Raw genomic sequence first — 57,108 nt, 5'->3', positions numbered from 1 at the left:
GCGTTCACTCAACGACATTGCCAATATCCGCGCGAAATGCTCGATGGATGGGTTCAGTCCATCAAAGGCGGGACAATCATTCAACATCTGTTCCTTGTATTGACCAATGACTTCGTCAAGGTGTTTCTCAACATCCACAATGTCAACGAGATAGCCGTGCTGATCTAATTCCTTCCCTTCAAGTTGCAGTTCAAGAACGTAATGATGCGAGTTCGGGAAATTCTCGGGTCCCCAATCTCCACCGATGAGAAAATGCCTTGCGATGAAATTTCGTTTTACTCCCAGGGTGTACATTCTCCTCCGATCAAGACTTCACCGCACGCATGATGTGATGTCCGTTCTCTTTGATGACAGGCATGGCAAAATCGAACTTATCCAAACTGGTGCAATGGACAAGGTCGATCTCTGGGAATTCGGGTCGTAGAGGGTTATTAAATATTTTTGCATCGTTCGAGTTTCGCACGCGTTCCAGAAATGGAGTTGGGTCAGGCGTATGACCCCTCAACAACGCCTCCAGATATTCCGCGCACGCCAGGTCTTCTTCACCGCCATCGTATGTTTGACCTGTGACCACAAAGGTGACTGAATCAGGCGAAAGTTTTTGCAAATACATCGCGGTCTGGCGCGCGACAACGAAACTTGCGGCAACTATTTTGCTGGCTTTCACACTGCGAGCGATTCCCTGCGTCCCAGCGCCCGTGCGTTGGACAATAATTTTTCCGCTTAAATCAAGCGCGTTCGTTTGAGTGGGGGAGTTGCCGAAGTCGAACCCCTCAAGCGGGAGTCCGCCCACTTCGCCGCACGCGAGTGAATTGGGGATCTGCGCCTTGAGCTGTAACGCCTCCTCCACGCCGCTGACGGGATAGATCTCTTTTGCGCCGCGATGAAACACGAAGGCCGCATTTGTGAACGCGCGGATCACGTCAATGACCACAACGACTCCCGTCGCTTCGTGGCAGGTATCCAGGTTGGTGTAGTGAAATTTCATGGTGTTTGATTTTGTTAAAGGAAATTGTCTGGGTTGTCTTTCTTGCTCTTTGTGCTCTTCTCTAATTTTCTTCGCAATTCATGGCTGGTTAGGCTAAGAAATAGCCCGATTGTAGAAATTATGCCCCCTACTGGCACCATAACAAGAATCATCTCGATTTGATTTTCAATGATCGATTTAGATCGAGTAAGTAAATCATAGAAATAAAAACCACCATACATGAGGAGAGGGATAGCAAAACCAAGCTTAAGCGAACGTGCCCATCGTTCTCGAATGGTTGTGGGGAATCTATAGCCTTTGCTCCCAATGTAAAATAGAAATACCCCAACAACCATCATGAAGGTGAAAATTGCGCCGATAAGGATTTTCATTTAGTGTATTCAAGCAAAACTTGAATTGTCTTCTGCGGATGTTCATCCAGCAGACGATATGCTTCAGCGGCTTTGTCAATCGGAAAGCGATGCGTGATCCACTTCTGCGGTTGGATTCGCCTCAACGCTTCCCACGCGACGTTGAACCTGCGCGCCTTATCCCAGCGTCCGCTCAACTCTGGAGCGATGGTGCTGACTTGCGATGAAATAAGTTTGATGCGTGAACGATGGAACGCGCCGCCGAGGTCAACCTCCGCGCGTTTCTCTCCATACCATGAGCCGATGACGATTCGTCCGCTGAAGGCGGTCATTGCAATGGCATCATCCAGCGCGGATGGGGAACCTGTTAGTTCAAAAGTGAGATCGAAGGTCTGCGCGTAGGCAGATTGGGGTTTTCGGGGAGATTTATCTATTTTGTTTGAATTACCATCTTTCAATTTATCTGAATCAAACGAATCGTCCACGCCGATTTCGCGCGAGGCTTTTCTTCGCAAATCGTAACAATCAGAGGAGACTAATTGATCAAGTGGAAATTCTTTGAGCAAGGATGCAACGAGCAAGCCGACGACTCCTTGCCCTAAAACTAAAACGCGCTCACCGAGAATCGGAGCCGCGTCGTGGATCAGGTTCACGGCGGTTTCCATGTTGGGGAGGAAGGAACAGGCTTCGGCGTGGAGAGAAGCGGGGGCGAAGATCAAGGTTGACGGATGACAGATAAATGCCGAGGTGTGCGGAGCAAATCCAAAAACAAGTTTATCGCGTAACGATTTATCCGCTTGTTTGCCTATGTCTTTGATCGTGCCAACACACGCGTAACCGAACGCGAGGGGAAAGCATAAATCACTGCTTAAGGTATCGCGCGAATCGCTGAGGTGAGGGAATTGCCCGCGATAGACCAGCATCTCGGTGCCCGCGCTGATCGAGGAGCAAATGGTTTCGACCAAAACATCCTCCGCGCCGAGGGCAGGCAGAGGCTCCTCGCGGAGTTCCACCTGTCGCGGCGCGGTGAAGTAGACGGTCTTTCGTTTCATCCCCCAATTTTACATCAGGGCTTGTGTTTTTCCTTGCGAAGGTTCTCAACCCTCGCAAGGATGTTTTCATGATTTTGATTTATCAGCCCAGAGGAATGCCATCAAAAGAATTTCTGCGGCTTTGGCGTAATAGCCTGTTGCGCTGGATGTGCCAGCGACAAAATTTTTGTCGCCCATGATGACCCATAACACGATCGTGAGCGCGCAGTACCCGAACATAGCCCACCACATTGTTTTGTGATTCTTTTGGAACATCTCCATCGGGGCGAAATAGGCGGCAAGCAAACCGAGGTAACCCGCGCCGTTCATCACGATGGGGTCGGCTCCCATTTGCGGATACAACGATAAATGCAAAAAAGCGGTGGCAAGGTTCGTGAGAATGATGCCGATCTTTTTCCAATCAAGGTTCATGGTTAACTCCTTTTGGTTTGCTGAATAGATGCGTCTGCTGAACTTTATTTTACTTTTCTTGCGCAGAACGTCCCGCAGGATTGGTTTATCGAATTGGAGTTTTACATGAAAACCTGCGGGGCGGTTTTGGTACAAGCATTTTACTTTGCAATGCCGCGCCCTGCCAGAAGCAAACCAATGCCGCCGTTCAGAATGTCGCGCGCGCGCATGAGTAACGTGAGGCTGATCGCGGCAGAGGCGGGTTGTCCGAACGCGCCGAGCGCGAACACTTGACTCGCTTCCAACGCGCCCAAGCCCCCAGGCAACGGCATGAGGAACGCGATCTGCATGGCGGTCAGCGCGGCAAAAATTTGAACCGCGCTGATGTTCATTCCGAGAAACGCCACCATCAAATAATATTCGGTTGCTATGCCCGCGATCCCCGCCAATGATACGGTGATTGCGAGAGCCATTGCGCGCGCGTGTTTCCTGCTAAAGATCGAAGCCATTTGTTCAGCCACGACGATCAGCCGCGTCGCTTTACTTTTTTTCTGGATAAATGATTTGCTGTGAAGTATCTTTGCGATGGGGCGGATTTTGTTGAACAGCAGGATGGTGTACGCCAGCGGCAACGTCAGCAACACTCCCAGCCCGATCAGACTCAGGGCCAGCCTGATTCCGTTTCCTGAAATTAATCCCAGCCTGACGATCGCCCATGTACCAATGCCGATCAGCACAAAGTTGACAAGGAACTCGATCAGTTTGTCCATGATCACCGCGGACGTGGCGCGCGCAAGCGTGATTCCATGATTGCGTTGCAGGTAAATGACTTGCAGTGGTTCGCCTCCCACCTGCGGACCGAATGTGAAGTAACTCAACCCAAACACCGACAGGCGGTATCGAATCATCGGCAAAAACGGCATGGACGGATTCTCGGCGCGGACGATGATCCACCAGCGCGCGGTTATGCAGACGATGACGAACGCGTTGACGAACAGGATCGTTCCGATTTGCCAGAGTTGCAGATTTTTGAGCGCATTCCAAATTTCGGCGAAGGGTGCGTTGCGGAGGGCGAGGTAGAGGAGGATGAGTAGGATCGAGTAAATCGCGAAGACGCGAAGGAATTTCGCCCTCACCCTAGCCCTCTCCCGCTGGGAGAGGGGACTTACGGCATCAGAATCCCCATCTCCCGCTGGGAGAGGGGTTAGGGGTGAGGGAGGTGTCAAAGTACAGAAACTCCTTCACCTTCAGGCGGATTCTCAATTAATCGCTTCATCTCTGTCAATACGGCTTGATGAATCACATTGGTTTCTGTTGTCCCAAGTTGCTTTGCGTAAATGGGATTTCCAATTTGCACGCGAACGCGGACATCTGTGATCTTGCCGCGCATCATCATGAAGACTTGAAATGCGGCGGCGAGGGCTTCGCGCTCCATACGAGTTTTTCTGATCCTTGTAAGCGGATGGGTTATGGCTTTCTTCCACACCACGCCGCGGACGAGTATCGGCAAGATCGGAGTCTCGGGACTCATGCGCAAAAAGACGCCGACGCTGTCCGTCCATTGTTGAAGCGACTCTGCCGCGTCGGAATGGAAATCGGGATCAGGCTCGATGTGTCCTGCGGGATAAGTTAACACCGCGCCGCCATTCCGCAGAAAAGTGCTGACTTGTCGCACAAGCGTCATTCTTGACGACGGGTCATCGGTCACATAAAAGAGTTGTTTTGAAACGTTCGTCAACGCTTCGAGGAATGGACGTTGCAAGGCGATGATTTTTAAGTCGGGTCGGTTCAACGCGGCAAAGGTTGCAACTGAATCTGCCAAGCCTGGATGGTTGGACAATGCCAGAAAGCCCGAAGCAGGGATGAGGTCCGCGCCGTGGACGCGCACATCGTCGAAGTGACGTCGCAAGACAGCGCGCGCGCCTTCGGGTAATCCGCGTTTGCCTGTGACCGTGTCGAACTCCACCATTTGACGCGCGAAGGTTTGCGCATGGTTGAAAAAAACCTTTTGAACGAATCGCGCAGGCAACGTGCCGCTTCGCAAACCGAAAGAGGAGGCGATGTCATCGAGATTGATCTGTGTGACGGTGTCGAGTTGGGATGGCATGAGGGAGAGTTGCGGGATACGAGTGATCAGTTAGCAGTGATCAGTGAGCAGTGATCGGTAATTGGTAATTTGTAATTGGTTGTCGCCCGTTGTCTCATTCGCGCTCCATGGTGAAGTTCAGGGGATAGCCTGCATTGTTCGATTCGAAATGCGCTTTGTCGATCCGCTTCTCGGCTTCGGACTTTGCCAGCGTCTGCACATACGCGTTGCCGTTGATGTGCGCGGTCATCATAATTTCGGAGGCGCGGTCAACGCCGAGGTAGAAGACGGTCTTGAGGATATGCACGACAAAATCCATCGGTGTGACGTTGTCGTTATGGATGAGGACTTTATAGAGCGGCTCGAGGGCGGTTTCGGAGTCTTCGAGGATTTCGATTTCGGGGAGGGTTTGGAAATTCATTTTTTTACCACGAAGGACACGAAGGAGCACGAAGGAATTAATCTTTCAACTTTCCACTTTCTATTTTCCATTGTCATCTTTCATTTTTTCTTTAGCGCGTCAATTTCTTCTTTCGTCAACTCAATCTCCGCCGCGTCAAAGTTTTCTTGGATGTGTTGCGGGTTGAACGACATGGGGATGGCGATGACGCGCGGATGCGAGATGACCCACGCCAGCGCGATTTGAAAGATGCTTGCGTTGTGCGCCTTGGCGATCGCTTCCAGTGTTTTGTTCGAGCGTAGCTTGCCCTGGTCTACAGGCGAGTAGGCGGTGAGGATGATGTCATTTTGTTGGCAATAGTCCAACATGCCGTTCTTCACATACGAACGATCCGAAATACTGAATGGGACTTGGTTCGTAATGATCGGCGTTTCAGAAAGCGACTGCGCTTGTTTGAGCAGTTTCAGATCGAAGTTGCTCACGCCGAGATGTTTTACTTTTCCATCGCGCGCGAGTTTGTTCAAGGCGCGGAACGTCTCTTCGTATTGTGTGCCAGTCCCAGGCCAGTGGATGAGATACAGGTCAATGTAATCCATGTTGAGTCGGCGCAGGGAATTTTCACAGGCGGATAATACATCATCGTATTGAAGATGACTCTCCGTTACTTTAGATGTGATGAATATCTCTTCGCGTTTCTTCCCCGACCTGCGAACTGCTTCGCCGATCAATTCTTCGCTGTGCCCGCCCGCGTACATTTCGGCGGTGTCGAAGTGGGTGTAGCCAACCTCAAGGGCGGAGCGAAGCGCGGTCAACGATTTTGAGTCGAGCGAGCGATTCGGCGTTGAATCTCCGCCGATGCTCCATGCGCCGAATCCAATTTTGGGAATCGAGAGTCCGTGCAGAGATTCGTATTTCATGTTTCCCATTCTACCCCGTCATTCTCTGAATCGGATTTGGCGAGCAAGCGTTCGGTGGCTTCGATCTGTTCGCTGTCGCCGATGAAGCCGACGCGGTCATCTGCCTCGAAGGTGGTAAACGATTTGGGATTGGCGATCAGCTGTCCCTTGCGCATGATCGCAACGACCGACGCGCCAGTGAGCGCGCGCAGGTTTGCATCCTGCAGGGTTCTGCCCACGAGCGGATTTTCCACATTGAGACTGAACCACGTCACTTCGATATTGCCGCTGGCGTTGATGAGGTCATGCAAGAGGCGATGTTCGTCTTGCGTGTTGATTTGCGTATCATAATGATCGCGGCGGACGGCATCCATGTAGCGGATGATCTCTGTGACGGGAAAATCTAATTTGAGAAGGGTGTGCCGAACAATTTCCAATCCGCCTTCGAGTTCGGGGTGAATCACATCTTGCGCGCCGAGTTGCGCCAGTTGATTGATGCCCGCCTCCGTGGTGGCGCGCGCGATGATGGGCAGATTACTCGATAGATCGCGCGCCGCCGCAACGACCAATTCGTTCGCGGATTCATCGTGGCTGGCGACGACCAGCGCGCGCGCGTTTTCCAAATGCGCGTGGGTGAGGACTTCCGAATTGGAGGCGTCGCCGTACAGATTCAAAATCCTTTTTTGGTTGAGTTGCTCGATGTGGTCGGGGTCGGAGTCGATCACGAGATGCGGCACAGACATTTTCACGAGCAGGTGTACGATGTGACTCCCGACTCGTCCATATCCGACGATGACAACATGATCCTTGATCGTTTCGTCTGGCGCGGCGGGGATGGGCGCATGACGATCTAAGATGCGCCACAACATTGGAATCTTTTTGAACCACGTCTCTGCGGGTTGAATCAAACGATATATAAGCGGATTGATCGTGATGGAAACAAGCGAGCCTGCGAGGATCAACGAGTATTGGTCGCGGTCGATCAACCCAAGCGACATGCCTTCCTGCCCCAGAATGAACGAGAACTCGCCGATCTGGCTTAATGCGGCGGCTAACACCAACGTCGTGCGGCCAGGCCATGGAAGGACAAAGCCCATGATCAGCGTTACCAACGCCTTACCAAGGACGATCAATGCGCTGAATAACAGAATGATGCCAAGGTGATTGAAAATGTAATCGGGGTTTACCAGCATCCCGATGGAAACAAAAAATAGAACGGCAAAGGCTTCCTGAAATGGAAGAACGTCCGCGCCGACTTGATGGCTGAGAGGCGATTCGTTAACGACCACGCCTGCGACGAATGCGCCCAATGCCAGCGAGACCCCGAACAATTCCGCCGCTCCGAGCGCGATGCCGAGCGCGATCGCCAGAACAGCCAGAATGAATAATTCGCGCGAACGCGTATGCGCGACTCGCAGTAGTATCCAAGGGATGAGTCTCGTCCCTGCGAACATGACCAGAATCACAAACCCCGCCGCCTTTAGTAGGGTGAGACCCACTTGCATCCAATCAAACCTGCCTGACGTGTTGGCTAATGTTGGCATCAGCACGAGGATCAAAACGGTTGCCAAGTCTTCCACGATAACCCAGCCGATGGCGGCTTGACCATGAGGCGTGTTCAAGAGTCCGTTGTCCGTGAGACTTCGTAAGAGGATGACCGTGCTGGCGATTGAAATTGCCAAGCCGACTACGATCCCTGATGTGACAGTCCACCCGTTGAGTTGACTGAACCCGAATCCCAGCAAGGTGACGACGATCATTCTTCCTATTGCCCCCGGGACTGCAACCGAACGTACCTTCCACAGATCGCTGAAAGAAAAGTGCAATCCCACCCCGAACATCAGGAAGATGACGCCTAACTCTGCCAGTTGGCTGATGGTCGCTGTATCTCCCACAAATCCCGGTGTGAACGGACCGATGACAATGCCCGCGAGTAAATACCCCACAATGGTGGGCAGACCCACGCGCCGCGCGATGATCCCGCCGATGAATGCGACCACCAATGCAACGACGATGTTGATGAGCAAGGGTACTTCGTGCATCGTTCCTCCAAATTCTATTAAGTTAGCTCTCGTTTAGACATCTTTCCAATTGTACCTAATAAAAATCCCGCCTGACGAGGCGGGATGAAGTTACTTCAACAGCTCAATAAACTCTTCTGCAGTTAGTTGACTCTGTCTCATAATGGAGCGAAGTACTTGCGGGTTTATATCCCCGGGGTGATTTGGTACAGTTACGAGTAAATTTCCCCGCTTGAATTGAATGTGACTTCCTTTTTGTCGTACTTGACGAAAGCCCGCTTTTTCAAGCGCAGAAAGAACCTGGCGAGGCTTTAGAACAGGAAGTTTAGGCATACGCCTTAATGGCTACATCGACTTTGAATTTGAAAACCTCCAGATCGTCGGCAGGTAACGAGTTGCGCGGATCATCCGCCGCAGGCACGGGACGTAAATATGGAAGTCCGTCTTCAAATGAACCTTCAAGGTGAAGTGATGCGGCTTCGAGCAAGGTGTTTCGCGCTTCCTGTTGCGTTTTTCCTTGAGATGCGACGTCTAGTTCAGGGCAAAGCGCAGAGAAGGCATCGTCTTCTTTCCAAATTAAGCCAGTAAATACAAACATTTCCATAGGTCGCTCCTGTGAAAATTATACACCCTCACGCCCCCAGCCGATTGATCCCATCGAACGCGGCGGTCTTATAACATTCTGCCAGTGTGGGATAGTTGAACACGGTGTTGATGAAGTATTCCACTTTGCCTTTGAACGCCATGACAGCCTGACCGATGTGCACGAGTTCGCTTGCGCCTTCGCCGATGATGTGCACACCGAGCAGTTCGTGCGTTTCGAGGTGGAAGATCAACTTGAGCAAACCGGTCTGGTCGCCGATGATCTGTCCGCGGGCGATCTCGCGGTATTGCGCCTTGCCAACTTCGTAGGGGATGCCCGCTTCGGTCAGCTCTTCTTCGTTCTTGCCGACGGTTGAAATTTCAGGGATGGTGTAAATGCCATACGGGAAAAGATCGGGCGCGCTTTGGGTCGAGATGCCAAACGCATGACATGCGGCGAGTCGTCCCTGTTCCATCGAAGTGGACGCGAGCGAGGGGAACCCGATCACGTCGCCGACGGCGAAAATGTTCGGCGCTTTCGTCTGATACTTCTCGTTCACTTTGATCAAGCCGCGTTCGTCCATTTCGATTCCCAGCGTATCCGCGCCGAGCGACTTTGTCGCGCCTGTCCGCCCGATGCTGTAAAGAGCCATCTCGGTGACGATCTGTTTTCCGCTGGCGAGCGTGATCTTCACCCGTTCGCCTTGTTCGTCGTTGATGGGTTGAATATCATTGACCTCTTCGCCCAGTCTGAAGATCGCGCGCTGTTGGTTGAGGTGATACGTCAACGACTCCATGATCTCCGCATCCACAAAAGGGAGCAAGCGGCGGCGCTTGTCAATCACCGTGACGCGCACGCCGAGCGCGGCGAAGATGCACGCGTATTCGAGTCCGATCACGCCCGCGCCGACTACTGCCAGCGTGCGCGGCAGATGATCCAACTGGAGCAAGTCGTCGCTGATGAAGATGCGCTTCCCGTCGAAGGGGATGTGTTCGCTACGTGTGGCAGTCGTCCCCGTCGCGATGATCGTGTTGGCGGCGGTCACATCGCGCCAGCCGTGTTGGTCCACCGACTTGAGTCGAATCGTATGCTCGTCCAAAAATGAGGCTTCGGCGGCGATCAATTCGACGCGGTTGCGTTGCAGTTGATGCCGCACAATATCCAGTTCATGCTGGATCACGTGATCAGTGCGATACAACAGATCCGCCATCGTAATGTTTTGCTTCACCGCATACGACGCGCCGTACAAACTATGTTCGCGATACCCCGAAAGATGCAGGACTGCCTCGCGCAATGTTTTGCTGGGAATCGTCCCCGTGTTGATACAGACCCCGCCCAATATCGTTTTGCGTTCGACGACCACGACGCGCTTATTCAACTTCGCCGCCTGGATCGCCGCGCGTTGACCCGCAGGTCCCGAACCGATCACGAGCAAATCATAATCATAGTCTGCCATGCTGACCTCTGTGTAGAACTTGATTGCGTGAATTATAGTCGCGTTGAGCGCGAATTTAAAGACGAATGCCGCGTTATGATGTGCGTGTATAATTCATGTCGGAGACAGGCTAATGGACTTTTTACTTTCAATAGATACGATGTGGATCGTTGCGTTCATCCTTGGCGGGTTTATCGTCTACCAGTTGCGTTCAGGAGAAATCCCCTTGCGCTTTTTCGGCTCCATCACGCGCAAGCGAGCGCCGATCATCTACTGGCTGTTCATTCTTTTTTACGTCGCAGTTCTGGGCATCGTGATATACGCGTGGATGGATGGGCTGAGGATTCCGATTTCGGAACTATTTGATTAGACCGCTTGCATGAGTCGGTTGTAGGTCAGGCTTTTAGCCTGACGCTCGCTTGGATTTTATGCATGGCGGGTTACAAACCCGCCCTACAAGTTCTTTTGCAAGATAGAGTGACGAAAGATTTTGGAGAATTACATGACTTCTGCCGTCATCATAGACGCGATCCGCACGCCGATCGGAGCCTTGGGCGGGATTCTCTCCCCGCTTCGCCCCGACGATATGGCGGCTTCTGTTATCCGTGAAGTGATTCAACGCTCCAGCCTCGACCCCGCGCTGGTGGAAGAAGTGATCCTCGGGTGCGCGAATCAAGCGGGCGAAGATAACCGCAACATCGCGCGGATGTCCGCTTTGCTGGCGGGTCTTCCCGTGGACGTGGCAGGCGTGACGGTGAACCGCTTGTGCGCGTCGGGGTTGAACGCGGTGAACCAAGCGGCGCGGGCGATCAAGGCTGGGGAGGGTGAGGTCTTCATCGCGGGCGGAGTCGAATCGATGAGTCGCGCGCCGTATTCAGTTCCAAAAGCGGAAGCGGGATTCTCGTTCGGCAATCTCACCGCCTGGGACACCGCGCTTGGCTGGCGATATCCGAATCCAAAAATGAAAGAAGCGCACGGCACGCACTCGATGGGCGAGACCGCCGAGAACATCGCGCAGGAACGTCCGCACATCACGCGCGAAAAGCAGGATGCGTTTTCATTGTTGAGTCATCAACGCGCTGTCGCGGCGATTGATTCGGGAAGATTCGAAAAAGAAATTCTCCCAATTCTTGTCCCTCAAAAAAAAGGAGACGCCAAACTCATCTCGGTTGATGAACGCCCGCGCCGCGACACGACGATGGAATCATTGGCGAGACTCAAACCCGCGTTCGCCAAAGAGGGTGGAACTGTCACCGCGGGAAATTCGTCTGGACTCAATGACGGCGCGGCGGCAATCTTGATGATGAGTGAAGAAAAAGCCAACGCATTGAATCTCAAACCGCTTGCGCGAATCGTCGCTTCGGCTGTGGCTGGAGTCCCACCGCGTGTGATGGGATATGGACCGATCCCTGCGACAAGAAAAGTTTTGGGACGCGCAGGCTTGCAAATGAAAGACATCGGGCTTGTCGAACTCAACGAAGCCTTCGCCGTTCAATCGCTCGCCGTGATGGAAGACTTGGAACTCGACCCTGAGATCGTCAACGTCAACGGCGGCGCAATTGCAATTGGGCATCCGCTTGGGTGTTCCGGCGCGCGGCTCATCGCAACTCTCGCGCATGAAATGAAATTGCGCGGCAATGTCAAATACGGACTCGCTACGCTTTGCGTCGGTGTTGGTCAAGGCGAAGCGACGATCATCGAGGCTTTATAGATTATCGGAGCGCGGACTTCAGTCCGCTTTTGGCATAAGGCGGACTCAAGTCCGCGCTCCGCATTTATTCTGAAGTCCGCATTCCGTATAATTTGAGATCAGATAAATAACCATGAAACGAACAATTTCCCTAATCCCTCTCCTCTCTCTTCTTTTCCTCTTGGCGGCTTGCAACGCGCCTGTGTCCACTCCTGAAGCATTGGCAGAGCCTGCTACGTCACTGCCCGAAATTGCCACTGCAATTCCCGCCACTCCCGCGCCTGCGGAGATCAATGCTCCGCTCGTACAATCGCCGGAGTTGATCAAGATCGAATTTCTCAATCCGCGCGACGGTTGGGGCGTGACCAAGACTCAGATCGTCCGCACGAACGATGGCGGCATCACATGGTACGACGTCACGCCGCCCGAAATGAGCGAGGCTGGCTACAGTGTGGACTGGTTCATCATGGACAACGACCATGTGTGGCTGCAACTAGCCGATAATGCGAATTATCCATTCGCAGGGTTTCAATATCGCACGACCGATGGCGGAGTCACTTGGAGCGAAATCGATACGCCATATAGCGGCGCTCACATTTCATTCCTCGATCCCAATAACGGCTGGGCATTGGCAGACCTCGGCGTTGGCGCAGGCTCGAACGCGGTCGCCGTCTATCAAACCACCGACGGCGGCGCGACGTGGACGCAGAAATTCATCAACGACCCGAATCAAGCGGACGCAAGCGAATCCCTTCCGCTTGGCGGACTCAAAGGCGGACTCGTTCCGCTCGACATGCAAACCGCATGGATCTATGGCGTAATCTACGCGCCCGGCACGCCATATATTTTCCGCACCGACGATGGCGGCGCAACGTGGTCGAACGTCACCCTGCCGTTGCCAACAGGCGCGGAGAATGCCGAGGTGGGAATCGAGCAAATGTCGGTGGTCTCAGCGAATGTTGTGTTTCTAAAAATGCGAGCGTTATCCGATTCAAGCAACCTCGTTATCTACGTTTCAAATGATGGCGGCGACACGTGGTCGCTCACGCCAACGTTGATCCCTGGCGGCGGCGATGCGGATTTTTTGTCGGATGGAGAAATGATCGTGTATAACCGCGAACAGTTTTACGTCACGCATGACGCGGCAAGAACATGGAGCATCATCCCGCCCGACATCAAATTCGGCGATTCGTTTTCGGGCATGGATTTTGTCACAACGAACATCGGCTACGTCATTTCATCAAACTCAGATACCAATCATACTTCGCTATATCGCACCGACGATGGAGGCGCCACATGGTTTCCCGTCATTCCCTGATCGCATTCCTTCTCCTCTTTTTAATTGGATGTACTCCCGTCTCTCCCGCAGGGACGCCTGCCCCGACCGCGTCGGCGGTTCCTCCCACTTCGACGCCCACCTCCGCGCCCGATTACGCCGCGCAGATTCGCAACGCCAACTATCAACTCGGCTTGCCCGACTCGTTGCGAATTGTGCAATTCACCAATGGAAAATACGAGTCAAGCCCGCCCGGCGGTCCGGAGTATGCTTCCGCGACTTTGATGGATCATTCCGCGCGCGGCGACTTGACCGGTGATGGCGTGGATGAAATTGCGGTCACGGTGGTTGAAAATTACGGCGGCACAGGCAACTTCGTCTTCATCGCGGTCTATTCCATTGCGAACGGCGAACCTATGTTTCTAACCTCCACGCTTGTGGATGACAGACCCGCCATTAATGCGCTGTCCATTGAAAACGGGGAAATTTTTCTGCGCGCCGTCACGCACGCTTCAGAAGATCCGTTTTGTTGCCCCACGTTGCAAAACGAACGGCATTATCAACTGATCGACGATCAATTGCAAATCAGCGATTACGTCACTTTTACGCCCGATGGGAGACCGCGGACGATCACCATTGACTCGCCGTTGAATGGAGCGGATGCATTCAGCTCGGTTCAGGTGAAAGGTAGTTTTGCGATTGCTCCGTTTGAAAACACGTTTGCCTATCGAATCTACGATGTGGGCGGCGTGGAACTTTCCGCAGGCTCGTTCACCGTAACGCCGACAGACCTCGGCGCGCCCGGCACATTCGAAACCATGGTCAACATCGGCGGGTTGTTGTCGGGTTCGGTTGTCCGCATCGAGATTCAAGACATCAGCGCGAAAGACGGTTCATTGCTTGCGATGGATTCAGTTGAATTGGTTGTAAAATAGACGTAGCGCAAAATTTATTTTGTGCGCGAACCTACTGGAGGAACCCATGCCGCACCTTGTTCGAGATTGGATGAGCAGTCCCGTTGTTGTCGTTGACCCCGATACCACCGTTTCGTACGCCATGACGCTGATGCGGCGGCGGAACATCCACAGCGTGATCGTGGAACTGAATGAGAAGAACAAGGAATATGGCATTGTCACGACCACCGACATCCGCGATAAGATCGTCGCCGTGAATCGCAATGCCGCCGAGACGCATGTGCGCGACATTATGTCGGGTCCCGTTGTCACCGGCAAAGCCGAATGGACGCTGGCGGAATGTTCGCGCGTGATGCAGGAAAAGAAATTCCATCACCTACCCATCACCGACGAACATGGCACGTTGTCCGGCATGATTTCAGCGACGGATATTTTTATGGCGGTGGAGGAGGCGGGCTGGGAGGAACCATCGTAAGATGTTGTAGCGCGACTTTCAAGTCGCAGTTAAGGGCGACATAAATGTCGCGTTACGATATAAACCATGCCGAAGCAGAAATTCTACGTCGTTTGGAAGGGACGCAAGACCGGGGTCTTCACCTCATGGGCGGAATGTGAAAAACAGGTGAAGGGATTCGTCGGCGCGGAGTTCAAGGCGTTCGAGTCGCTCAAAGAGGCCGAGTCAGCCCTCCAGTCGAAGTATGAAGCGTTCAAAGGGAAGGCGTCCACCTCGGGGAAGTGGAGAGAATCCGAAGAGCCGCCCATCCTGCCGTCCATCTGCGTGGACGCGGCGTGTAAAGGCTCGCCGGGCAAAATGGAGTATCGCGGCGTGGAAACGGAATCGGGCAAGGAAATTTTTCGCGCGGGTCCGTATCCCGATGGGACGAATAACGTGGGAGAGTTTCTCGCCATTGTCCGCGCGCTCACATGGCTGGTTAAGCATAAAAAGAAAATTCCGATCTATTCGGATTCGGAAAATGCGATCGCGTGGGTCGAGATCGGCGTTTGCAAAACGAATCTCAAGCACACCGGCAAGAACGCGCTGGTCTTTGCGATGATCCGCAGCGCCGAGAATTGGCTCGCCGAAAATGAATTGGACGACGACGCGGTGTTGAAATGGGACACGCGCGAGTGGGGCGAGAACCCGGCGGATTATGGAAGAAAATAATTCTGAATGATGAAGGATGAAGGATGAAGGATGAAAACTGCATTGTTGGTGATTGATATTCAAAACGATTATTTTGAGGGCGGAAAATTCCCGTTGGTGAATCCGCTGGGCGCAGCGAAGAAGGCGTATGAATTGCTCCAATGTTTCCGCGAGCATGGCGGACGTCACGTGCATATTCAGCACATATCGCTCGAGCCCGATGCGGCGTTCTTCGTGAAAGGCGAGCGCGGATCGGATATCCACGATTCAGTGGCGCATTTTGAGGGCGAGCCAATCGTGTACAAACATGAAGTCAACGCGTTTCAAAACACGAACTTGCTCGACCTGCTGAAGAGTTGGGAGGTCGAGCGCGTGGTCGTCACGGGCATGATGACTCACATGTGCGTAGACGCCGCCTCGCGCGCGGCTGTGGATTTCGGTTTCGATGTGATCGTGGCAGAGGACGCCTGCGCCACACGCGATTTGCAACATGGCGGCACGACCGTTCCCGCCGACTTAGTTCACAAATCCTTTCTCGCCGCGCTCACATGGTATGGCAAGGTGATGAAGACGGATGAGGTGATCGCGTTGCTGGCGAGTGAGATGAGTCAGTGATCAGTGATCAGTGGAAAGTGGAAAGTGGAAAGTGAAAAGTAATCAGTGATAAGTGATCAGTCTCCAGTCTCTAATCTCCAATCTCTAATGCCCAATCGTAAATCGTAAATCGTAAATGACTCTCCTCGACCCTGAAAAACAAAAGCAAGCCAAACAATACGCTCGCATCCGCCGACGATTGTGGCTGGTGGATACGATTTTCAGCGCGCTATATTTCCTCGCGTGGATTTATTTCGGCTGGGCGATCTCACTGCGCGAGTGGCTCACTGCTCACTGGTCACTGTTCACCAATCCTTGGTTACTCGTCCCCGCGTTTGTCGCTATCTTCGGCGGAATCCTTTTCCTCTTGAATCTGCCGCTCGGCTACTACAGCGGATTTGTCCTGCCGCATCGCTTCGGTCAATCGAACCAGACGTTCAAAGGCTGGGTCACGGATCAACTCAAAGGGCTGGTGGTCGGGCTTCCCCTCGGCTTGATCCTGATCGAACTGCTGTATCTCGCCCTGCGAGTCACTGGCGATCTGTGGTGGTTGTGGACGGCGGGCGGATTGCTCGTCTTCAATGTTTTGCTCATCAACCTCGCGCCGATCCTCATCATGCCGTTGTTCAATAAATATGTTCCGCTCGGCGAGGAACACAAGGATTTGGCAGATCGCCTGTTGAAACTTGCCGAGCGCGCAAATACGAAAGTCCGCGGGGTGTTCAAGTTCGATATGTCGAAGCGGACCAAATCCGCCAACGCCGCACTGACGGGCATCGGCAACACGCGCCGAATCATCTTGGGCGATACGCTCATCAACGAATTTTCCGCCGACGAGGTGGAGACTGTCCTTGCCCACGAGTTGGGACATCACGTCAACCGCGATATTCCCGTGTTGGTCACGTTTGGAATTTTGAGCACAACGCTGAGTCTGTATCTTGCGTCGCTCGGTTTGAATTGGGCAATTGACACGTTCGGCTTCACATCACCCGCGGATGTTGCCGCGCTGCCCGCGCTCGCGCTCATCATCGGCGCGTATGATCTGCTGACCATGCCGCTCAACAACGCAGTCTCACGCTGGAGGGAGAACATGGCTGACGATTACGCGCTCAGTTCCACTGGGAAGAATGAAGCGTTCGCGTCTGGGTTCACGCGCTTGGCGAATCAAAATCTCGGCGAAGTGGATCCCGAACAATGGGTGGTGTTCATGTTCTACTCGCATCCGCCGTTGGGGGAGAGGATCGCGAAGGCGCGGAATTGGAAAGCTCGATAAAAGCAAGACATCGGAGATTTTTGAAATCTCCGATGTCTTTTTGTTTAATAAATCTATATCATCCCTTCGGGATTTGAAACCAAACTCGCAACTATCTATAACCCTGCCATCCCTTCGGGATTTGAAACCAAACTCGCCAACGTCTATAACCCTGCCATCCCTTCGGGATTGATGCGCACTTAAGTCGAGCTTCGAATCCTCCAATTCTCTAATCCTTTAATTCTCATCTCACGCAAAATTACCAATTACCATAAACCACTTACCATAAACCACTTACCCTCACTCCTGCCATTCCAATTCAAATTCACCCACCGCAACCGTATCGCCTTCTTGCACGCCTGCCTTGCGCAACTCTTCATCCACGCCGAGGGTTTCCATAATTTTTTGGAAACGCCGCACGGAGCCGTCGTGCTCCCATTGAGTCATCGCGGCGGCGCGTTCAATTGCTGTGCCTGAGACGCGCCATTCTTGCGCGCCCTCGCGCGTCACTTTGAAATCGCGCGGATCGTCTTTCGCTTTGTAGACGGGCAACGGCGCTTCGAACGATTCGAGTTCGGGAGTCTCTTGCAAAATTTGATACGCCTTCACCAGCAGTTCGCGCGTGTTCGTGCGGGCTAACGCCGAGATGGTCGTCAACTCCACGTTGAGTTTTTTGAATTGCTTTTGAAGCGCGGGAAGTTTTTCTTGCACCTCGGGCTGGTCAATTTTATTGAGCGCCACGATCTGCGGCTTCTTCGCAAGGTTCGGGTCGAACAAAGATAACTCCGAATTGATCTGGCTGTAATCGGCGAATGGGTCATCGGACAACCCGTCGAGCAGATGGATCAACACGCGCGTCCGTTGGATGTGGCGCAGGAAGTCGTGTCCCAATCCTGCTCCATGACTCGCGCCCTCGATCAGACCGGGGATGTCTGCCAGCACAACCGACGCGTTCACGTCAATTTCAGCGACGCCGAGATTCGGTTCAAGTGTGGTGAATGGATATGGCGCGATCTTCGGTCGGGCATTCGTCAACACCGAGAGCAACGTGGATTTGCCCGCGTTGGGGACGCCGATCAAGCCGAGGTCGGCGATCAACTTCAATTCGAGTCGGAGGCGTTTTTCTTCGTGGGGCGCGCCTTTCTCGGCGGTGCGAGGCGCTTGATTGCGCGACGTCGCAAAGTGTTGATTCCCGCGCCCGCCGCGCCCGCCTTTGCAGACGATGAGTCGCTGGTCGGGTTGAGTCAGGTCGCCGATGATCTCGTTCGTTTCAGCGTCGAAAAGGATCGTGCCGGGCGGGACGTGAATGACGAGGTCTTTGCCCATGCGCCCCGACATTTGCGAAGGTCCGCCTTTGATACCGTCTTCCGCTTTGAATTTTTGGTTCTGGCGGAACGCCGAAAGCGTGTTGAGCGTGGACTTGACTTCGAAGACCACGTCGCCGCCCCTGCCGCCGTCGCCGCCGTCGGGTCCGCCGCGCGGGATGAATTTTTCGCGATGGAAATGCACCATCCCGTCGCCGCCCTTGCCCGAGCGGATGTGGATTTCTACCTGGTCTGTGAACATGGGTTGATTATATCGTTAGTTTTTTCATGCGGAGTCGTAGAACCCTGCGGCGAAGAGAACTCTTACACACAGGTTTCACCGCTCCCTCAACCCGATTACCGCGATCGGAGCAATGCAAGCAATGGAGTCTTTTCGAGAAACGCTTTGAATCTCCAGAGCGCGAATGCGACCGCGCCGACGAACATCAACTCGGTCGCTTCTTCCCAAAACTCGAACCAGACGAGGCTGTCCACGAAGATGGCGTTGAGCGCGAGGCGGAAGTAGGCAAAGCCGAGCGCCCCCAGCCCCGCGCAGAGCATGGCTTTCGCGCGGAAGGGCATGAGCGGCGGCCCGTTCAGAAGATAAAAAAATGTGACGATGAAAATGATCATCGAAAGCGCTGGGAGGACGCGACGCTCGTAGATCTCGTACGCTTCAAAGCGCGTGTACGAATAGGCGACGTTGAAAATGGACGTTGTGTACGCGTCCGTTTGAAGCGGGGCGAGCAAAGGGATGAATGTGAGCATGGCGAAGATCGGCAGGGCGAAAAGCGTGAACGCTCGGATCTCTTTCAGGAACAACGGTTTGCGCCGCGCGTTGGTCAGCAACTCGACCCATTCGATCAGGGCTAACAGCGTGAGCCCGAACGCCAGCGCCATGCCGAAACTGTGCAAATACTCCGAGATCAACGATTCGTGCCGGTACACGTAGAAATTGATCGCGCAAAAGGTTTCCCCGGCGAGGAAAGCGATCTGTCCCCACATGAGAGCGACAAGCGCCGGGCGCGTTTGACCGATGAGCGCGATAATCACAGCGAGACACAGCATCATATAGGTCGGTTTGACGACCAGCCCGGCGAGGGCTTGGGCGGCTTGTTCATGGCGGGGCGTTTCGCGTGTCGGGAGAGATGCGATGTCGCCTGTAAGCGAGTTACCTTCCATGAGATAAATCGTTATGGGGATCAGTCCCACAAGCAGGATTATTGTCAATAACAGAATTGTTTGTAAGCGCGTCATGCGCGGATTATAAGTGAAATTGCCGGTTGACTTTTGAGCAATTCCAACGTACCATGAGGTCAACGTTCGATCAGCCATAGGAGGCGAGCATGTCCCCGATGCCGGTGTTGTTCACAGTTGGCGGCGTTCCCATTTATTCACACGGATTTTTTCTGTTGTTTGCCTTGCTGGCTGGTCTCGGCTGGCTGTTGATCGAAGCGCGTCGCCGCAGGTGGTCGCGCGAGGAAGTGATTCCGATCACGCTGGCGGCGTTCGTTGGGGGGATGATCGGCGCGCGCGTCTCCATTTTATTTTTCAACGGATTTGAATATGCCCCGCTCGTGTTGAACATGTACGCGCTGTTCGACCCGCGCATCGGACCCGGTTCGATCCTCGGCGGGGTGGCTGGCGCGTACATCGGCGGCTACATCGCCAGTAAAGCGATCGGCAAAGAGTCGTGCTCCTGCGACGCGTTCGCGCCTGCCATGGCGTTGGCGACCGCCATTGGGCGCGTGGGATGTTTCCTTTCCTTTGAAGATGGGCTTGGCAAACCGACAAGTTTGCCGTGGGGCGTGCCGCTTCCCGGCGCGGATTATCTCGTGCATCCCGCGCCGTTGTACGACATGGCGTTCAATCTGGTCTGGTTTGGAATTTTGCTCGCCCTGCGCGATCACAAGTGGATGCAGAACGGCAACCTGTTGAAGTTCGGCATCGCGGGTTATGCCTTCTTCCGCTTCTTCGTGGAATTCGCGCGTAACAATCAAGTCATGGCGCTGGGACTCACCGGTCAGCAGTTCGTGAGCGCGTTGTTGTTCGCGGCGGTGGTTGTCTATTTTGCGAAGAATCGGGAGAAGTTATTCGCGTCACCGCAGACTACTTAACATCCCCTGAATGTGTAAATATTTCGAGTCACTACATACGCGTGGAATTATGAACTCAGAAAACAACCCTTCTTTAGACTCGGGCAATAGCAATGACAAACCGAAATGGTTGACTCGCAAGGTCTATGAAAATAACGCCGAAAGGAAAAAAGATTTCTGGCTCGGCGTCGGTATCTTCTTCGCGTTGAACCTCTTGCTCAGATTGTGTTTTTCGACGGTGCAGAATGGCGTGATTGTTAGTTCGGCAGATGACGCAATCGCCGACACCGCTTCCTCGCTGTATAGATTTGTTTCCTTGGTCCTGACGCTTTTGCCCGTGATAGTCAACATCGTTGTTGTGGTTTATTTTGCTTTCACACGCAGTCGGATTGCGTTGGTATGCTGACCGCCTTCGGTACCGTGTTCGTTCTTGTCCTATGTCTTGCATTTTTGCTCGCCTGGATGTTTAGCTCAGGGTAACTATACCGGTGAAGGATGAATCAATCTATCGTTTGTTGCTTCATCCCAATCGCGATTTGGATGATCTCAACAACGGAAAGTGTAGTGAGGCATGATGAACACAGAAAACAATACTCCCATCGGCTCGAACGATAACGAGGGCAAACCGAAATGGTTGACCCGCAAGGAATATACCGATCCTGCCGACAAGAAGCGCGATTTCTGGATCGGCGTTGCGATCTTTTTTGTGTTGAATATTGTATTGACGCTCTGCCAGTGGGGTTTGGGCTTTGGTGTGGGTTCCGTCTTTCCCGATTTTTCTAACTCAGATTCCGTTTCTTCTACATTGGCAACCATTCTCTATCTTGTATTCGCCTTGGCGCCATGGGTGATCAACATCGGCTTGATAATCTACTTCGCCCATACGCGCAGTCAGATCGCCCTCGGCATGGTGGCGGGATTTGGCATCGCGCTTGCGATCGTCATTTGTCTCGGGGTGCTTTTTACAATATGGTGCTTTGCCACGCTCAGTTTAGGTAGTTATTAATCGCGCGTTGGAGAATACATTGAACCCGTCTATCGTAAAGGAAGACCGCAAGGAAATCTTTTGGGAACTCACAAAATCCATCTGCCCCGAATGCCGCAAAGTGATAGACGCGCGGATTCTCCTGCGCGACGGCAAAGTGTACATTCGCAAATGGTGCCCGGATCACGGTCAGGCTGAAGCGTTGTTCTTCGGTGACGCCGATCTCTACGTGAAGATCGCTCCGTACAACAAGCCGGGCACGATTCCCCTGCAATTCGCAACTGAAGTCCACGAGGGATGTCCGCTCGATTGCGGATTATGTCCCGATCATCAGCAGCATGCGTGCTTGGGATTGATCGAGGTCAATCAAGCGTGCAACCTGGATTGTCCGCTGTGCTTCGCCAATTCAGGGACGCATCTCGCGCAGGGTGGGTTTGAGTTGACCTTCGAGCAAGTGGAGTTCATGATTGATAGTTTCATCGCGGCGGAGGGCAACCCCGAGGTGTTGCAGTTCTCAGGCGGCGAACCGAGTCTGCATCCGAGAATCATCGAGTTCATCGAGTTGGCGAACCGTAAGGGGATCAAATACGTGATGCTGAACACGAACGGCATCCGCATCGCGCGCGACGATAAATTTTTAGAAGCGCTGGCGAAGACGAAGGCGCATGTCTATTTGCAGTTTGACGGCTTCGACGCGCGCACGAACGAATTAATCCGCGGCAAAGCGGACTTGCTGGACATCAAATTGAAGGCGTTGGATCGGCTGGCGAAACACGATATGCGCGTGGTGCTGGTCGCGGCAGTCGAGCGGGGGATCAACGAACATGAGATTGGGCGCATCGTCGAGTTCGGCTTGAGTCATCCCGCGGTGTTCGGCGTGAACTTTCAGCCAGCGTTCCGCGCGCAAAGACACATCCCTGCTGACCCGTTGACTCGCATGACCATCCCCGATGTGTTGAAAAATTTGGAAACGCAGACGAACGGCTTGATCAAACTGGATGACTTTGTCCCCGTCCCATGCTGTATGCCGACGTGCAACTTTGTCACATATGCGATGATCGAAGGCGACACGGTCACGCCGATCACGCGCATTCTCGATATTTCATATTATCTCAACTACATCAAGAATCGCACGCTCCCCGCTGTGAACGATGATCTGCTCAAAACGCTTGAACGGTTGTGGAGCAGTTCGGCGAAGGTCGGCTCGGATGAAGCCGCGCAAGACATCACGAACATGCTCAAAGGGAAGTCGAACGGCGGGAGCGAACATCACACCATCGAAGAGACTCGCGCGGGCCAGCGCTGTGAATCCTGTCACGCGCATTTGCCGCTGAGCGAACATGCGCCGCGCGACCTCGGTCGCCATGTGTTCATGATCAACACGCGCGATTTTATGGACCCGTACACCTTCAATGTGAAGAACGCGATGAAATGTTGTGTGGAGTTTCTGATCCCCGACGGGCGGATGATTCCGTTTTGCACGTATAACACGGCGGGCTACCGCGAACAGGTAGCGGCAAGTTTGAAACCAGCGGTTGCGACAGATTGATGCGTTGAATCAACCCGCTTGAACCACTGAGTCACGGAGACACGGAGATTTATATGATTTTCTCAGTGACTTCGTGTCTCAGTGTTTTTCTTTTGAGTTATTTCACAAACCTCCACGCCGCAGGCAGGGCAAGCGAGGCGAGGATCAATTTGATCACATCGCCAACCAAAAAGGGGAGCAGTCCAAACTCAATGGCTTGAGCAAAACTTTTCAAAAAGATTCCCAGCCACGCGACGCCGAAAAGATAAATGATGACTGTGCCAACAATGAACGGAATGATGGACGTGCGCACGCTTCTTTCCAAGCCTCGTTCTGCCAGCAGACCCACGATATACGCGGCAATAACGAAGCCAGCGAGGTAGCCCGCCGTCGCGCCGGTGAGGATGCCAAGACCGCGCGCACCGCCTGCGAAGAATGGCAGACCTATCCCGCCTTCGATGAAGTACAGGATCAACGCCGCCGCGCCGCGCTTCGATCCCAACGCCGCGCCGATGAGCAGAACGCCGAACGTCTGCCCGGTGATCGGGACGGGCGTGAATGGAAGCAGAATCTCAATTTGCGCCAGCGCGGCGATCAGCAGACTGCCTGCGACGATCAGAAACATATCGCGCAGGCGAGAAGAGATGTTTGGAAAGTAGCGAGTGGAAAGTGTGGGGGCGAGGGTGGTCATGGAGTATCTCCTGAATATTTAGCCACAGATTTCACGGATTTTCACGAATTCGTTTTTAAATCTGTGCGAATCGGTGAAATCCGTGGCAAAGGTTTTATTTTTACATCACATCGGGCGCTTGGATGTCGAGCAGTCTCAGCGCGTTCGCGATTGTTTGTTTCGCCGCGGCGACGAGCCCCAGCCGGGCATTCCTCATATTTTCATCTTCCGTTTGCAACACTGGCACCGCATGATAGAACGAATGGAACGCATTTGCCAGATCGTACGCGTACTGCGCCATCACCAGCGGACGATATTCATTTGCGGCTTGTTGCACCTTGGCGGGGAATTGCGAAATCTGCTCGATCAACTCGATCTCATGCTTTGTCAATTCATAGTCGAAGGTCAAAGGTCCAAGGTCGCCTGACTTTTGACCTTCGACTTGCGACTTCCTGAGAATGCTGTTCGCCCTCACATGCGCGTTCTGAATGTATGGACCCGTCCGCCCGTCGAACGAGAGCGCCTCGTTGATGTCGAACACGATGTCTTTGTTGTTGTCCACTGCCAGCATCGAATAGACCAACGCGCCGAGACCGATCTGTTCGGCAATCTTCACGCGTTCGCCCTCGGGGATATTTCCGCTTCGTTCCGATTCCACTGCCAGCACGCGCTTGATGGCTTCATCGTATACTTCTTTGAACAGCACCACCCGTCCGCGCCGCGAAGACATGGCGCCTTCGGGCAGACTCACAAACCCGTAGCCGAGGTGATAGCACTTGTCCGCTTGCGGGAAGCCCCACAACTTGAGAATCGCAAACGCTTGTTGTAAGTGAAGCGATTGTCTCACGTCCACCACATAGATCGAGCGGTCAACGTGATACGTCTCGAACTTGACCTTCGCCAGCGCGAGGTCTTTTGTCAAATACAACGTTGTGCCGTCGCGCCGAAGGATTACGTTCGTGCGATACTTTTCTTTCGTCAGCCCGAGTTTCTCGTCAATCTTCACGATCACCGCGCCGCCTTCCGGACGTTCATCATCCGCGATGCCTTTTTGGATCAACTCTTCGACGATTGCCTTCGACGGCTCATCCACTTCCGATTCATAGAACCAAACGTCCATCTTTACATCGAGGATTCGCAGAACGTCGCGCAATTCTTCCAGCGCCCATTCGCGCGTCACGCGCCACAGTTCGCGCACAGATGGATCGCCCGCATCGTATGCGCGATACATCTCGCGGCGTTCGGCTTCGTATGCCTCGCGTTGCGCGGTCTTTTCAGGCGTTTCATTTTCTTTCTTTTCCAACAGCGCATTCGCTTCCACGTACAGCTTCAACATCCATTGACCGCGTTCATGCACGCCCTGCGGTTCCTGTCCCTTGTAAAACTTTTCGTACATCCACATCACGGTGATCACGCCGAGTCCCAAGTCGCCGGGATATGAAGCGCGAATCGTTTCAAAGCCAGCGAACTCTGTCAGCCTTGCGAGCGTTTCACCTAAAACCGTATTGCGCGCATGACCGATATGAAAAGAATGGAGTGTGTTCGGCTGGGCATACTCCACCATGACTCGCTCGCCCTTTGGCGCGCCCCGCCCAAAGTCCGCGCGAGAAGCGAGAACTTCATCCACCACACGATGAGCGTATTCGGATGTTTTGTAATAGACGTTGAGATAGCCCTTCACCGCATCCACGCGACTGACTCCCTCCACGCTTCCGATCGACGTTTTGACCTGTTCCGCCATCTCCTGCGCTCTCGCCGGGACGGGTTTTCTTTGTTCGTCCCGCAGTTGAACTGCGGGACGAACGGAAGAACGCGCTTCATCTGCCGCCGTCTGAAAAAATGACGTGGCGATTCCCCATTCGCCCGCGAACGGAATCGCCGTCCACTTCAACGGCGCAAGCGCGATCCCATGCGCGTCGCAATACGCTTTGATTTTTTCTTCGATGAGTCCTTGTTCTTTTTCAAACATAGTGGAGAGATCCTGTAGATGGTTTGGGATTATATCAACTCCCTCCCCCAAATTCGACAGCAGTTCGTCGAGTTTATGAGAGGCAGGGAGGGGGTAACAAAAGCGGGAGCCTGACGACTCCCGCTGACGGTGTTTACTGGATAGACAAGACCTCGATTACTTCGAAGCCTTTTCCGTTGTTCCGCCCAATGCGTTGAGACGTTTCATCAAACGGCTCTTGAGACGCGCGGCTTTGTTCGCGTGGATAACGCCCTTGCCCGCGGATTTGTCCAACTCGCGGATGGCTTGCAGGACAGTTTCTTTGGTTTCGGGTGCGTTCTTTGCGAATGAGGCGCGAGCCTGATTCACGGCTGTGCGAGCCGAGCCGCGGACGTTACGGTTACGCAAACGGCGCTTCTCGTTCTGGCGATTCCGTTTGATCTGAGATTGAATGTTAGCCAAGGTCTTCCTCTTTCGTTTCTTGATTGATTAATTTGCGCCGTAAAATCTGGCACAGGAGCGGTATTTTACATGATGCTTGCAGAAATGTCCAGAAATTTTACAGTTTGAGATAGCAGAGATCGATTTGCGGAAACCTCTTAGCCACAGGGCGCGCAGAGTTCTCTGAGATATTTCTCAAAATCTCGGTGATCTCTGTGGCTTTGGGCGTCGGAAAGGATATATCCCTATGGCTTGGCGGTGACTAGCACGAAGTACCCGCCGAGCAGGCTATCTGGAGAAGACACGTATGCAACACCTAGTTCGGTGACATTTGTGCTTAGGAGTTGCGCGCGCTGTTCAGGATCGTTGATCCACCAATTGAACGCGGCAAGCGGGGTGCCTCCGTTGGCGGGGGCGAGGGCAAATAGATGTTCGAAAACGAACGTGGCGGTATATCCCTGCGCTTTGACGCGCATCTCCGGCGTGGAGCCGTTCAAACCGCTGTGGCTGAAATACTCATTGCAGATCATATCCACAGCGTGGGCTTTCGCGGCGGCAGCCAATTTCTGATTCACACTCAGGGCAGGTAGCCCGTTGGCGGTGCGTTCGGTGTTGACGAGGTTTCCCACTTCACTCACGAACGAAGCGCTTTCGGTAAACGAGCACTGTCCCTGCACGATTGGCGTGCCGGTGACCGAAACGCCAGCGGGTCGTGTTACGGTCGCTGTCGGCTGACCGGGAACAGTTGGGGTAATGGGGGTGCTTGTTGAAGGTAATGTCGGTGTGGCAGTGATCAGGTTGATCGGAACCACAAGCAACTGTCCCGCGAAAAGGGAGTTGGCGTTTTCGATCTTGTTTGTTTCGATGATCTCTTCTTCTGTGCTATTAAACTTTGCGGCAATGCCGGCAAGCGTATCTCCTAATTCGACCACGTAACTGATCTCGGTCCCGGGCTTGAGATCCGCTGGAATCGGAGTAGTGGTAGGCAGAGGCATACCGGGATAAGGCAATCGCAACACAAGTCCGGGATATACGATGTGAGTCGTGGGGTCTACGCCCAAGCCGGTTTCAGGGTTGAACGGGTTCAAATAGAGGATCAACTTGATGCCGGTTTCGCCCAGCCCAAATTTATCCACGATGACAGCCAGCGAGTCGCCTTCTACGACCGTGTACGGAAAAGGTTCAGAAGGCGTAGGCGTGAATGTGATTGTTGCAGTTTCGGTGACGGTGGCGGTGATCGTCGGGGTGGATGTATTGGTCGGGGTGAAGGTCAACGTAGGGGTTGGAGTATCCGTTGCGAACAACCCGCTGAGCGGGGCGTTCGATCCGCTTGTCAGCCAAATGATGAGCACGATCAATCCCAGCGCCACCAATCCGATGGATCCGTATCGTATCAATAGATCGCGTTGTTGGCGCTTCTTGCGAAAGGAGTTGAGCACGTCCGAAGTGTTGCCAGAGGAAGGTCGGTTGAGCATAGGGGTTCCTTTATAACGCCGCGCAAGTGAGAAGTCCCACCTGATGCGGTGCAATAATTCTACCTGAAAAAAGGAAAACACGTGCGCAGGGAAATAGAGGGTGGATAATGTGTCTACTTCCCCATGTGTTCCCGCAAATATTTGCCGGTATACGACCCTTTGGTTTTCATGACTTGATCCGGCGCGCCCTCGGCGATGAGTTCGCCGCCGCGGTCGCCGCCCTCGGGTCCCAAGTCGATCAACCAGTCTGCCACTTTGATGATATCGAGATTGTGTTCGATGATGAGCACCGAATTGCCAGAGTCGACCAGCCTCTGCAACACCTCGATCAATTTGTGCACATCTGCGGCGTGCAAACCAACGGAGGGTTCGTCCAGCACGTAGAGCGTGCGCCCCGTTGCGCGACGCGATAATTCTTTCGATAACTTCACACGTTGCGCCTCGCCGCCCGAAAGCGTTGTGGCGGGTTGCCCAACGCGCACGTACCCCAAGCCAACCTCTTGAAGCAGTTTCAATTTGCTCAACATCGGCGGATAGTTCTTGAATTCCTCGAGCGCGTGATCCACCGTCATGTCCAACACATCCGAGATCGAATACTGCTCGCGGAACAAGACTTGCAATGTTTCGCGGTTGAAGCGCTTGCCATGACACACATCGCATGGCACATATACATCGGGCAAAAATTGCATTTCGATACGCAGTTCGCCCTGTCCCTGACAGGCTTCGCATCGTCCGCCGTGCACGTTGAATGAAAAACGACCGGGTTTATATCCGCGCACTTTGCTTTCGGGCAACTCGGCAAACAACTTGCGGATCTCGTCGAACAAGCCGGTATACGTGCCGGGGTTCGAGCGTGGCGTGCGCCCGATCGGCGATTGGTCGATGTTGATGATCTTGTCGAGGTGTTCCACGCCTTCGATTTTGTCGTGCTCGCCCGCTTGAGTGCGCGCTCCCATCAATTTCGACGCCAGCGCGTTGTAGAGGATCTCTGTCATCAACGTGGATTTGCCCGACCCGCTTACGCCGGTGATACAAACCAACTTCCCGAGCGGAATCGCAACGTCGATCTTTTTCAAGTTGTTCGCGGACGCGTTAATGATCTTCAGGATTTTACCGTTCCCCTCGCGTCTCTTTTTCGGGACCTCGATCTGCTTCCGCCCTGAGAGATATTGCCCCGTCAGCGACTTGGGGTGCGCCAGGATCTGCTTCGGCGTTCCCTTGGCAATGACTTCCCCGCCATGCTCTCCCGCGGCAGGACCGAGATCGATGATCCAATCTGCCTCGCGGATCGTTTCGTCATCGTGTTCCACAACCAGCACAGTGTTGCCTAAATCGCGCAAGCCTTTGAGCGTTTCAAGTAACCGTGAATTGTCGCGCGGATGCAACCCGATCGAAGGCTCGTCCAACACATATAAAACGCCAACGAGTCTCGACCCGACTTGCGTTGCCAGCCTGATCCGTTGCGCCTCGCCGCCGGAAAGAGTGACCGCGGAACGGTTCAGGGTCAGGTAATCCAGCCCCACGTTGACAAGAAAGTTCAAGCGCTCATGGATCTCCTTGAGAACGCGTTCGGCGATCGCTTTTTGTTTTGAGGTGAGTGACGAGTTCTTGCCCATTAATTTTTTCACCCATTCCAACGTTTGCGACACCGCCCAGGAGGTGGCTTCGATGATGTTCACGTTGTCCACCGTCACTGCCAGCGCGCCGGTGTTGAGCCGCTTTCCCTTGCAGGTCGGGCATGGGCGGTCCGACATGAACTCGGAGATCTTCTCGCGGATGTATTCAGAGTTGGTCTCTCTGTAGCGGCGTTCCAGATTTGTGATTACGCCTTCAAATGCGCGCGAGAATTTGAACTCATTCCCGTTGGCGCTTTGATACGTCATGGAGATTTGTTTTTCGCCGGTGCCGTACAGAACGATTTTGAGTTGTTCCTTTGATAATTCTTTTACCGGCGTATCCAAATCAATTTTATATGCCTTCGCCGCGTTGATCAGGCTTTGCCAATAGAAACCGCCTTCCACCTTCGGTCCGCTCCATTCCATGCTGGCGATGGCTCCGTCGTTGAGCGACAGGTCGCGGTCTGGGATGATGCGGTCTGGGGCGATTTCCAATTTGGAGCCAAGCCCCTGGCAATCTGGGCACGCGCCTTGAGGCGTGTTGAACGAAAATGTGCGCGGTTCCACTTCCTGGATCACCGTGCCATGCTCTGGGCAAGCCAGATGCTCTGAGAATTGAATATCCTCTTTTTTGTCCACGAGATTGACCGTGAGATAGCCCTCGCCGAATTTCAGCGCGGTTTCCACCGAGTCGGTCAGGCGGGTGAGCGCGGCTTTTTTATCTTCCTTTGATTCCCCTCGTGAAATGACGAGGCGGTCAACAACCGCTTCGATCGTGTGTTGTTTGTAGCGGTCCAGTTCGATCTCATCGTCCAAGGAATGCACCGTTCCATCCACGCGGGCGCGCGTAAAACCCGCCTTGCGAATCTCCTCAAACACGGCTTGATACGTTCCTTTGCGGGCGCGTACCAGCGGCGAGAGGATTAAAATGCGCATCCCATCGTCGAGTTGTTGGATGCGGTCTACAATTTCCTGCGCCGATTGTTTGACGACAACCCGCCCGCAAAATGGACAATGCGGTATGCCGGCGCGCGCGAACAACAAACGCATGTAATCGTAAATTTCAGTGACGGTCCCAACGGTCGAACGCGGGTTGTGGCTGGTGGATTTCTGGTCGATCGAAACAGCGGGGGAGAGTCCCTCGATGTAGTCCACATCGGGCTTATCCATCTGCCCGATAAACTGCCGCGCGTACGCCGAAAGCGATTCAACATAGCGGCGTTGCCCCTCGGCGAAGATCGTATCGAATGCCAGGGACGATTTCCCCGACCCCGACAACCCGGTGATCACGACGAATTTATCGCGCGGGATTTCAACAGTGATATTTTTTAGGTTGTGAACGCGCGCCCCAACCACGCGGATGGTATTGGACGACATACTCCTCCTCAAAGGATTTTGATTTTAGCACAAGTGTTCCATTGACTCAAACCAATTCGGACACCGGCGCAACATTTCATTATACCAACCGGCATCGATCGGGCTTTCAATGGTTTTGAAATGTTGCATGTTATACTCCCTGCAACTTCTAAAACCCGGTGGTGTTACTTAATTTAACTCCGCCGGTAGGAATTTTTCTTGGCGGAGCTTGACTTCAACGAAGATGATACCCTGACCCGCGCCTCAACCGGCGACCGTGACGCATTTGGTCGCCTGTATGAGCAATACGTGGATCGCATCTTCAATTATGTATATTACCGGACCGGTAATCTCCACGACGCGGAGGATCTGACAGCCCGTGTGTTTCAGCGGGCAATGAATCACATCAAAAATTACACGGATCGCGGCGTCCCTTTTTCGGCATGGTTATATCGGATCGCCCATAATCTGGTTGCGAACTGGCATCGTGACCGCAGCCGGCGGCAGGAAATTCCACTGGATGAACTGCCCATCCTGCCCACAAAAGGCGACCACCCGGAACGTAACCTCGTCCGCTCGCAGGAGCAAGGCGCGCTTCTTCGTCTCATCCGACGCCTGCCGCCCGAGCGTCAGACCCTCCTCATCCTCAAGTTTGTTGAGAACATGTCGAATGCGGAGATCGGTGAGATCATGGGACGAAGCGAAGGCGCGGTCAAAAGTTTATATCATCGCACCCTGCTGTCGCTCCGCGATCAGTTGGGAGACCAAAATATCAATTTGGAAGGAGAGTAAACCATGTTGCGGATCGTGACCGACGGCGCGGGTGATATCATCCCCTCCTGGGGAAAAGAGTATGGCATCGAAGTAATCCCGGTAAATATTTTGTTCGGTGAAAAATCCTATCTTCAAGGGGTGGAGTTGGATAACGAAGGTTTTTATAAATTAGTTGAGGAGAGCCGAAGAATTCCAAAAACCTCCCAACCTTCCCCGCATCAATTTGTTGAGTTCTATCGGCGCATCGCGCAAAAAGGCGATACGATCCTTTCGATCCACATCACGGCAAAACTTTCAGGCACATACGCTTCCTGTATCGCCGCCGCCGAAGAAGTGAAGGACGAGTTCAAGGTGATCCCCATCGACTCGGCGCTTGGATCGCTGGGCATCGGCATCCTCTGCCGCGAAGCGCGGAAGATGGAACGCGCAGGCAAAAGTATCGAAGAGATCGTGAAATACGTTGAGGATGTGAAGAAACGCTCGCGTGTCATCCTCACCCTCGACACGCTGGAATACGCCAAAATGTCGGGACGCGTGAAGACATTGCAGGCGGCGTTGGCGTCTGTATTGAACGTCAAACCAATTGCGGTGTTGCGCGATGGCGACCTGAAAATGGAAGAACGCGTGCGCACCCGCAAAGCCGCTCTCGATCGTGTGGTTGAAATGGCGAAAAACGAATATGGCAATCAATCGGTCATTCTCGCCGTTGTGCACGCGCGCGACCCCAAATCGGGCGAAGGGTTGCTGGAAGAAGCGAAGAAGCATTTCAACTACACCGAAGCGCTGATGGGTGAGTTGGGTATTTCAATTGCCGCCAACCTCGGGCCGGGCACCGTCGGTTTGATTATCATTCCCGCCGCCTAAATAAGGCTTGCGATGAGACAGGCACGCACACTATGACGATGAATTTGCAGGATGATTTTATCGACCTTGAAGAGCACCTCGCCGGGACTTTGAAACCGGTCTCTCCACCGCGAGACCTGATTCAGCGCCTGCGTGAGCGCCTTCGCTTCCCCGCGCGCGAAGCGATCGTGTTGCGTTTTCAGGACTGGCGCAAACTGTTTCTCGTCTTTGGAGGGGTGATGTCTGGCTTGTTGGTGCTGATCACGGTTGCCCGCGCGTTTTTTCACCTCGCGCGCAAACACATATGATCAGTGCTTCACGAAAGTTTGGGCGACGGTTCGATTTGCCGGGCAAATCGTGTCGCCTGTCTCGACGCAGCGCAGCTGTGTCGGTCACTATGTTCGTGATCTATTGATGATCGATAAACCAAACTAAAAAGACCCTGAAACAGTGTTCGGGGTCTTTTTTGATTCACTGATAGCGCGCAGTCTAGCCACACAGAAGCAGGGCCACAGAGAAAAAAACAGAACGACAGGACTTAGGCAGTCGGCGGGCAGTTGTACTGCCGCCGCCGCAGTGCAACTACGGCGCAACAGGTTCAACTGCGTGCGTCCTAAAAGATTTTCTCCACGTCTCTGTGACTCTGCGGCACAATGCGTAAGGGGCGTTATTTCAATAGTTCTTCACAGAATACTTTCGCCTCAGCGACCAGGTCTACTTTCACGGGAAGTTTGAATTCCTCATTCACGCGCAGGGTCAAGTGACTGGCGATCAGTTTGAGTTCGGGAGAAAGAAGCGGGTCGTCTTTGATCAAGTTTAATAAATCTATGGCGCTGGGGCTGGACGATGGAGCGCCTTTGCGCTTCAAGTGTTCGCGCACGGCAATTCCCGCCGCCCGTCGCGCGCAGACCCGCGCCTGTCCCTCGTTACCACGCTGGCGGGCTTGCTGAGCCCTGGTAATTTCTTTATCGATCTCAACGCTGAAGTTCACGATAGGGATTATACCTTTCCTGGTATCGCAACATGAACACGGCAACCCAAACTTAAGATGCCTTGCCGCTTCGTGTTGCCGCGCGAGATCGGCGGCTAATCTACGAACCGGTACTTCAACAACGTCCACACCGCTTCGAATGCGTCCCTCAACTTGATCTTCTTCCCCTGCGAGTAGTCGCGCGGATTGAATGAGATCGGCACTTCGTAGATCCGATAATTCCGCTTAAGCACTTTCGCGGTGAACTCCGGTTCAAAATCGAACCGTTTTGCGCGGAGGTTCATAGCCTCGATCACCTTGCGGCGGAAGACTTTATAGCCGGTCTCCATATCGGTCAGGATGGTGTTGTACAAGATATTGGTCATCAGGGTGAGTAACTTGTTGGCGACAAGATGCCAGAACATCGTTACCCGGTGCGGACCGCCGAGGAACCGCGAACCATAGACCACATCGGCTACGCCCTCGCGGATGGGTTGAAGCAAAACAGGATAGTCGCGCGGGTCATATTCCAGGTCGGCATCCTGAATCAATAACACATCACCCTTCGCCGCATTCAACCCGGTGACAACCGCCGCGCCCTTGCCTTTGTTGCGCTCATGCAAGATAACGCGGATTTTCCCCTTGCCGTCCAGTTTTTTCAGGATTGCCCTGGTTCCATCCTGCGAGCCGTCATCCACAACCACGATCTCCTTCGCCAGTTTGGTCGCTTGCACCCGCCGCAAGATCTCGCGGATATTGTGTTCTTCATTGTAAACTGGGATAACAACAGAGAGATTCATACAGGGCATTATAACTTCGCGTGGGCGCCGGGTTGCGCCTTCAATGCAGATGCAATATTGATGTCCATGGCGCCCATCATTCGGCAGTATAATTCAGCCGCGCTCCAGAAAAACTTTGACCACATCACAATGTGGGAGGCAGTATGACGAATCCGCTAGGAAAAACCAACATGGGCACCGGGCTGTTTTCTCCGCCCCCGATCAACTCGGTGGAAGATACGGGTCTCTCCGCGCTTTGGTTGCAGGACCTGACCCTCAAGATTCTCTATTCGCAAGGTTTTTTGAGCGGGTTCAAAATCGCCGAATCCATTGCGTTACCGTTTGCAGGGGTCACCGACAGTATTTTAGAATCGCTGAAACGCGAGAAATTGATCGAAGTCAAATCGTCGCAGGGAGGCTTGGGCGAAGGTTCGTACACCTACGGCATCACCCAGGCGGGAGTGGCGCGCGCGCGCGAAGCATTGGAGCGCAGTCAATATTCGGGTCCCGCGCCGGTGCCTTTCGAAGTATATAACGAAGCGATCCGCCGGCAACGCGCCGGACGGCTCACGGTGACCACGCGGACGATGCGCCAGATCCTTTCACAACTCATCATCTCTGAAAAAACCTTTCAAAAATTAGGGCCCGCGCTCAACTCCGGTTCGTCGATTTTCCTATATGGACCTCCCGGGAATGGGAAGACGAGTGTGGCGCGCGCGTTTGGCAATCTTGCATTGAGCCAGGTCTTGTATGTGCCATACGCGCTCTACCTCGATGGGCAGGTGATCAAAGTTTACGACCAAGTCAGCCACCGCCTCGTGCCGGAAGGGGAGGGTGGCTCCTCCTCGGGAACGGGAAGCACGGGCAATTTACGCACCAGCCAGCGACGGGATCCGCGTTGGGTGAAGATTCGCAGACCCTTTGTGGTGGTTGGCGGCGAGTTGACGCTCGAAGGCTTGGACTTGGTGTACGACGATGTGCACAAATATTATGAAGCGCCGTTTCAGGTGAAAGCCAACGGCGGCATCCTCTTGATCGACGACTTTGGGCGGCAACAGGTGCGCCCGCGCGACCTGCTCAACCGCTGGATCGTGCCGCTCGAAAACCGCGTCGATTTCCTCACGCTTCACAACGGACGCAAGGTTGAGGTGCCCTTCGACGTGACGATCGTCTTCTCGACGAATCTGCCTCCCAAAGACCTCGTGGACGAAGCCTTCCTGCGCCGCCTGCGGCACAAGATTGAGATCGGCGACCCGAGTTACGAAGAGTATCGCGAAATCTTCAAGCGCGTCGCCTCGGATAAGCGCGTGGAATATAACGACCAGGGACTCGCGTACCTGTTGCAGGAATGGTACATCAAACGGAATCGCAAACTACGCGCCTCGCATCCGCGCGACCTATGCGACCAGATCCTCGACATTTCAAGTTACCTGGGCGCGCCGCCAGCCATGTCGCGGGATATGCTCGACCGCGCGGCAAGCGCTTACTTTGTGGATATTTAACCCAAACTGTTCGTCAACTTTTACGGATTACGCTTCGTAGTATCATTTGCGTAATCCGTATATTTTTTATGATGATCGAATCGCTTCCCCAACCTGTCATTTTTGCCCATCGCGGCGCGTCGGCGTACGCGCCGGAAAACACCCTTGCGGCATTGGAGCTTGCCGTCGCGCAAGGGGCAGACGCCATTGAATTGGATGTAAAGCTGTCCTCCGATGGGCATGCCGTTGTCATCCACGACGATACGGTAGACCGCACAACGGATGGCGTTGGGCGGGTAAAAGAGTTAACGCTGGCTGAACTTCGCTCACTAGACGCGGGCGCGTCATTCTCTGAGAAATATCGCGGAGAGAAAATTCCGTTGTTGGAGGAAGTCTTCGAAGCGGTTGGCAGGCGTTCGTTCATCAACGTGGAATTGACCAATTACGACAATAAAAAAGATCATCTTGTTGAAACCGTGTGCATGCTCGTCAAGAAATTCAACCTTCAGCAACGGATCCTTTTTTCTTCTTTTCATGCGAAGAACCTGGCGAAAGCGCGCGGCTTGATGCCGGGCGCGCCTCGCGGCTTGCTGGCGGTCAACGATTATCGAGGGATTTGGCAACGTTCGTTTATGTTCGCGTTTGGGGATTATCACGCGTTACATCCATATTTGGAGAATACCTCGCCCCAGCAGGTGCAACGCGTCCATCGCATGAAGCGCAGAGTCCACGTGTGGACGGTGAATGCGGAAGAGGAGATGCGTCGCTTGTTCCGCTGGGGCGTGGATGGAATTTTCACGGACGATCCGTTACTGGCGCTCAAAGTTCGAGGGGAGCTGTGAGAGACGTGAAGAAAACGCGTCAGGGTGTGAACCAACTTCACTTGGGGAGAAGAGGCGGGCGTTCGTCATGAAGTTGAGGAAACTCATTCATTGCCTCCTGGCGGCGTTTGTCGCCTCATCCATGCTCTGGCGTGTGCCGGCAGTGGGCGCCCAGTCGCAGGCGCAGGCTATCTTGAATTCGATGACGCCGCAGGAGCGCGTGGGGCAATTGTTTCTTGTCACTTTTCGAGGGACAAGTATCGCGCCCGATTCGAAAATCTACGACCTGATCGTCAATCGTCATATCGGGGGCGTTGTGCTGTTGGCGGAGAACGATAATTTTGTCGATGCGCCGGAGACGGTCCCCGGCGCCTATCAATTGGCGAGCGATCTGCAAAACCTCGAATGGGAGGCGACCAACTCGCTCTCGCCCGCCGATGCGTCAAATGAGTACGTTCCGTTGTTCGTTGGGATTTCGCAGGATGGCGATGGCGCGCGACGCGACCAGATCTTGAGCGGGCTAACGCCCACACCTTCGTTGATGGCTGTCGGCGCGACATGGAATGCGACTCAGGCGGAGCAGGTAGGGGCTGTGCTAGGATCCGAGTTATCTGCCATCGGTTTCAATTTGATTTTTGGACCGTCTCTTGATGTGGTGGAAACGCCCAACCCCTCGGCGTTGAGCGACCTCGGCGCAAGCGTGTTTGGCGGCGATCCGTTTTGGGTGGGGAAGATGGGCGGCGCGTTCATTAAAGGTCTCCATGATGGTAGTGAGAACCGCATGGTAGTGATCGCAAAGCACTTCCCAGGGCGCGGCGATTCGGATCGACAACTTGGGGAAGAGGTAGCAACGGTTCGGAAGTCGCTGGAGGCGTTGAAACAGGTTGAGTTGTTTCCATTTTTTGCCGTGGCAAATGCGGCTGATCCGGCTCTCCACGCTGATGGATTTTTGGTTTCTCACATACGATATCAGGGATTTCAAGGAAACATCCGGGCGACAACGCGTCCCGTCAGTTTGGATTCGTCTGCCCTGCCTGCCATCCTTGCCTTGCCGGAGTTTCAAGGTTGGAGGCAGGCTGGAGGTTTGGTGGTCAGCGATGCCCTGGGGAGCAACGCGGTGCGCGCTTTTTATTCGCAAGGCGGCGAGAATTTTTCACTGCGCTCGGTGGCGCGAGATGCCTTTCAGGCGGGCAATGACTTGATGTATCTTGGGAACATCAAGTCGGACTTGGGGACGGATGTCACGCATGAAACGACGGTGGAAATTCTCGATTTCTTCACGCAGGAATATGTCAACGACCCCGCTTTTGCCCAGCGCGTGGATGCGGCTGTGGCGCGCATCCTCGCGAAAAAATTGGGGTTGTACGGCGGCAATTTTTCGGTTTCGAATGTGATTCCCTCCATCCTGGGTCTTGGCTTTACCGGTGAATTGCAACCGGTGAAATTCGAGGTGGCGAGCAATGCCGCCACGCTGATCAGCCCCGACCCGCAGGAATTAGGCGCGCTCTTGCCGGCTCCGCCGAACCCAAGCGACCGCATTGTGTTTCTCACAGACGCCTCCACCTATCAACAGTGCAGCGCGTGCGCTCCGAAAGACGCGCTGGCGGTGGATGCTCTTCAAAAAGCGGTGGATCGGTTATACGGTCAGGGTGGGAGCGCGCAGGTATTCAACAGCCGCATGAATTCGTTTTCATTCCGCGAGATGGAGTTGCTCCTCAATGGCGAAAGCGAAACCAATATCGAAAGCGCGTTGGAGCGGGCAACCTGGGTGGTCGTTTCGCTGGCAGATGTGAGCAACAACCAATTGGCGCTGTTGCGGCGCTTTTTTTCCGAACGCCCAAACCTGATCCGCAACAAGAACATCATCTTGTTTTCGTTCACTGCGCCATATTATCTCGACGCCACCGATATTTCCAAGTTGACGGCGTATTACTCGCTATATAGCAAACAACCCGCCTTCGTCGATGTCGCCGCCCGTTTGTTGTTTCAACAGATCGCGCCGGGGGCGTCGCCGGTCTCCATCCCTGCCGTAGGATACGATTTGATCGCCGCGTTGTCGCCGAATCCTTCGCAAGTGATTCCTCTCGCGTTGGATATTTCGGCGCCGGAGTTGACTGCCACGCCTGATGTTCTCGCGCTACCGGCGACTCCCTTGCCCCTTTTCAAGATCGGCGATTCGATCGCGGTTCGCGCCGGACCCATTCTGGATTCCAATGGGCGGCTGACGCCCGACGGGACGATCGCCCGCTTCACCATGTCTACGCGTGATTCGGGAGGCGGAGTTTTACAGCAGGTGGACGCTCCCACTGTGGATGGGATTGCGCGCGCCTTGTTCGTGATCGACAAGCCGGGCTTTGTGGAAATCCGCGTGATGAGCGAGCCGGCGCTGGTGTCTGAGGCGCTTCAATTCGACGCGTCGGATGCGGGGGTAGCGGTGACGGTTATCGCTCCCACTACAGTTGCGACGCCGACTGCGACTCTTCCCTCGCCTACGCCGGCGGCGGAAAACGACCTTGTTACGCCGGAGGGGTATCCTCGCCTCGGCGGGTGGATGTTGGGCTTGCTGGCGCTGGTGGGCGGCGCCGCGCTGGTATTCTGGGCGGCGAATAATTTGATTGCCACTCGTTGGGCGTTACGCTTCACGTTGTGCGCGGTGATCGGCGGCTTGTTATCGTATAACTATCTCGCGCTCGGTTTCCCTGGCGCGGCGGATTGGATCGCCTCCAGCGGCGGCACGTTTGGCGTGTTGATTTTGATCTTTGGCGGAGAAGTTGCGGGGGTATTGACGGCTTGGGTTTGGATGCGTTGGTTCAACGGGCAAGGGTCGCGAGCAAGCTAACGAGCAAAAGCACCCCCGCGCTCCATGCGAGCGTCGTTTCCGTTGGGTTGCCAAGATAATCTGACACGGTTTCAGGACGCGGACGGCGCAAGGGCAGGAGGGGATTGCTCGGCGATTCGCTGAACCCAAGCAGGGCTTTGCGGAACTCGTCAACCGACGGCGGTCGTTCGTCGGGGTGAAGAGACATTGCCCATTGGATGGCTTTCTCGGTTTTCTGCGACACGTGGGGATTGATCTCCCGAATGGGAACCAGGCTTTCAGGGGAGAGGAAGCGTTTGCGCGCGTCGGCAGGCGATTCGTTTGTCAACAAGTGATACAGCGTGGCGCCGAACGCGTAAATATCCGAGCGGATGTCCGTATGCACATCGCTTCCGCCGTATTGTTCGAGCGGAGTGTACAAGGCCGTGCCCTGTCCTTGAATGATGGTGATGGTCACTTCTTCGGGGGCGAGAATTTTCACCAAGCCGAAATCCACAAGTTTGATCAAGCCGTAGGGCATGAGTTTGAGGTTGCTGGGTTTGATGTCGCGGTGGACGATGGGCGGTTCTTGCCCGTGCAGGTAGGTGAGCGCGCTGGCGATCTGCTCCGCCCAGGCAAGCACTTCTTTTTCGGGCAGGAAGTGATGTTTGCGACGCGCTTCGATCATCATGTGGCGCAAGTCGTTGCCTGGCACATAGTCCATCACCAGATAATCACGGGGCCCGTTCGAGAAGAAGTCCGATACTTTCGGCAGGTTGGGATGATCGAGACGCGCCAATATGGTTGCCTCGCGCAAAAATTGTTCGCGGGCTTCTTCGCGTATTTTTTCCGGGAGCGCGCGGTCGTATTCAACCTCTTTCAACGCGCACTCGCGCCCTTTTAGGCGTGTATCGTCGGCGAGATAGATCGAGCCCATGCCGCCTTGTCCGATGCGTTCTCGGATTTTGTAGCGACTGCGCAAGACCTCCCCGCTCTTCAGGGGTGGGAGCAAACTTTCTCCTTAAAGTTATTCGTGTGTCGACCCCGTACTGCAACTACGGAGCGAACAGGTACTGTGGAAGAGACGTCTCTCGCAGAGTCAATTCGGCGTTGGTTCTGCACAGAAACGCTTGTTTATGCTATATTCCAGACGACGCTAGTCCGTCGATTCGAACCAGGTTGGCGCGTATTATAAACTCGATTTATCTACCTGACATCCAAAGTCGATAAAAGTTTCATGAAAAAAACAGAAGATTATCCGTTATTGATCGCCGAGGATGGGCCGCTCAAAGGCAAACGCTGGCAGTTAAGTCAGACCGTTGTGCTGGGGCGCGAATCTACGTGCGATGTGGTTGTTGCCGACCGGCAGATTTCGCGCTTCCACGCGCGCATGACGCCGACCAACGAAGGGGTGATGCTCGAGGATCTGGGGAGTAAGAACGGAACGTATCACAACGGCATCATGCTTTCGGCTCCTGTGATGTTGCAGGATGGCGACCGTCTGGCGGTGGGAATTGCCCAGCAATTCACCTACCTCACCTCCGACGCCACCATGCCCCTGCTGGATGGCGGCAAGCCGGGCAGATTGATGATCGATCAAAAATCGCGCCGCGTGTGGGTGCGCCAGCAGGAACTCGAGCCTCCGCTTTCCGCTCAACAATTCCGCTTGCTGTGGTTGTTGTACGATACGCAGGGACAAGTGATCAGCCGTCCCGATCTGGTGACGGCGGTGTGGAGCGACGATCAATCTGCGGGCGTGTCTGATCAGGCGTTGGATGCCTTGGTGCGCCGCCTGCGCGAACGCCTCGCCGCGCTCGACCCGGGTCACCAATACATAGACACGGTGCGCGGTCACGGAATCCGATTGGATAATCCGTCAACATGACCTATTCGATTCATACCAATCAAAAAAACCTGTGGTGAATTTTAGTCACAGGATTTTTTAATTAGGCTTCCTTGTCATTCGTTATAAAATAGAGTACATTAACTATCAGCACGTTCGTTCTATTTATTGTGATGGAATCATGTCATTCTGAGGAGCGGAGCGACGAAGAATCTATGTTGCTCCAAGAAGATTTCTGGCGAGAGGAGAGATGCTTCGCTCCGCTCAGCATGACATAAAATTAGGAGACATTGAATGACAGACTCAAATTTTTATCTTGGACGCGAGTACGACCCGAAAACGCAAAAAGTAACCGCGAAGAATATCAATTACGATCCCGCCGATCTCACCACGCATGCGGTCGTGACCGGCATGACCGGCTCCGGCAAGACCGGTTTATGCGTTGCCCTGCTCGAAGAAGCCGCGTTGCAGGGCATCCCCGCTATTATCATCGACCCGAAGGGCGATCTCACCAATTTAATTTTGCACTTCCCCGAACTTGCTCCGCAAGATTTTCAACCGTGGATCGATGCAGATTTGGCGCGTCGTTCCGGCAAGACTCTCGAACAGGTCGCAACGGACGCGTCCACTTCGTGGCGCAATGGCTTGAAAGAGTGGGGGATGACTCCGGAGCGCGTGCTCGCCTTGAAAAATTCTGTGCAATTTTCCGTTTTTACACCGGGCTCCGATTCGGGAATCCCTGTCAGCGTGTTGTCATCGCTTGCCGCGCCTGAAATCTCATGGCAGGATAACCGCGAAACCCTGCGCGAGCGAATCGCAAGCACAGTGACAGCCCTGCTCGGACTCGTTGGCATCAATGACATTGATCCCATTCGTTCGCGCGAACACATTTTGCTTTCCAACATCTTCGAGAACGCGTGGAGTCAAGGCAAAGACGTTGAACTCACCGAATTAATTTTGCAAACGCAAACCCCGCCGTTCGATAAACTCGGCGCGTTCCCAGTGGACACTTTCTTCCCCGCCAAAGACCGCATGGACTTGGCGATGATCTTGAACAACATCCTCGCCGCGCCCGCATTCGAGGCTTGGCGCGAAGGTCAATCGCTGGATGTCAACGCGTTGCTCTATACCAAAGAGGGCAAGCCGCGTCACAGCATTTTTTATCTCGCGCATCTCTCCGACGCCGAGCGCATGTTCTTCGTCACACTGCTTTTCTCTGCCGTCGAAACATGGATGCGCACCCAAAGCGGCGCAACCTCCCTCCGCGCGCTCCTCTACATGGATGAAATTTTCGGCTATCTGCCTCCGCTCGGCAACCCGCCTTCCAAACAGCCGTTGCTTCGCATGTTAAAACAAGCGCGCGCGTTCGGGCTTGGCTTATTGCTTGCCACGCAAAACCCGGTGGATGTGGACTACAAAGGCTTGTCCAACGCCGGCACGTGGTTCATCGGCAAACTGCAAACCGATCAAGATAAAAACAGACTGCTCGACGGGCTTGAAAGCGCGGCGGGCGGCGTCTCGCGCGGTATCTTCGATAAATTAATTTCATCGCTCGGCAAGCGCGTGTTCGTCTTGCATAACGTCCACTCCAAAGCGCCGGAGTTATTGCAAACACGCTGGGTGATGAACTTTCTCGCCGGTCCCATCACGCGGACTCAAATTCCCGCATTGAATCAACTCGCCAATGCGGATGCTTCGCTTCCGACTCAGGGTCAGCCTGCCTCGCCCTCCTCAACTGTTTCTACGCCTCAACCATCTTTCATGGCGTCTGCCCCGCAAAGACAATCTCCAGTCTCCAATCTCCAGTCTCCAACCTCCAATTCCCAATTCTCCTCCACCAAGCCCTCCATCCCTCCAACGATCCGAGAGTATTTCCTCCCGCAAAACCTCAGCCTGCCCGAAGCGTTCAAAGCCGCGAATCAACCCGCGCCCTCCGAAGCGATGATCGAAAGCATCGTGTACAAGCCGGCGTTGCTGGCGTCCGCCCAGATCCGCATCCTCGACCGCAAACTCGGCGTGAACAGCGAGATCGCGCGCACGGCGGTTGTCGCCTCGCCCGAAAAGCGCGGCACTGTCCGCTGGGAGGATTACGCGGCTACCGGCAAACCGATGGATAACGTGGACACATCTCCCGCGCCCTCCACAAAATTCGGCACAGTGGATGCGCCGCTGAACGACGCCAAATTGATGACCGCCTTGCAAAAAGATTTCACCGATTGGGTCTTCCGCAATTCATCCGTCACTGCCCGCGCGAACCAAGCGTTGAAAGTATTCGCCGGTCCCGATGTGACTCAAGCCGAATTCATGACCGCCTGCTCCGACGCGGCGCGCGCGTTGCGCGACGCCGAACTCGAGAAGAAAACCTCCGCGATCGATAAAAAGATAAAAACTCTCGAAGACAAAATTTACCGGGAAGAACGCGAACTCCGCCAGGATCAAGAAGATGCGAGAAACCGCAACATCGAAGCCGGGCTAAACGGAGTGGAAGCTGTGGCAGGCTTGTTCGGGTTGGGACGTAAAAAGAGTCTTTCCACGCCGGTCTCAAAGTTCCGAATGGCGAAGAACGCAAAGGAAGATGTGCGCGAGTCGGAGGAAGCCATTCAACAATTTAAAAACGATATCGACGATCTTCAAAGACAGCGTGAACAGATCGAAGCGGAGATCACTGAACGCTGGGGAAGAGCCGCCAGCGAATCGACTGAAGTGACCGTCAACCCCAAAAAGACCGATGTGTATGTGAATCTATTCGGCGTAGGCTGGATGCCCTACTATCTCGTGAACTCCGGCGGCGGCTTGCTCGAACTCCCCGCATTTGGGGCTGAGTAACAGCCGCGCTGTCTTATGTTCTGGATCATCGTAGCGGTTGCGTTTTGGGGCTTCTTTCATTCGGTCAATTCAACTTTTGCGGTCAAGGAATGGATCCGCCGCGCGTTGGGCGATGGCTTCATGAAGTTCTACCGCCTCGCTTTCAACGTCTTTGCGGCGCTGACCTTTTTGCCGATTCCCATCCTGTTGTTTACACTCCCCAGCCGATTGCTGTATCGCGTCCCGGCTCCGTTCATGCAGCTGATGATCGCCGGGCAGGTGTTCTTCGCCGCTTGTTTATTCACCGCTCTGTATCATTACGGTATCTTGTATTTCATCGGCTTGCGACAATTGGTTGAACTCCCCAGCGAGCGTAAACTGGTTGGAAGCGGCTCGTATGCGATCGTGCGGCATCCCTTTTACGCGTACTTCCTCTTTTTCCTCTGGCTGACGCCGGTGATGACGATGAACTTGTTGATCGCCTACCTCTCGCTGACCGCGTATATTCGCGTCGGCATTTATTTCGAGGAGCGAAAATTGCTCCGCGAGTTCGGCGAAGAGTACGCGAAATACCGGGCGAGTACGCCTATGCTCATTCCCGGCTTGAAATTTGGCAGGAACAAATCGCGTTCTCCTCTCGTTTTAGAACCGCAATCGACGGATAAGGTATAAGAAAGAGATTGATTACCTTACACTTTCAAAATCGGGACGCTGACCGCGATGCGCGCTGAATAACGCAGATTTTTCTTTCAGATCAGCGGTGAGGCTCTTTTTCGGCGCCTTTACGAAATATTCGTGAACTCGTTTTCTTAGTTGAGACTTAAGTTTGTCTGACCGGTGAAGGTATAATTTTTCACGTATGGCTTCCATTTCCAACCCGTATCGAACCCTCCCCGCATTACCGCAGATCCTTGCCGCGTTTGTCAGCGGCGTGACGTTGTTTCTTGGCATCCTCATCGCCTCGACGTTGGGATATCAACTGATGTATGCCGGGCGAATCTTCCCCGGCGTTTCAGTTGCCGGCGTGGACCTTTCCGGACTTACGCGTGATGAAGCCGCGTTGAAGTTGAACCAAACGTTATCGTATCCGATCACCGGAAAGATATTGTTCCGGGATGGCGAAAAAGTTTGGGTGGCGTCCCCAGCCGAATTAGGCATGGTGTTCGATCCCTCCTCCACAGCCGGAGCCGCCTTCCAGTTGGGAAGAAGCGGCGGGTTATTCGGTTCATTAACCGGTCAAATTCAAGCGCGCAGTTCGGGCGCGGATGTGCCCGCAGTCATCCTGTTCGACCAGCGCGTGGCGGCTCACTATCTGAGTCAGATCAGCGCGCAGATCAATCAACCGATGGCGGAGGCGAGCCTGGAACTCGAAGGGACGAACGTGGTCGCCAAAGCGGGGCAAGTGGGACGCGAGTTGAAGCTCGAGGCAACGATGGTATACCTCGGCGCGCAATTGCAAACCTTTACCGACGGCGAAGTGACTCTGGTGGTGCAGGAGATCCAACCTCAGATCCTGGATGTGAGCGCGCAAGCCGAAGCGGCGCGGCAAGTGCTGAGCCAGCCGCTTACTCTGATGATTCAAAACTCGACGGAAAGCGACCCCGGCCCATATGTGTATGATGCGCGGGTGCTGGCAAGTTTGCTCGGCGTGCAGCGCGTGCAAAACGGAGCGCAGACCGAAGTGCATGTTGTGTTGAATTCGGAGGGGTTGCGAAACCTGCTCAACCCGATCAAAGCGGAAGTGGATCGCGCGCCCTCCAACGCCAAATTCATTTTCAACGACGAAACGAAACAATTGGACAAGATGGAAGACTCGAAAACGGGTCGCGCAATGGATGTGAACGCCAGCATCTCAACCATCAACGACGCGTTATTTCGCGGCGAACACACGGTGTCGTTGGTGATCAACGAGGCTCAGCCGCAAATCCCCGGCACAGCCACAGGGCAGGAATTGGGCATCACCGAACTGATCGCCTCTGAAACATCGTATTTTTACGGTTCCAGCCAGGAGCGTATTCAAAATATCAAAGCCGCCGCCGAACGCTTTCACGGCGTGATGATCGCGCCGGGTGAAATCTTCTCGATGGGCGCGGCCATGGGCGATGTGAGCCTCGAAAACGGATTTGCCGAAGCGCTCATCATTTTTGGCGGCCGCACCATCAAGGGTGTGGGCGGAGGGGTGTGCCAGGTCAGCACCACGTTGTTCCGCACTGTGTTCAACGCCGGCTTCCCGGTGGTGGAGCGGTATTCACACGCGTATCGAGTCTCATATTATGAGATGACCGCCAGCGGCGCGGTTGACCCCGATCTGGCGGGGTTGGACGCCACCGTATATTTTCCCCTCGTGGATTTTAAATTCAAAAACGACACGCCCTATTGGATTCTGATGGAAACCTACGTGAACGAAAGCGGTCGTTCGTTGACCTGGAAAATGTATTCCACCTCCTCCGGGCGCACCGTTTCGTGGGATACAACGGGACCCGTCAACGTTGTCCCTGCGCCATCGCCCCTGTTTGAAGAGAACCCCGACCTGAGCAAGAACGAAATGAAACAGATAGATTACGCCGCGAACGGCGCGGATGTCACCGTCACGCGCACGGTGTCTCAAGATGGCGCAGTCTTGTTTCAAGATCAATTCGTCACCCACTACGAACCCTGGCAGGCGATCTGTCAATTTGGGCCCGATTCGAGAAACCCCGAAAAACTTGCGGCAGAGAAAAAATTGTGCCGCAATCCATCCACCTAGGCGGTGGTAGAATTGCCCGCGATCGAGAAATGAGGTTCCATGATTGACGCAAATCTAAAAGAAATTCTACGATGCCCAAATTGTGTCCGCTCCACTGGCGGCGAGCTTAACTTGCGCAATGACGCATGGTTTATTTGCAAAGACTGTGGCCGCAAATACCCCATCGTGGACGATATCCCGATCATGTTGATCGAAGAAGGGGATAAGTGGGTTGGCACAGCGGAAAGCGCCTTGCCGATCCCGCCTCCCTCGAAATAACGTGAACGCGCTGCAAGATCTCCTGAACGACCTCGCCAGCAAAGACGAAGCGCGGGCAGAAAAATCCATTTCGGCGCTCGTTGATTTCGGTAAAGATGCGATTCCCTCGCTTTTGAAGTTGAGCGCCTCTGCTGAAGTGGATACTCGTTGGTGGGCGGTTCGCGCGCTGTCACAAGCGCCTCATGTTTCGACGGGACAATTGCTCCCGTTTCTCAGCGATACCGCCCCTGAAGTTCGCCAATGCGCGGCACTGGGGCTGGCAGAGAAACCCGACGAAAGCGCGACCCAGCCACTCGTCCGCGCGTTGAGCGATGCCGACGCGATGGTCTGTAGCCTCGCGGCGCGTGCGTTGGTCAAAATCGGCAAACCCGCTGTCCCGTCGCTGATCGAAGCGGTGAATCACAAATCGCAAGCGGTGAGAATTCACGCCATCCGCGCGCTGGCGGAGATCCGCGACCCTCGCGCCATCCCCACGTTGATGAAGGTGATGGAGGAAGATTCGGCGCTCTTGCAACATTGGGCGAAAGAAGGCTTGGAACGACTTGGATTGGATATGGTGTATTTGAAACCGGTGTAATGAAAATGAATTTTCTAAAAAACATGAAACGCCCCTCAATGGGCACAATGATATTCTGGGTTGCCATGGCTGGTCTGGCGATCGGCGCCTTCGCGGCTGTCAAAAACCTGACCACCTGTTGGGTCTTAACTCCGCTCCCCGGCTGGGCTCCCTCAGATTGTAAAACCGTGCAGTCAGGGATAGACGGTCCCTCCCTCACGAATAGCGAAGGCACGCCTGTGCCGGGGCCGGAGAACTTGCCCGACCCGGTGATCATCCCTGCCAGCGATCTTCCGCCCGCCTGGGATGGCGCAAGCCGTATTACCGTATTGATCATCGGGTTGGATGCGCGCGATACCGATACCAGCGCCCCGCGTTCCGATACGATGATCCTCCTCACGATCGATCCGTTGACGAAAACGGCGGGCATGTTGTCCGTCCCGCGCGATATGTGGGTGAACATCCCGGGCTTTGGGTACAGCCGCATCAACACGGCGTACTCCTCCGGCGAAGGCAATAAATTACCGGGCGGCGGACCTGAACTGGCGCGAAAAACAGTGGAGCAATTTATCGGCGTGCCCGTGCAGTATTACGCGCAGGTCGATTTCAACACGTTCGTCCAATTCATCGACCGGATCGGCGGCGTCGATATTTACAATGACGAAGATTTGCGCCTCGATCCTGTGGGCGGCGGCAAGGACAAGATTCGGCTTACCTGTTGCGGTCCTCGCCACTTGGTTGGAACGACGGCGCTTGCGTATGCCCGTCACCGCAAATCTGGCGAGGGCGATTTTTCCCGCGCCCAGCGCCAGCAAAAGTTGATCCTCGCCATCCGCGACAAGGTGCTCGACCCGGCGAACTTCCCCACGCTCATCACTCAGGCGGACGATTTCTACAACGAGTTTTCGTCCGGCATCCGCACGAACATGCCGCTTGATGTGGCGATCCAATTGGCAGTGCTTGCCAAGGATATTCCACCGGATAGCATCAAGCAAGGCGCGATCGATACGACGATGGTGGCGTTCGATAACGTGATTTTGGGCGGGCAGGATGCGAGCATCATGAAGCCGTTGCCGGACAAGATCCGCATTTTGCGCGATGAGATTTTCACATCGGCTGGGGCGTTGAGTCCGCTGGCGCCGCAGAATGACCTGACCGCGTTGATGCGCCTCGACCTTGCCCGCGTCCGCGTGTTGAATGGCTCTTTTACCCCCGGGCTTGAAACCAATACCGGTAATTATTTTCTGGCGCAGGGGATGCAGGTCAAGGAAGTCGCTCCCGCCGATCGCGCCTATGACCGCACGGTGATCGTGTTGTACGCGCCAAAACTGTATACGCTCAAATACTTGCAAATGGTGTTCGGCATTACCGAGAACGCGCTGATTCAGATCAAGCCCGATCCGACGCAAACCGTCGATGTGGAGATCCGCATCGGCAACGACTGGGCGAATAACAACCCAATGCCATAACGAACCTCCCTCTTGAAAGAGAGGGAGGTTTTATTTTGGTTGTTGGAAGGTGAGTTTGAAACCGCCGAAATAATTTTCGCCCGAGGAGGTCTGGCAGGCGGGAGCCATTAACCCTGAAGCGACATCGCTCCCTTGCGCAAGTTGCACAGCATAAGCGATGTTCGGCGTCATCAGGAAGTCTGCGTAGCCGTTGCCCAACTCGGGTTTCAAGCCGGTGAAAAAGCGATCCTCGTTCGCTTCCCATGTGATTTGGATTTCCATGCCCGGCAGTTGTCTGCGGTTTGAATTGAGCACAAGCACTTGTAATAAACCGTCTGGCAGATTCGAATCGCACAAGGCTTCTTGCGCGATCAACTTGAACGGAACGCCAATCGTTGGAATTGGGGTTTGGGTCGGGCGAGGCGTGGATGCGATCGGCAGGGGCTGGGTTGGGGTAATGCCCAGCGTCGCGGTCGCAATATCTTGCGTAGGCGAGGTGGGAATTGGGGAGGGCGTGTTTGGTGACTGGGTGGGTTGGATAATTTCAACCGGAATAGTTGAGGGTGGCGGCGGCGCAACACTGATGCCGTTGCTTTGTAAAGCCGCAGACAGGAGCGCGAGTTGGTCGGCGTTTTGGAAGTCTCCGTTGGCAAGCAGGCGTTGCGCTTGCGCGTTCAACGCTTCGAGGGGATCGGCATCGTTCAGTAGGGTAAGGCGGGCTTTGGCGCGTTCTAAATTCGCTGTGTTGACATACGCGGCGGCGATGGCGGAACGGTATTGGTCTTTGAAGTCGTCGCGCAAGGCGCTGGGAACCGCGTCGACGATTTGCAGGGGCGATATCACCCACGAGTAGGCGAGCCCGGCTCCAAGTCCGAGAAGAAGCGCGAGGAAGGCGCTCCAAAAGATGCGGTTCATGGAATCCCGCTCCAGGCTTGGAGGGCGGTGACGAGTTGCTGAATCAAGACAATATCTGACTCGGCAAACCGGTTCGAGCGCGCATACTCCAACCCTTGAGAGGCGATGGATGTGGGAGATTGCGAGCCGAACATGGCAAGTTGCCGCGCTGAGATGCCAGGGTCGCGGTGTGAGTGATATGCCTCGGCAACCATCAACACGTAATCGGCTTTGAAGTCGGCGCGCAGGGTATCGGGCGTGAGGTCGAAGAAATCGACCGGGTCGATGACCCACCCATATGCAAGGCCGGCGCCGATGCCGATCACGAATGCAAGGATGATAAATAGCCAGCGATTAATTTTCATGGATAAATATCCGGGCAGGTGATCGGCGGCACCCAGAAACGCTTCCTTACCGTTGCTGTCTTTCGACCCTGGCGGGTTTCGAAAGGCTCTGCCGCGCCGGTCCTGCCCGGACGGGCGAAGGATACCCGATGTGGGGAGGGGTGTCAATTAGGGCGGCGAGGTTGTTAAAAACGAACAGCCAGCGTGATTTGTGCGCTGGCTGTTCTTCGACTTGCTCAACTATTCAAACGCGCTTGCGTATTCCACCCAAGCCAGTAATGCAGGAGATCGTTCATGAGTTGCTTGAATTCGGGGTAGCCGACCGGTTTCACCAGATAACTATTCGCGTGGTTATAGTAGGCTCTCGAAACGTCTTTTTCCGCTTCGGAGGTGGTGAGGATGATTACCGGGATCGCTTTCAGGGTTTCATCTTCTTTGATGGTTTTTAAGACGTCGATCCCGTCCACTTTGGGCAGTCGCAGGTCGAGCAGGATGATCTGGGGCCGCGATTTATTCTCGGGGTTGGAGTATTCGCCTCGGTGTTGCAGAAAATCAAGCGCCGATTGCCCGTCGAAAAAGTGTTGGACTTCGTTCGCGATACGATGCTCTTCAAGAGTGCGGATGACAAGTTCGGCGTGGTCCGCATTATCTTCTACGAGCATGACAAGGTAGGGTCTCCCGGTAATTTTCGTCATAATGTATAGCTTATTTTGGAACATTCTAACTCATTTTCGGTTTTTGGCGGCGCCTAAATGTCCCAAAATCACAACAAAACCGATAGGACAGTCGTGTTATAATTTTGACCGCAATAAAACGCTCATTCAACCTGGAGGATGTACCATGGAAATTTCGACTCAGGAATTCAAACATTGTGAAATGATCAAAGTCAAGGGACGGGTGGATAGCGCGACGGCTCCGCAACTTGCGCAAGCCCTTGAGAAAGCCAATGAGGAGGGCAAATACAAGTTGGTGATGGATATGAGCGAACTTGAATACATGTCCAGCGCGGGGTTCCGCGCCTTGCTTGCCGCGCAACGCAATGCGAAGAAATATAATCGCGGCGAGGTTGTGCTCGTCGGCGTGCCTGACCGGATTCGCGAAGCGCTTGAACTGGCCGGCTTTACAGAACTTTTCAAAACCTTTGACGACCCCCTGCACGCGGTTGGGCATTTCTAAATAGCGGAGCCTGTTCAGGTTGGAGAAAGACACGAAGGCAACGAGAGAGGAGCCGTTCTCAGCCACCGGTTGAGGCGGCTTCGGTTTTATCGGATGCAGACGGTCCAGTTCCCGGCACAGTTCGAATTCCTCGACGAGATCCGTGAATTTGTGGGAGTGATTGCCCGCGAAAACGGCTTCAACGACAAGGCTGTTTACAACATCCAGCTTGCCGCCGACGAAGCCGCATCGAATGTGATCGAACATGCCTATAGAGGGAGCGCGGATGGAATGCTCGAGATCTCCTGCGGTGTGAAAGCCGAGACCCTGACCATTGTTATGGTCGACCATGGCAAGTCCTTCGATCCTTCGGAAGTGCCGTTGCCTGATATCCAAGCCGACCTGAGTGATCGCAAAATTGGGGGACTGGGAATTTTTCTCATGCGCAAGTTGATGGATGACTTTGAATACGTTTCAAGCCCGCGCGGTAATACGCTCACAATGACCAAAAGAAAGGCATAAGGCATGAAGCAGGCCTCGTCGTCAGATTGGCGCGATCTTGCCCGTCTGGGAGAGCAACTGCTCAGCGCCGCATCGCTTGCCGAGCAGCGTAACCGCGTTGTGGATGTGGCGGCGCGCCTGTTGGGCGGCGAAGCGGAGTTGTGGCTTTCTGAATCCATTTTTCGATTGCCGAACACGGAACACGCCTCGATCTTTTCGCCCGAGCCGACAACCAAAGGCATGCAACGCGCCATGGCGGGCGGCAGGATCGTGGCAGGGAGTAAAGGCGGAAAGTCGAAAAGCGCGGCGCATCCTTCGTGGGCGTCGATTCCTCTCATCGATCGCGGCGCCGCCCTAGGGGCGATTCAGATTACCCGTCCAAAGGGGCCCGTTTTCAAGCGAGACGATATAAATCTGCTCGAAGGGTTGGCAGGCGTTGTGGCTGTGAGTCTGACCGCTTCGCACCGCATCTCGGTTGAGCAATTTCGATTGAACCAGTTAAATCTGGTGAGCCAGGTGAGCGCGCAGATCGCGAACGTGCTCGATGTCAACGAACTTTCGGAGCGCGTCACCCAACTTATTCAGGAAACGTTCCATTTTTATTACGTGGCGATTTTCACCGTTCGTGAAAATTCTTCCGCCAACCTTCGTTTCCGTTCGAGCGCCATGGCGCAGCGCAAGGGGAAATCAAAAGCCAAGGTGGCGTTGGATGTGAAGATCGGGCAGGGGTTGATCGGCGAAGCCGCGTCGGATGGCGAGCGGATCGTCGTGCCGAACGTGAAGAAAGACGCTCGCTTTCGATTCATTGAATCGTTGCCTGAAACGCGTTCCGAGGTGGTCATCCCGCTTAAGACCGAAGGGCGGGTGCTTGGCGTGCTGGATGTGCAAAGCAATCAGGTCAATGCCTTCCACGCGAACGATCTGTTGATCCTCAATGCGCTGGCAGACACGATCGCGCGCGCCATCGAAAGCGCGCGGCTCTACCGCGATCTGCGCCGCCATTCGGACCACCTTGCATTGATCGCCGATGTAGGGCGGAGCGCGAGCGCCTCGCTGGAATTGAACACGCTCATGAAGAACGTGTCGGACTTGATCCACGAGCGATTCAAGGTTCCGCATGTGCATTTATTTACCGTTCATCGCAACCGCCGCGTCATTGAATATCAGGCGGGTAGCGGCGAACGCGACGCGGGCTCGGAGGGGTTTGCGATCTCCATGGATAACTCCTTGGGCATCATCCCCTGGGTGGCGCGCGAAGGGAAGACGGTGATTACCAACGATGTGCGCAAGGATAAACGCTATGTGCCCTCGCCTTTTCCGCCGGAAAACACCAAATCCGAAATCTGCGTGCCGTTGTTATACGATGGCGAAGTGGTCGGCTTGCTCGATATTCAAGCGGACCGCTACAACGCCTTTACCGCGGAGGATAAATTCATGTTCGAGGCGGTGGCAGATCATATTGCCATTGCTATTCACAACGCCGCGCTCTATCGGTCGGAGCAATGGCGGCGGCGCGTGGCAGACAGCCTGCGCGAGGTCGCCGGCTTGATCTCGGCAGACGAAGATGTGGATGATGTGCTGGATGTGATCCTCGCCGAATTGGAACGCAACCTGCCTGTGGATGTTTCCGCGATCTGGTTGCTGGAAGACGACCAGTTGTACCTTGCCGCGAGTCATAATATCGATGAGGGTGTGCTTGAAAAAGCGTTGTATGGTTCGGTGGAAGCATACGACGGGTTGATGCAAGTCGTTCATTCTCAAAATGCCGAGATACGAAAGCCGACAGACCCGCTGTGGGTTTCCGGTATAGCGGCAGGTTTCGACCAGAGCTATTCCGCGCTGGCTGTGCCGTTGCGCGTGGGAGACCAACCCTTTGGCGTGATCACCCTCGCGCATAACGCGGCAGGCAGATATGGGCGTGAAGCGCAAGCTGTGGCTACCACGTTCGCCAGTTACGCGGCGGTCGCCATTGAAAACACGCGCTTGTACGATGTGGCGCAGGAACAGGCGTACGCGTCGGCGGCGTTGTTGCAGGTGGCGCAGGCAATCGTCAGCCTGAATGATCTCGATGAAATTCTCGGCACGATCATCCGTATCATGCCGATCCTCACCGGTGTGCAACGCGCCGCTTTGTATCAATGGGATGCTTCTCATGAGCAATTTGCGCCCACGCAAAATTATGGGCTGAGCGTCGAGGATGAAAGGCAATTCTGGGAGCGGTCGTTTTCACCGGGTGAATTTACTTTCCTCGATTTATGCCGCGGCGCCACGGGGATGTTAGCGTGTCCGCTCGAAGGACAGGGAGGGTTACAGGCGTGGTTATCAGCCAGCCCGTCGGAGGAAGCGAATCTTGCCAACCCCAACGCCTTGTTGTTCGCCGTCCCGATCGCCGTCAAGGATACGTTGTACGGCGTGATGCTCATCGAAGAGGCGGAGGGAGGATTGCGTTTCCGCGCCCGCCGCCTGGAAATCATTACCGGAATCGCCCAACAAGCCGCGCTGGCGATTCAAAACGACCTTCTGCAAAAGGAGATGGTGGTGCGCGAGCGCCTCGAAACGGAAGTGCAGTTGGCTCGCCAAATTCAGCAGACCTTCCTCCCCGACGCGCTCCCGCAAGTGGAGGGCTGGGACTTCTCAGCGCGTTGGAAAACGGCGCGCCAGGTGGGCGGCGATTTCTACGATGTGTTCGACCTGCCCAACGGAAGGATCGGTTTGTTCATCGCGGATGTGGCAGATAAAGGCGTGCCGGCGGCGTTGTTCATGGCGCTCACGCGGACGCTGGTGCGAGCCGCCGTGCTCGAGACCGAGTCGCCTGCCCAGGCGTTGGCGCGCGTCAACGAGCTTTTGATTCCCGATACGCGCCAGGGGATGTTCGTCACGGCGATTTATGCGGTGCTGGATACCGCCAGCAACGAATTAACCTATGTCAACGCGGGGCACAACCCGCCGATCTGGGTGAAACAGGATGGCTCGATCGAAAAACTTACCCGAACTGCCATTGCCCTCGGCGTTTCGACGGATCATGGCGTCGAACAGAAGACCATCCAACTGGCGGGCGGTGATAACATCCTTTTCTATACTGATGGCTTGACCGAATCGTTCAATAACGAAAGCGAATTTTTTGGAGAAGCGCGACTCATCGACGCCTTGTTGACAAATCTCTGCGCCTCGGCTTCAGATTTGATCGACGTGGTGGAAAAAGCGCTGCTCGATTTTATTCAAGATATGCCTCCCGCCGATGATTTAACGATGCTGGCAGTGAGACGGATGTGAAGCGCGGGTATTTGTGGTTGACCGGACGGTTTGTAAATAAAAAACCCGCTTCGTTCTTGAAGCGAGTTTTCTGTTCACTGATGTTACGCAGTCGGGGTTGATTCGGCTCTCGTCATGCGACATGTGGCAGATTATCAATTAAACCAAGCAATCTCTCCGCCACAGTTTGAACCATGGCGACACTGAGTCGCGGAGTTTTGAATTGCGTTTCTCAGCGTCCAAACAAGAAAAGGTCAGGTGGCGAGTTGATTTTTATCCTTCTGCTTTGACTTCCCCGGCGGTTTCGTCTACTTTTAACCCGCGCAGGGCATCGTCCAAGCTTGTCGCGTCGCGGCGCGCGCCGGTGGCGGAAGCGCCGCAGTAGGGGCAGATGTTCCACGGGAGTTCCATCAGTTTGTTGCAGTTCTCGCAGTTCTTTTTCAATTTGGTGTGACAGTTCGGGCATACCTGCCAGTCATCTTTGACGCGCCGTTCGCAACCGGGGCAGAGGGGTAAATCTTCGAGAGCCTGAAGGAGCGCTTCTTCTTCCAACGTCTTTTGGTAATCTTCTTCGAGGGTCTTCGGCGGGCGTAGGATCAAATACACGAGGATGCCCGGCAGACTCAATACGGCGACAAGAAGCGTTGCCAGGGTCTGCGCGAGCGGATCGCGCGCGCGCGTGCGGATATCGCGATACGTCCAAATGACGAGCGCGATCCATAACGCGGCGATGAAGGCGGCGCCGAAACCTGTCAAGACCAGGATAATGTTGCTGAGAAATGAGGGGTCAAGATTCATAACGTGTCGATATTTTATCTCATATTGCGAAGCGCGGGAACTTTGGGTATAAGGCAATCGCATTTGAAAATCTCGAGGCTCAAAACACGGTGTTTTGCCTTCGAATCTGCTACTCTTCGCCAATCTGCGCGAAATTTTCCGAGAAAGATTAGCGTGAATTCGTGAGGATTAGCGGAAAAAAACCAAATGCGATTGCCCTAAACTTTGGGAGGTGCAACTTTGTGTGTGGCGAAGACGCCTGTTTCGCCGCGCCCGGAAATTTCAACTGCAAGGCGAATCCATGTTCGGGTATACTTTGCCTCATTCAAATTATAGGAGTCTTACATGGAGTGGCTTTTACAACCCCAAACTTGGATCGCGTTCCTCACGCTCGTTGTGCTGGAACTCGTCCTCGGCGTGGATAATATTATCTTTATTTCGATTCTGGCGGGCAAGTTGCCCGTTGAAGATCAGTCGCGCGCCCGTACCACAGGCATTTTGTTGGCGGTGGTGACGCGGTTGCTGTTGTTGTTCTCTCTCTCGTGGATCATCAACCTCAAGGATCCCATATTTACCGTGATGGGGTATACCCTTTCCGAGCGCGACATCGTCCTTCTGGCGGGCGGCATTTTCTTGATCTGGAAAGCCACGCGCGAAATTCATGAGAAACTGGAAGGCTCCGAAGGACATGCCTCCGCCAAAGTCCATGCCTCGTTTTGGAGCGTGATCGTTCAGATCATGTTGTTGGACATCGTCTTCTCGCTCGATTCGGTCATCACCGCCGTCGGCATGGTGGATGAGTTGCCGATCATGATCGCGGCGGTCATCATCGCCGCATTAGTGATGATCTTCCTTGCCGCCCCTCTCAGCAATTTTGTCGAGGGACATCCCACGATCAAGATGCTTGCGCTCAGTTTCTTGCTGTTGATTGGCTTTACGCTGGTCGTCGAAAGTCTTGACGTGCACATCCCGAAGGGATATATCTACTTCGCCATGGGCTTCTCTGTGATGGTGGAAACGCTGAACTTGCGGATGCGCCAACGCTCCGAGCCTGTGCAACTGCGCAGTCCATACCAAGCCAGCGCTCCTGTCCCTGCGATGGCGGAGGTGTCGGCTCCAAAGACCCGTTCGGTGAAATCTATCCCAAAAAAGAAATCTACAAAGAAACGAAAATAACGTCGAATCAAAAAGGACTTCCGAGAAATACGGAAGTCCTTTTTGCACACTGCTCACTGCTCACTGCTCACTACTCACTGCTCACTGCTTTCACTTCCTCCCATCCCTCACCGCTTTCATAAACCCCACAAACAACGGATGCGGCTTCATCGGGCGCGACAAAAACTCAGGGTGGAACTGACTCGCCACCATGAATGGATGATCCTCGATCTCGACGATTTCCACCAGTTTGCCGTCGGGAGACATGCCTGAGAAAACCATGCCTGCCTTCTCAAAATCTTTTTTGTAATTGTTGTTGAACTCGAAGCGATGGCGGTGACGTTCCTCCACTTTTTTCTCGCCGTAGGCTTTGGCGGCTTTCGAGCCTTCCTGCAATTCGCAGGGATATAAGCCGAGCC

At 54.3% G+C, this 57,108-nt stretch carries 57 protein-coding genes and 1 other RNA gene (2 of these 58 cut by a window edge); 29 read left to right on the top strand and 29 right to left on the bottom strand.

Annotated features, from left to right (window positions below; genetic code table 11):
* The 13 genes from AC16KF_RS16285 to sthA all read right to left on the bottom strand — a co-directional run.
* Positions 1-294, bottom strand: the 5' portion of a protein-coding gene (locus AC16KF_RS16285) for a 6-pyruvoyl trahydropterin synthase family protein (protein ID WP_484038405.1). Its footprint begins 84 nt before the window's first position; only the first 294 of its 378 coding nucleotides appear in the window; its start codon is at positions 292-294; the stop codon falls past the left edge of the window.
* A gap of 10 nt (positions 295-304) precedes the next feature.
* Positions 305-988 (bottom strand): 2-phosphosulfolactate phosphatase, encoded by a 684-nt coding sequence (locus tag AC16KF_RS16280; RefSeq protein ID WP_484038404.1) that lies wholly within the window; start codon positions 986-988, stop codon positions 305-307.
* 14 nt (positions 989-1,002) lie between these two features.
* Positions 1,003-1,359 carry a hypothetical protein gene (locus tag AC16KF_RS16275; RefSeq protein ID WP_484038403.1) on the bottom strand — a complete coding sequence of 119 codons (357 nt, stop codon included), beginning with the start codon at positions 1,357-1,359 and terminating at the stop codon, positions 1,003-1,005.
* Positions 1,356-2,390, bottom strand: a complete 1,035-nt coding sequence (locus AC16KF_RS16270) for a zinc-dependent alcohol dehydrogenase (protein WP_484038402.1) — start codon at positions 2,388-2,390, stop codon at positions 1,356-1,358. The genes AC16KF_RS16275 and AC16KF_RS16270 overlap by 4 nt, the downstream gene beginning before the upstream one ends.
* Positions 2,391-2,456: 66 nt before the next feature.
* Complete coding sequence (locus AC16KF_RS16265; protein ID WP_484038401.1) at positions 2,457-2,801, bottom strand: hypothetical protein; 345 nt, start codon at positions 2,799-2,801, stop codon at positions 2,457-2,459.
* A 140-nt stretch (positions 2,802-2,941) separates the two neighbouring features.
* Complete coding sequence (locus tag AC16KF_RS16260; RefSeq protein WP_484038400.1) at positions 2,942-3,916, bottom strand: lysylphosphatidylglycerol synthase transmembrane domain-containing protein; 975 nt, start codon at positions 3,914-3,916, stop codon at positions 2,942-2,944.
* An 86-nt stretch (positions 3,917-4,002) separates the two neighbouring features.
* Complete coding sequence (locus tag AC16KF_RS16255; protein WP_484038399.1) at positions 4,003-4,887, bottom strand: 1-acyl-sn-glycerol-3-phosphate acyltransferase; 885 nt, start codon at positions 4,885-4,887, stop codon at positions 4,003-4,005.
* Positions 4,888-4,981: 94 nt separating this feature from the next.
* Positions 4,982-5,287: an ATP-dependent Clp protease adaptor ClpS gene (locus tag AC16KF_RS16250; RefSeq protein WP_484038398.1), complete on the bottom strand. Its 306-nt coding sequence runs from the start codon at positions 5,285-5,287 to the stop codon at positions 4,982-4,984.
* Between the two features lie 80 nt (positions 5,288-5,367).
* Complete coding sequence (locus AC16KF_RS16245; RefSeq protein WP_484038397.1) at positions 5,368-6,183, bottom strand: aldo/keto reductase; 816 nt, start codon at positions 6,181-6,183, stop codon at positions 5,368-5,370.
* Positions 6,180-8,204, bottom strand: coding sequence for a monovalent cation:proton antiporter family protein (locus tag AC16KF_RS16240; RefSeq protein ID WP_484038396.1), 2,025 nt, complete (start codon positions 8,202-8,204; stop codon positions 6,180-6,182). Before AC16KF_RS16240 ends, AC16KF_RS16245 begins: the two co-directional genes overlap by 4 nt.
* Before the next feature lie 90 nt (positions 8,205-8,294).
* Positions 8,295-8,516, bottom strand: a complete 222-nt coding sequence (locus AC16KF_RS16235) for a type II toxin-antitoxin system HicA family toxin (protein ID WP_484038395.1) — start codon at positions 8,514-8,516, stop codon at positions 8,295-8,297.
* Positions 8,509-8,787, bottom strand: coding sequence for a type II toxin-antitoxin system HicB family antitoxin (locus AC16KF_RS16230; protein ID WP_484038394.1), 279 nt, complete (start codon positions 8,785-8,787; stop codon positions 8,509-8,511). Before AC16KF_RS16230 ends, AC16KF_RS16235 begins: the two co-directional genes overlap by 8 nt.
* A gap of 28 nt (positions 8,788-8,815) precedes the next feature.
* The gene (gene sthA, locus AC16KF_RS16225) at positions 8,816-10,222 is read right to left on the bottom strand and encodes a Si-specific NAD(P)(+) transhydrogenase (RefSeq protein WP_484038393.1); all 1,407 of its coding nucleotides are present in this window, start codon (positions 10,220-10,222) and stop codon (positions 8,816-8,818) included.
* Between the two features lie 112 nt (positions 10,223-10,334).
* Here sthA and AC16KF_RS16220 point away from each other — a divergent pair, with 112 nt between their 5' ends.
* From AC16KF_RS16220 to AC16KF_RS16185, 8 genes are all read left to right on the top strand, one after another.
* Complete coding sequence (locus AC16KF_RS16220) at positions 10,335-10,571, top strand: hypothetical protein (RefSeq protein ID WP_484038392.1); 237 nt, start codon at positions 10,335-10,337, stop codon at positions 10,569-10,571.
* 132 nt (positions 10,572-10,703) lie between these two features.
* Complete coding sequence (locus AC16KF_RS16215; RefSeq protein ID WP_484038391.1) at positions 10,704-11,912, top strand: thiolase family protein; 1,209 nt, start codon at positions 10,704-10,706, stop codon at positions 11,910-11,912.
* Positions 11,913-12,024: 112 nt separating this feature from the next.
* A complete protein-coding gene (locus AC16KF_RS16210; RefSeq protein ID WP_484038390.1) occupies positions 12,025-13,209 on the top strand; it encodes a WD40/YVTN/BNR-like repeat-containing protein in 1,185 nt (394 codons plus the stop codon).
* On the top strand, positions 13,188-14,102 hold the full coding sequence (locus tag AC16KF_RS16205) for a Gmad2 immunoglobulin-like domain-containing protein (protein WP_484038389.1): 915 nt from the start codon (positions 13,188-13,190) through the stop codon (positions 14,100-14,102). The genes AC16KF_RS16210 and AC16KF_RS16205 overlap by 22 nt, the downstream gene beginning before the upstream one ends.
* Positions 14,103-14,148: 46 nt before the next feature.
* Positions 14,149-14,556, top strand: coding sequence for a CBS domain-containing protein (locus AC16KF_RS16200; RefSeq protein WP_484038388.1), 408 nt, complete (start codon positions 14,149-14,151; stop codon positions 14,554-14,556).
* Positions 14,557-14,622: 66 nt separating this feature from the next.
* A complete protein-coding gene (locus AC16KF_RS16195; RefSeq protein ID WP_484038387.1) occupies positions 14,623-15,246 on the top strand; it encodes a ribonuclease H1 domain-containing protein in 624 nt (207 codons plus the stop codon).
* 30 nt (positions 15,247-15,276) lie between these two features.
* Positions 15,277-15,840, top strand: coding sequence for a cysteine hydrolase family protein (locus tag AC16KF_RS16190; protein ID WP_484038386.1), 564 nt, complete (start codon positions 15,277-15,279; stop codon positions 15,838-15,840).
* A gap of 115 nt (positions 15,841-15,955) precedes the next feature.
* The gene (locus tag AC16KF_RS16185) at positions 15,956-17,092 is read left to right on the top strand and encodes a M48 family metallopeptidase (protein WP_484038385.1); all 1,137 of its coding nucleotides are present in this window, start codon (positions 15,956-15,958) and stop codon (positions 17,090-17,092) included.
* 279 nt (positions 17,093-17,371) lie between these two features.
* Here AC16KF_RS16185 and obgE read toward each other — a convergent pair whose 3' ends face one another.
* Together obgE and AC16KF_RS16175 are read right to left on the bottom strand one after the other, a co-directional pair.
* Positions 17,372-18,637, bottom strand: coding sequence for a GTPase ObgE (gene obgE / locus AC16KF_RS16180; RefSeq protein ID WP_484038384.1), 1,266 nt, complete (start codon positions 18,635-18,637; stop codon positions 17,372-17,374).
* A gap of 95 nt (positions 18,638-18,732) precedes the next feature.
* Positions 18,733-19,710: a hypothetical protein gene (locus AC16KF_RS16175; RefSeq protein ID WP_484038383.1), complete on the bottom strand. Its 978-nt coding sequence runs from the start codon at positions 19,708-19,710 to the stop codon at positions 18,733-18,735.
* An 11-nt stretch (positions 19,711-19,721) separates the two neighbouring features.
* Between AC16KF_RS16175 and AC16KF_RS16170 the strand changes: the two genes are divergently transcribed.
* The 4 genes from AC16KF_RS16170 (at position 19,722) to AC16KF_RS16155 (ending at position 23,005) form a co-directional block, all read left to right on the top strand.
* Complete coding sequence (locus AC16KF_RS16170; protein ID WP_484038382.1) at positions 19,722-20,492, top strand: prolipoprotein diacylglyceryl transferase; 771 nt, start codon at positions 19,722-19,724, stop codon at positions 20,490-20,492.
* Positions 20,493-20,541: 49 nt separating this feature from the next.
* Positions 20,542-20,877: a hypothetical protein gene (locus tag AC16KF_RS16165; protein ID WP_484038381.1), complete on the top strand. Its 336-nt coding sequence runs from the start codon at positions 20,542-20,544 to the stop codon at positions 20,875-20,877.
* 165 nt (positions 20,878-21,042) lie between these two features.
* Positions 21,043-21,477, top strand: coding sequence for a hypothetical protein (locus tag AC16KF_RS16160; protein ID WP_484038380.1), 435 nt, complete (start codon positions 21,043-21,045; stop codon positions 21,475-21,477).
* A gap of 19 nt (positions 21,478-21,496) precedes the next feature.
* Positions 21,497-23,005: a radical SAM protein gene (locus AC16KF_RS16155; protein WP_484038379.1), complete on the top strand. Its 1,509-nt coding sequence runs from the start codon at positions 21,497-21,499 to the stop codon at positions 23,003-23,005.
* A 97-nt stretch (positions 23,006-23,102) separates the two neighbouring features.
* Here AC16KF_RS16155 and AC16KF_RS16150 read toward each other — a convergent pair whose 3' ends face one another.
* The 5 genes from AC16KF_RS16150 to uvrA form a co-directional block, all read right to left on the bottom strand.
* A complete protein-coding gene (locus AC16KF_RS16150; protein WP_484038378.1) occupies positions 23,103-23,675 on the bottom strand; it encodes a biotin transporter BioY in 573 nt (190 codons plus the stop codon).
* Between the two features lie 100 nt (positions 23,676-23,775).
* Positions 23,776-25,623 (bottom strand): arginine--tRNA ligase, encoded by a 1,848-nt coding sequence (argS, locus tag AC16KF_RS16145; protein ID WP_484038377.1) that lies wholly within the window; start codon positions 25,621-25,623, stop codon positions 23,776-23,778.
* Between the two features lie 156 nt (positions 25,624-25,779).
* Positions 25,780-26,064 carry a 30S ribosomal protein S20 gene (gene rpsT, locus AC16KF_RS16140; protein WP_484038376.1) on the bottom strand — a complete coding sequence of 95 codons (285 nt, stop codon included), beginning with the start codon at positions 26,062-26,064 and terminating at the stop codon, positions 25,780-25,782.
* Positions 26,065-26,288: 224 nt separating this feature from the next.
* Positions 26,289-27,518 (bottom strand): CAP domain-containing protein, encoded by a 1,230-nt coding sequence (locus AC16KF_RS16135; RefSeq protein WP_484038375.1) that lies wholly within the window; start codon positions 27,516-27,518, stop codon positions 26,289-26,291.
* A 113-nt stretch (positions 27,519-27,631) separates the two neighbouring features.
* Positions 27,632-30,511: an excinuclease ABC subunit UvrA gene (gene uvrA, locus AC16KF_RS16130; RefSeq protein WP_484038374.1), complete on the bottom strand. Its 2,880-nt coding sequence runs from the start codon at positions 30,509-30,511 to the stop codon at positions 27,632-27,634.
* Positions 30,512-30,709: 198 nt separating this feature from the next.
* Here uvrA and AC16KF_RS16125 point away from each other — a divergent pair, with 198 nt between their 5' ends.
* Genes AC16KF_RS16125 through AC16KF_RS16115 form a run of 3 tightly spaced genes read left to right on the top strand, consistent with a single transcriptional unit; the run spans position 30,710 to position 32,415 of the window.
* A complete protein-coding gene (locus AC16KF_RS16125; protein WP_484038373.1) occupies positions 30,710-31,282 on the top strand; it encodes an RNA polymerase sigma factor in 573 nt (190 codons plus the stop codon).
* Positions 31,283-31,285: 3 nt separating this feature from the next.
* Positions 31,286-32,128, top strand: coding sequence for a DegV family protein (locus tag AC16KF_RS16120; protein WP_484038372.1), 843 nt, complete (start codon positions 31,286-31,288; stop codon positions 32,126-32,128).
* 32 nt (positions 32,129-32,160) lie between these two features.
* Positions 32,161-32,415, top strand: coding sequence for a hypothetical protein (locus tag AC16KF_RS16115; RefSeq protein ID WP_484038371.1), 255 nt, complete (start codon positions 32,161-32,163; stop codon positions 32,413-32,415).
* Between the two features lie 359 nt (positions 32,416-32,774).
* Here the strand turns inward: AC16KF_RS16115 and AC16KF_RS16110 are convergent, their stop codons facing one another.
* Positions 32,775-33,098, bottom strand: a complete 324-nt coding sequence (locus AC16KF_RS16110; protein ID WP_484038370.1) for a hypothetical protein — start codon at positions 33,096-33,098, stop codon at positions 32,775-32,777.
* 95 nt (positions 33,099-33,193) lie between these two features.
* Entirely contained in the window at positions 33,194-33,886 is a 693-nt protein-coding gene (locus tag AC16KF_RS16105; protein ID WP_484038369.1) for a glycosyltransferase family 2 protein, read from the bottom strand.
* A gap of 134 nt (positions 33,887-34,020) precedes the next feature.
* Here AC16KF_RS16105 and AC16KF_RS16100 point away from each other — a divergent pair, with 134 nt between their 5' ends.
* The 3 genes from AC16KF_RS16100 to AC16KF_RS16090 all read left to right on the top strand — a co-directional run bounded on the left by AC16KF_RS16100 (position 34,021) and on the right by AC16KF_RS16090 (position 38,997).
* The gene (locus AC16KF_RS16100; RefSeq protein WP_484038368.1) at positions 34,021-35,358 is read left to right on the top strand and encodes an ATP-binding protein; all 1,338 of its coding nucleotides are present in this window, start codon (positions 34,021-34,023) and stop codon (positions 35,356-35,358) included.
* Positions 35,359-35,426: 68 nt separating this feature from the next.
* Positions 35,427-36,179: a glycerophosphodiester phosphodiesterase gene (locus AC16KF_RS16095; protein WP_484038367.1), complete on the top strand. Its 753-nt coding sequence runs from the start codon at positions 35,427-35,429 to the stop codon at positions 36,177-36,179.
* A gap of 67 nt (positions 36,180-36,246) precedes the next feature.
* On the top strand, positions 36,247-38,997 hold the full coding sequence (locus AC16KF_RS16090; protein WP_484038366.1) for a glycoside hydrolase family 3 N-terminal domain-containing protein: 2,751 nt from the start codon (positions 36,247-36,249) through the stop codon (positions 38,995-38,997).
* Here AC16KF_RS16090 and AC16KF_RS16085 read toward each other — a convergent pair.
* Entirely contained in the window at positions 38,969-39,967 is a 999-nt protein-coding gene (locus AC16KF_RS16085) for a serine/threonine protein kinase (RefSeq protein WP_484038365.1), read from the bottom strand. The genes AC16KF_RS16090 and AC16KF_RS16085 overlap by 29 nt on opposite strands.
* A 225-nt stretch (positions 39,968-40,192) precedes the next feature.
* Here AC16KF_RS16085 and AC16KF_RS16080 point away from each other — a divergent pair, with 225 nt between their 5' ends.
* The 7 genes from AC16KF_RS16080 to AC16KF_RS16050 all read left to right on the top strand — a co-directional run bounded on the left by AC16KF_RS16080 (position 40,193) and on the right by AC16KF_RS16050 (position 48,632).
* Complete coding sequence (locus AC16KF_RS16080; protein ID WP_484038364.1) at positions 40,193-40,840, top strand: FHA domain-containing protein; 648 nt, start codon at positions 40,193-40,195, stop codon at positions 40,838-40,840.
* 252 nt (positions 40,841-41,092) lie between these two features.
* Positions 41,093-43,624, top strand: a complete 2,532-nt coding sequence (locus AC16KF_RS16075; protein WP_484038363.1) for an ATP-binding protein — start codon at positions 41,093-41,095, stop codon at positions 43,622-43,624.
* Positions 43,625-43,639: 15 nt separating this feature from the next.
* Entirely contained in the window at positions 43,640-44,275 is a 636-nt protein-coding gene (locus tag AC16KF_RS16070; protein WP_484038362.1) for a methyltransferase family protein, read from the top strand.
* Positions 44,276-44,462: 187 nt separating this feature from the next.
* Positions 44,463-46,349, top strand: coding sequence for a VanW family protein (locus tag AC16KF_RS16065; protein WP_484038361.1), 1,887 nt, complete (start codon positions 44,463-44,465; stop codon positions 46,347-46,349).
* Between the two features lie 39 nt (positions 46,350-46,388).
* Positions 46,389-46,607, top strand: a complete 219-nt coding sequence (locus AC16KF_RS16060) for a Trm112 family protein (protein WP_484038360.1) — start codon at positions 46,389-46,391, stop codon at positions 46,605-46,607.
* Between the two features lies 1 nt (position 46,608).
* Entirely contained in the window at positions 46,609-47,184 is a 576-nt protein-coding gene (locus AC16KF_RS16055) for a HEAT repeat domain-containing protein (RefSeq protein ID WP_484038359.1), read from the top strand.
* 23 nt (positions 47,185-47,207) lie between these two features.
* Positions 47,208-48,632, top strand: coding sequence for an LCP family protein (locus tag AC16KF_RS16050; protein WP_484038358.1), 1,425 nt, complete (start codon positions 47,208-47,210; stop codon positions 48,630-48,632).
* A gap of 30 nt (positions 48,633-48,662) precedes the next feature.
* Here AC16KF_RS16050 and AC16KF_RS16045 read toward each other — a convergent pair whose 3' ends face one another.
* The 4 genes from AC16KF_RS16045 to AC16KF_RS16030 form a co-directional block, all read right to left on the bottom strand.
* Positions 48,663-49,526, bottom strand: a complete 864-nt coding sequence (locus tag AC16KF_RS16045) for a hypothetical protein (RefSeq protein ID WP_484038357.1) — start codon at positions 49,524-49,526, stop codon at positions 48,663-48,665.
* Positions 49,523-49,870: a hypothetical protein gene (locus AC16KF_RS16040; protein ID WP_484038356.1), complete on the bottom strand. Its 348-nt coding sequence runs from the start codon at positions 49,868-49,870 to the stop codon at positions 49,523-49,525. Before AC16KF_RS16040 ends, AC16KF_RS16045 begins: the two co-directional genes overlap by 4 nt.
* A gap of 9 nt (positions 49,871-49,879) precedes the next feature.
* Positions 49,880-49,978, bottom strand: an RNA gene (gene ffs / locus AC16KF_RS16035) — signal recognition particle sRNA small type.
* 107 nt (positions 49,979-50,085) lie between these two features.
* A complete protein-coding gene (locus AC16KF_RS16030) occupies positions 50,086-50,511 on the bottom strand; it encodes a response regulator (protein WP_484038355.1) in 426 nt (141 codons plus the stop codon).
* Between the two features lie 178 nt (positions 50,512-50,689).
* Here AC16KF_RS16030 and AC16KF_RS16025 point away from each other — a divergent pair, with 178 nt between their 5' ends.
* The 3 genes from AC16KF_RS16025 (at position 50,690) to AC16KF_RS16015 (ending at position 54,778) form a co-directional block, all read left to right on the top strand.
* On the top strand, positions 50,690-51,025 hold the full coding sequence (locus AC16KF_RS16025) for an STAS domain-containing protein (RefSeq protein WP_484038354.1): 336 nt from the start codon (positions 50,690-50,692) through the stop codon (positions 51,023-51,025).
* Between the two features lie 93 nt (positions 51,026-51,118).
* Positions 51,119-51,526, top strand: coding sequence for an ATP-binding protein (locus AC16KF_RS16020; protein WP_484038353.1), 408 nt, complete (start codon positions 51,119-51,121; stop codon positions 51,524-51,526).
* 3 nt (positions 51,527-51,529) lie between these two features.
* Positions 51,530-54,778 carry a GAF domain-containing protein gene (locus tag AC16KF_RS16015; protein WP_484038352.1) on the top strand — a complete coding sequence of 1,083 codons (3,249 nt, stop codon included), beginning with the start codon at positions 51,530-51,532 and terminating at the stop codon, positions 54,776-54,778.
* Positions 54,779-55,030: 252 nt separating this feature from the next.
* On the opposite strand, the gene AC16KF_RS16010 is transcribed toward AC16KF_RS16015, so the two are convergent.
* Positions 55,031-55,555: a zinc ribbon domain-containing protein gene (locus AC16KF_RS16010; RefSeq protein WP_484038351.1), complete on the bottom strand. Its 525-nt coding sequence runs from the start codon at positions 55,553-55,555 to the stop codon at positions 55,031-55,033.
* A gap of 324 nt (positions 55,556-55,879) precedes the next feature.
* Between AC16KF_RS16010 and AC16KF_RS16005 the strand changes: the two genes are divergently transcribed.
* Entirely contained in the window at positions 55,880-56,710 is an 831-nt protein-coding gene (locus AC16KF_RS16005) for a TerC family protein (RefSeq protein ID WP_484038350.1), read from the top strand.
* 90 nt (positions 56,711-56,800) lie between these two features.
* On the opposite strand, the gene AC16KF_RS16000 is transcribed toward AC16KF_RS16005, so the two are convergent.
* On the bottom strand, positions 56,801-57,108 hold the final stretch of the coding sequence (locus tag AC16KF_RS16000; protein ID WP_484038349.1) for a CTP synthase. It continues 1,300 nt past the right edge of the window; only the last 308 of its 1,608 coding nucleotides appear in the window; the start codon falls outside the window, past its right edge — the gene reads right to left on this strand; it ends in the stop codon at positions 56,801-56,803.

It is taken from the genome of Candidatus Defluviilinea gracilis, from assembly GCF_057138825.1.
Note: the sequence above shows the minus strand (reverse complement) of the source record. Positions and strands in the feature narration are given on the sequence as shown.

Excerpts from the sequence above, each read along its gene's own strand:
- AC16KF_RS16175 (WP_484038383.1), bottom strand. The coding sequence starts at position 19,710 with ATGGCTGATCGAACGTTGACCTCATGGTACGTTGGAATTGCTCAAAAG.
- AC16KF_RS16170 (WP_484038382.1), top strand. The coding sequence starts at position 19,722 with ATGTCCCCGATGCCGGTGTTGTTCACAGTTGGCGGCGTTCCCATTTAT.
- AC16KF_RS16270 (WP_484038402.1), bottom strand. The coding sequence starts at position 2,390 with ATGAAACGAAAGACCGTCTACTTCACCGCGCCGCGACAGGTGGAACTC.
- AC16KF_RS16120 (WP_484038372.1), top strand. The coding sequence starts at position 31,286 with ATGTTGCGGATCGTGACCGACGGCGCGGGTGATATCATCCCCTCCTGG.
- uvrA (WP_484038374.1), bottom strand. The coding sequence starts at position 30,511 with ATGTCGTCCAATACCATCCGCGTGGTTGGGGCGCGCGTTCACAACCTA.
- AC16KF_RS16090 (WP_484038366.1), top strand. The coding sequence starts at position 36,247 with ATGAAGTTGAGGAAACTCATTCATTGCCTCCTGGCGGCGTTTGTCGCC.
- AC16KF_RS16075 (WP_484038363.1), top strand. The coding sequence starts at position 41,093 with ATGACAGACTCAAATTTTTATCTTGGACGCGAGTACGACCCGAAAACG.
- AC16KF_RS16200 (WP_484038388.1), top strand. The coding sequence starts at position 14,149 with ATGCCGCACCTTGTTCGAGATTGGATGAGCAGTCCCGTTGTTGTCGTT.
- AC16KF_RS16050 (WP_484038358.1), top strand. The coding sequence starts at position 47,208 with ATGAAACGCCCCTCAATGGGCACAATGATATTCTGGGTTGCCATGGCT.
- AC16KF_RS16015 (WP_484038352.1), top strand. The coding sequence starts at position 51,530 with ATGAAGCAGGCCTCGTCGTCAGATTGGCGCGATCTTGCCCGTCTGGGA.
- AC16KF_RS16135 (WP_484038375.1), bottom strand. The coding sequence starts at position 27,518 with ATGCTCAACCGACCTTCCTCTGGCAACACTTCGGACGTGCTCAACTCC.
- AC16KF_RS16190 (WP_484038386.1), top strand. The coding sequence starts at position 15,277 with ATGAAAACTGCATTGTTGGTGATTGATATTCAAAACGATTATTTTGAG.
- AC16KF_RS16245 (WP_484038397.1), bottom strand. The coding sequence starts at position 6,183 with ATGAAATACGAATCTCTGCACGGACTCTCGATTCCCAAAATTGGATTC.
- AC16KF_RS16080 (WP_484038364.1), top strand. The coding sequence starts at position 40,193 with ATGAAAAAAACAGAAGATTATCCGTTATTGATCGCCGAGGATGGGCCG.
- AC16KF_RS16195 (WP_484038387.1), top strand. The coding sequence starts at position 14,623 with ATGCCGAAGCAGAAATTCTACGTCGTTTGGAAGGGACGCAAGACCGGG.
- sthA (WP_484038393.1), bottom strand. The coding sequence starts at position 10,222 with ATGGCAGACTATGATTATGATTTGCTCGTGATCGGTTCGGGACCTGCG.
- AC16KF_RS16265 (WP_484038401.1), bottom strand. The coding sequence starts at position 2,801 with ATGAACCTTGATTGGAAAAAGATCGGCATCATTCTCACGAACCTTGCC.
- obgE (WP_484038384.1), bottom strand. The coding sequence starts at position 18,637 with ATGTTCACAGACCAGGTAGAAATCCACATCCGCTCGGGCAAGGGCGGC.
- AC16KF_RS16105 (WP_484038369.1), bottom strand. The coding sequence starts at position 33,886 with ATGCCCTGTATGAATCTCTCTGTTGTTATCCCAGTTTACAATGAAGAA.
- AC16KF_RS16185 (WP_484038385.1), top strand. The coding sequence starts at position 15,956 with ATGACTCTCCTCGACCCTGAAAAACAAAAGCAAGCCAAACAATACGCT.
- AC16KF_RS16255 (WP_484038399.1), bottom strand. The coding sequence starts at position 4,887 with ATGCCATCCCAACTCGACACCGTCACACAGATCAATCTCGATGACATC.
- AC16KF_RS16005 (WP_484038350.1), top strand. The coding sequence starts at position 55,880 with ATGGAGTGGCTTTTACAACCCCAAACTTGGATCGCGTTCCTCACGCTC.
- AC16KF_RS16220 (WP_484038392.1), top strand. The coding sequence starts at position 10,335 with ATGGACTTTTTACTTTCAATAGATACGATGTGGATCGTTGCGTTCATC.
- AC16KF_RS16020 (WP_484038353.1), top strand. The coding sequence starts at position 51,119 with ATGCAGACGGTCCAGTTCCCGGCACAGTTCGAATTCCTCGACGAGATC.
- AC16KF_RS16165 (WP_484038381.1), top strand. The coding sequence starts at position 20,542 with ATGAACTCAGAAAACAACCCTTCTTTAGACTCGGGCAATAGCAATGAC.
- AC16KF_RS16095 (WP_484038367.1), top strand. The coding sequence starts at position 35,427 with ATGATGATCGAATCGCTTCCCCAACCTGTCATTTTTGCCCATCGCGGC.
- AC16KF_RS16070 (WP_484038362.1), top strand. The coding sequence starts at position 43,640 with ATGTTCTGGATCATCGTAGCGGTTGCGTTTTGGGGCTTCTTTCATTCG.
- AC16KF_RS16025 (WP_484038354.1), top strand. The coding sequence starts at position 50,690 with ATGGAAATTTCGACTCAGGAATTCAAACATTGTGAAATGATCAAAGTC.
- AC16KF_RS16040 (WP_484038356.1), bottom strand. The coding sequence starts at position 49,870 with ATGAAAATTAATCGCTGGCTATTTATCATCCTTGCATTCGTGATCGGC.
- AC16KF_RS16010 (WP_484038351.1), bottom strand. The coding sequence starts at position 55,555 with ATGAATCTTGACCCCTCATTTCTCAGCAACATTATCCTGGTCTTGACA.
- AC16KF_RS16150 (WP_484038378.1), bottom strand. The coding sequence starts at position 23,675 with ATGACCACCCTCGCCCCCACACTTTCCACTCGCTACTTTCCAAACATC.
- AC16KF_RS16030 (WP_484038355.1), bottom strand. The coding sequence starts at position 50,511 with ATGCTCGTAGAAGATAATGCGGACCACGCCGAACTTGTCATCCGCACT.
- AC16KF_RS16250 (WP_484038398.1), bottom strand. The coding sequence starts at position 5,287 with ATGAATTTCCAAACCCTCCCCGAAATCGAAATCCTCGAAGACTCCGAA.
- AC16KF_RS16115 (WP_484038371.1), top strand. The coding sequence starts at position 32,161 with ATGACGATGAATTTGCAGGATGATTTTATCGACCTTGAAGAGCACCTC.
- AC16KF_RS16230 (WP_484038394.1), bottom strand. The coding sequence starts at position 8,787 with ATGGAAATGTTTGTATTTACTGGCTTAATTTGGAAAGAAGACGATGCC.
- AC16KF_RS16160 (WP_484038380.1), top strand. The coding sequence starts at position 21,043 with ATGATGAACACAGAAAACAATACTCCCATCGGCTCGAACGATAACGAG.
- AC16KF_RS16210 (WP_484038390.1), top strand. The coding sequence starts at position 12,025 with ATGAAACGAACAATTTCCCTAATCCCTCTCCTCTCTCTTCTTTTCCTC.
- AC16KF_RS16280 (WP_484038404.1), bottom strand. The coding sequence starts at position 988 with ATGAAATTTCACTACACCAACCTGGATACCTGCCACGAAGCGACGGGA.
- AC16KF_RS16215 (WP_484038391.1), top strand. The coding sequence starts at position 10,704 with ATGACTTCTGCCGTCATCATAGACGCGATCCGCACGCCGATCGGAGCC.
- argS (WP_484038377.1), bottom strand. The coding sequence starts at position 25,623 with ATGTTTGAAAAAGAACAAGGACTCATCGAAGAAAAAATCAAAGCGTAT.
- AC16KF_RS16045 (WP_484038357.1), bottom strand. The coding sequence starts at position 49,526 with ATGAACCGCATCTTTTGGAGCGCCTTCCTCGCGCTTCTTCTCGGACTT.
- AC16KF_RS16240 (WP_484038396.1), bottom strand. The coding sequence starts at position 8,204 with ATGCACGAAGTACCCTTGCTCATCAACATCGTCGTTGCATTGGTGGTC.
- AC16KF_RS16275 (WP_484038403.1), bottom strand. The coding sequence starts at position 1,359 with ATGAAAATCCTTATCGGCGCAATTTTCACCTTCATGATGGTTGTTGGG.
- AC16KF_RS16205 (WP_484038389.1), top strand. The coding sequence starts at position 13,188 with ATGGTTTCCCGTCATTCCCTGATCGCATTCCTTCTCCTCTTTTTAATT.
- AC16KF_RS16100 (WP_484038368.1), top strand. The coding sequence starts at position 34,021 with ATGACGAATCCGCTAGGAAAAACCAACATGGGCACCGGGCTGTTTTCT.
- AC16KF_RS16235 (WP_484038395.1), bottom strand. The coding sequence starts at position 8,516 with ATGCCTAAACTTCCTGTTCTAAAGCCTCGCCAGGTTCTTTCTGCGCTT.
- AC16KF_RS16060 (WP_484038360.1), top strand. The coding sequence starts at position 46,389 with ATGATTGACGCAAATCTAAAAGAAATTCTACGATGCCCAAATTGTGTC.
- AC16KF_RS16065 (WP_484038361.1), top strand. The coding sequence starts at position 44,463 with ATGGCTTCCATTTCCAACCCGTATCGAACCCTCCCCGCATTACCGCAG.